This window comes from Roseateles sp. UC29_93, assembly GCF_042695725.1.
In the GTDB taxonomy this organism is placed as follows: Bacteria; Pseudomonadota; Gammaproteobacteria; order Burkholderiales; family Burkholderiaceae_C; genus Roseateles; species Roseateles noduli_A.
In genome coordinates, this window is sequence record NZ_CP170545.1 from 3,293,406 (window position 1) to 3,349,061 (window position 55,656).

Below are 55,656 nucleotides of genomic sequence, written 5' to 3' on the forward strand. Positions count from 1 at the left end.
TTCATCCAGCTGATCCGCCAGGTCACCGAAGGTCGCACGCTGCTGACGGTGGAGCACGACATGGGCGTGGTCTTCGGCCTGGCCGACAAGATCGCGGTGCTGGTCTACGGCGAGGTGATCGCCTTCGACACGCCCGATGCGGTGCGCGCCAATGCGCGCGTGCAGGAGGCGTATCTCGGATCGGTGCTGGCCGAATCGCAGACCGCGGGAGCACCGGCATGAGCGTCGCGATGAACGACACCAACATCGGCGCGATGCGCGCCGCATCGACGGGTGCCGCGGCGGTCGCGAGTTCGCGCGCGCTGCAGCTCGACAACGTCCACGCCTTCTACGGCAAGAGCCATGTGCTGCACGGTGTGACGATGGAGGTCCGGCCCGGCGAGATCGTCAGCCTGCTGGGCCGCAACGGCTCGGGCCGCTCGACGACGGTGAAGACGATCATGGGCCAGGTGGACGGCACGGGCTCGATCGCGTGGGGCGGTGAAGCGCTGCTGGGCCGCAAGGCCTACGAGATCGCGCACCGGGGCATCGGCTACGTGCCGGAGAACCGCGACATCTTTCCGAAGCTCACCGTGCACCAGAACCTCCTGCTCGGCGAGAAAGGCAGCGGGGGCGGCCGTCGAGGCGCCGCGAAGCCGCGCTGGAGCTTCGATGACATGTACGCGATGTTCCCGCGCCTGAAGGAGCGCCAGCACACCGAGGCCGGCGTGCTGTCCGGCGGCGAGCAGCAGATGCTGACGCTGTGCCGCACGCTGATGGGCGATCCCGACCTGATCATGATCGACGAGCCGACCGAAGGCCTGGCGCCGAAGATCGTCGAGCTGGTCGCGGAGTACCTCAAGGAACTGAAGCGGCGCGGCGTGTCGGTGCTGCTGGTCGAGCAGAAGCTGGCGATCGCGCTGGAGATCTCCGAGCGCTGCTACGTGATGGGCCACGGCCGCATCGTCTTCGAGGGTACGCCGGCGGACCTTCGCGCGAACGCCTACGTGCGCAAGGAGTGGCTGGAAGTCTGAAGCCGCGCGCGATAGCCGTTCATCGGTATCGCTGCAGCACGTTCAGCGCGGGTCCGTAGTCCCAGCCCTTGGGAATGCCCGGCAGTTCGAGGCCGCGCGGGAGCATCACGCATCGCAGGCGAGGCATCGCCCGCATCTGGCCGAACAGGCGCGCCACATCCAGGCGTGAGGGGTCGGCGCTCCAGAGCGAGAGCATCGACAGCGTCGAGAGGTTGCATCCCTCGACCAGGGTCCCGTCCGGCGCCCGGCAGTCCAGGTGCTCGATCCCCAGCCGTTCGGCGCTCTCCTTGAACTGGGCCGGATCCGGCATGCGATACAGGTGCATGCTCCTCAGCATCAGCGCCGCCCCGGCGCGATAGCAGACGGTGCCGATGAGGCCGGGCGGAGGCAGTTCGGCGCATTCGAGCACCGAGAAGGGCAGGACCGTCGGGAACCCGGCCCCGCCGTGCTTCTCCATCCGGTCCGTCGCGTCGAGGATGGCGTCCACCGTCGCCGCGCGACAGCGCGCCCGGTCCTGTGTGGGCGCGGCGTGGATCCATTGGGCAAAGCGCGCCCGCTGTGCCAGCAGCGCCCGGTCGTCCCCCGGCTTCTGCGTGTACGTGCCGATCCGCAGATCCTTCGTGAGATGCCAGGTCGTCGCCAGGACCTCGAGATCGCCGCGCGTCAGCGCGCACCCGGCCGGGCCATCGAGCTTGTCGCCGAGCTCGCGCAGCTTGGGGATGCCGGGCAAGGGGCGGTAGAGACATTCCGGCAGCGACGCCAGCGCCGCACGAACGGCGGCAGCCTGGGCCGCATTCAGCAGCAGGGCGACATGGCGGCCCGACGTGCTGGCACTCAGACAGTCCTCGGCGTTCTTCACGATGTCTTCGACGGTTTCCCACCCCGCGCGTTCTTCCGGAGACGGCGTCCACCTGCCGTCCAGGGCCAAGCGATCCATCAGCAGCGTCTGGCGGTCGTCGAGCCGCCACGCGTCGGGGGTGCAAGGCACGCCGGCGCGCCTCTCAGGCGTGCCATCGGTCCCGGCGGGGACGCCCATCAAAGGCATGGAAGGCATAGGAGGCATCGAGGACGTCGAGTCCAGGTTCATGTGGATTCCAGTTGCATCGGGGGGCGTTGAGTTGGCTGGAGGCCATTGCGGTTCCGTGGGTCGAGTGCCGTCGTCGGCACGGCGCGAGGGCGACGTGCCCGGTCAGGAGCCTGTCGAGGCGGGGTAGGCCTTGCGCAAGGGATCGAGCCATTCGTCCATCAGGGCGAAGGTCAGCCTGTCCAGTTCGAGCGGCATCTGCTCCTGGATCTCCTTGTAGCGCCGCTCCGCCTCGAGGTCCGATGGGTCCTCGTCCGCACGTTCTCCGGCCTCCAGGAATCGCTGTTGCCACTCGTCGTTCGCCGCCTGGTAGGACGGATCGAGCCGCAACCGCTCCACGGCGCGATGGGCCGTTCCGCTGGTCGATTGCATGAACTCGCGCAGCGTCGGGAAGTCGGCGCGGACCTCGTTGCCGAGGATCAGGTCGACCTCTTGCCGCTGGCTGTCCGGCCAGTCCTCCAGCGTGGGCTCGCGACCCAGCGCCCTGTTGTTCATGCCGCTCTGCTGTACGAAGAAGGGGACGCCGGTCCGGGTGAAGGGCTTCTCCGTGATCTGCGTCAGCCGGAAGTCGATCAGCGCCTGCAGCGAGAGGCTGTGTTCGATGTTTTCCGCGTCGGGGTCATGGATGCCGACGTAGAGGTCGGCCAGGTCGTGCAGGCTCATGCGCATCAGTGCGCCCGGGTCGCTGCCCGCGCGGAGCATCTGGTCCATGCTGGCGAGCGTCTTGCGCTTCGCATCGATGCAGGTCCAGGGGCCCGCCAGGTCGTTGCTCAGCTCGGACAGCAACGCGGGCTCGGCGGTCAGCATCTGCAGGAGGCTCTGGCTGCGGGCCATCATCTCCTGGCGGACGATGCCTGCGTACAGCGGGCCCAGCGCGGTCAGCTGCCGGCTGGACTCCACGAGAAGTCCACCAGGCGCTGGCTGTCGTCGCACGCCTCGATCGCCTGCCAGAGAGCCTCGGGATCCTCGGCTCCCCAGTCGGCGAGCACCGCGGCAGACCCCTGGGCCTGCTGGAGCGTCTCCCTGGTCAGCTGCCATGACGTTGCCGAGCGCTCGGCGCGCCACCCGCTGGGGGCTTCAAGCGCGTCTTCCGTGTCGGCAGGCATTCTCACCAGCAGCAGCGCGCGGTCCGGCTGACTGGCCAGCGCCACGGCGAAGCGGCCACAGCGATCCGAGTCGCCCCGGAGATCGACGTGTGTGGCGCAGTCCGGCATCCATGAGAGGGGCTCGGGCGGCTCGTCGCCGAGAGAAACTTGCCAGGAGCGCAGATCGAGGCCGGTCAGCGCATCGCGGACGCTGTCCGGATCCAGGGGCCGGGCGTGACGCAGGATGACATTGAAGTCGCGCGCCTCCAGGTCGAGTTCGGCCAGGAGCGCCGGCGGCGGCAGTGAGAACCGGCTGGCGCGTTGGCGGGTCAGACCTTGACCGTCGAGATACAGGTTCTCCTGCAACGTGTCCTTCACGACTTCACGCAAGGCTCGCCCGCCGCTGGCCCTGGCCTCCGCGTCCCGATCCGAGTACGCGTCCGTCTCCCATCGGGCGAGCTTGGCCAGCGCCTTCGTCCAGGGGGCGCCCGTGTTGCCACGAGCGGCCTGCAAGGCGTCCATGCACGCGATGACCAGGTCGTTGCGGGACGCATGCGTATCGAAGTCGGGTGCCGACGTCTCCGAGGCGCCCTGGCCTTGCTGCCGCAGCGCGAGGGCTTGCTGCCGCTGGCGACCGCTCAGCAGGCACAGGGGCACCTCCGCGATCATTGCCGCCATTTCCTCGGTGCCGGGGAGCATGCGTCGCCTGCTGGGCGCGAAGACCCTCCGGAACGGGCTTTGTGGCCAGCCAGCTTCGACCTCCGCCAGTCGATTCAAGCAGCTTTCGACCAGCGGCGAGAGGGCCAGCGTCTCTCCTTGTTCGAGTCGTTCCATTTTCGCCACCTCGTGCGCCGGCAGCGACCAGGGCGGCGGCAGGCCGGTCTGGCGCGTGCCATGTTCAATGGGGGGGCGTCGCCCCACATCGTGGTGCCGAGAGACGCGGTGGTGTGACTGGAAGGGATCATGACGCTGTCCAAGCTGAGGGCAAGGTAGTGCTCAGTCGTTGCCGCAGGTTCGTTGACCGTGGTCATGTGTCCGGCGTCCGGACGGCGGGCGCTCGGCCCGATCAAGAGTCCGCCGAGGCGGGGTAGGCCTTGCGCAAGGGATCGAGCCACCCGTCCATGAGGGCGAAGGTCAGCTTGTCCAGCTCGAGCGGCATCTGCGTCTGGATCTCCTTGTAGCGCCGCTCCGCCTCGAGGTCCGATGGGTCCTCGTCCGCGCGTTCTCCTGCCTCCAGGAATCGCTGTTGCCACTCGGCATTCGCCGCCTGGTAGGACGGATCGAGGATCAGCCGTTGCGTGGCGCGACAGGCCGGCCCGCGGGTCGACTTCATGAGTTCACGCAGCGTCGGGAAGTCGGCACGGACCTCGTTGGCGAGGATCAATTCGGCCGCCGCTCGCGGGCCGTCCTTCCAGTCGTCCACCGTGGGCTCGCGATCCACCACGCGGTGCTTCATGCCGCCGATCTCGGCGTAGAAGGGCAGCGCGGCGCGGATGAACGACTTCCCCGTGATCTGCGCCAGTCGGAGGTCGAGCAAGGCCTGCAGCCCGATGGCGCGTTCGATGTCTTCGGCGATGTTGCCGCCCGTGAAGCTGACGTGCAGTTGGCCCAGACTGCGCGAGCTCATGCAGAGCAGCGCGCCGGCGGCGTCGTCCGCGGAGCCGGCGCCGCCCGTGCGCATCGTCAGTTCCATGTCGGAGAGCGCCTGCCCCAGCGCGTCGACGCAGGGCCCGAGGTCCACCAGATCGCAGACCACCTCCGACAACAACTCTGGCTGGTCGGCCAGCATCCGCAGCAGGCGTCGACCGCGGGCGATCATGTCTTCGCGCAGCGCGGGCGCGCTGGGCTCACTCAGTTCGGTCAGCTTCGTCCTGAACGTGTCGAGGAATTCCATCAGGCGCCGGCCGTCGTCGGAGGTGCCGAGCCAGTCCCTCAGATCCGCGAGCTCGTCGCCGCCCCAGTACGCGAATGCCGACGCGGGATCCGGGGCTTCGACGGGCGTTTCGGCAGACAGTCGCCATACCCCTGCCATCGAATCGGCGTGCCAACCGTCCGGAAGCGGACCCAGCCCATGCGGCATGGGTTCATTGACGCGCACTTCCCGGAGTCGACGCGCTTCCCCACGGGCCAATGCCAGCGCGAAGCGGGCGCAGCGGTCCGGATCTCCCCAGAGGAACACGTGCTCGGCACCGTCCGGAATCAACAGGGGGGACAAGCCCGGATCGTCGCGGCTCAGGCGCAGGCTCCAGTCGCGCAGGTCGATGGCGCGCTCGGTGTCGAGGAAGGCCTGGAGATCCCAGGGACGGGCCGCGCCCAGTTCCGCGACGAGATCCCGCCCCCGCAGGTCCAGCGCCTCGACAAGCGCGCGGGGCGGCAGGGAGAACTCAGGCGCGGGGCGGTCCGTCAAGCCGTGACCGTCGAGTTGCAGGAGCCCTTCGCCCGGGTCCCTCACCACCTCGCGCAATGCGCGGCCACCGCTCGCCCGGGCGTTCGCCTCGGGTTCCGAGGACACGTCGGCCTCCCATCGGGCGAGCGTCGCCAGCACCGTTGCCCGGGAACTTCCCATGCCGCCGCGGGCGGCATTCAACATGTCCAGGGTCGCGAGACACAGGTCCTCCCTTGCGGGCCGCCGGATCGAAGAACGGGGCGCTTGCACGCGATCCGCGCAGCCCGTGCCGTCGCAGCGCGAGGACGTGCTGCCGTTGTCCGGCGCTCAGCAGGCACAGGGGCACCTCGGCGATCAGCGCTTGCGCTTCCTCGTCGCTGGGGCGGGCCAGCCGGCGTTCCAGGAATGCTCTCCGGAACGCGCTGCCCGACACGTGGTCGTCGACCGCGGCCAGTCGATTCAGGCATTGTTCGACCGGCGGCGAGAGTGCCAACCGCTCGCCTCGTTCGAGTCGTTCCAACTTCGTCATCTCCTCCGCGGGAAGCGACCAGGCGAACGACCGCGCCGTGGCGACCGGATGCGGGTCGTGCTCGACATCAGCGCCCGCGTCCCGCGCGGGGTGGGCGGCAGCCGTGGTGGAGCCGGGAGGGATCATGGCGGTGTCCGAACCGAGGGGGAAAGGTAGTGCCCAGGTCTTTCCGCCGGTTCGTCGAGTGCCGCGATGCCCTGGCCGTTTCGACCCCGCGTTCCTGTCCCGACATCCCCACCCCCCACGTTCATGGTCCCTCCGCGCCGTTGCGCCGTCCCCTGATCCGGGTGGCTCGCGGGGCCCCGTCGCACGGTCGTCGCACTACATTGACCGGCAGGCAACAAGAACAGGGAGCCTCCCAGATGAATTCGGTGCAGCCATGGATGATGGTCGTCGGGACGCTGGCCGGATTGGCGGTCGGTGGCGCCGCGGTGAGCGGGTGGTGGTGGCCCAAGCTCAGGCGCGCGCGCCGGCTGATCGACCGGATCGAATCGTCGCGTCTGCTGCTCAACGAGCAGACCACGCAGGCGCGTCGTCAGATCGAGCGCCAGCAGATGGAGCTCGGCGAGCTTCGCCTGGTCGTCGAACGGCTGCGCCGCAAGGCGGCGATCGCCGCCGCGCCGCACGACACGGGCGACGGGGCTGATTCCATCCTGCCGCTGGATTCCGTGTCGCCGATCAGCGCGCCCACGCCGCTGCCGGCATTCCGTCCGATCGACAAGCCGCGGCACGCGCCCGCGCCCACGGTCGCCAGCGTCGACGCCGCGCTGGAGCGCCAGGACCGCGCCCGCGAGCGCGCCGCCCAGGGCGGCTTCGCCCGCACCGAGATCCAGGACGACGACGGCCCGAACTCGCGCGGCTTCATGCCGACGCAACTCGACAAGCCCTTCTGAGCCGTGGCGGCGGCCGGCGCGCCGGCCCTTCAGCCGATGAGCGCGATGCCGCCCGCTTCCGCCTTGCGGCGCAGCTCGTCCCAGTCCCTGGGCCATTGACCTTCCAGCTCCATCCGGACGAGGCCCTGGGGAAGGTGCAGCTGACGCAGGAGTTCCGCGTCCGGAAGATCGGGCGCCGCCAGTTCGCCCAGACGATCGGCCCCCGAGCGCCAGGCGCCGAGCACCGTGGGAGACGCGTCCCGCTCCGGATCGGTCACGGCCGCGAGCCTCAGCAGGTCCGCCATGTCCTGGCGGATGTAGGGATGGACCGTGTCGTGCTGCGAACGCTCCCACCGCTTGAGGCCCGCCAGGCCTTGCAGCACTTCGGCGTCGAATCTCGCGCCGCCCGGAACGACGCGATCGAACAGGGGCTGGAGCTCGCCCAGCAGTTCGTGAAGACGAAGCAGTTGCTCGTACGAACAGTCCCGCGGCGCGTCGCCGCCGAGGAGCTGTTGGCACTCGCGGATTTGCGCCTGGTGCCGGGCGCAGAGCAGACCGGGGGGCAGCAGCATCAACAAGGCCCGCGCATCCTGGCGCTCGTCCCGGGCCAGTGGCGCCAGGTCGTCGAGGCTCAACGCGCCGTCATGGGCATGGACGAGCCGCTCCTGGACGGTCGCCAGCCAATCCGGCAACGCGCGCAACGCCGCCCGTTGCGTCTCCGAGACGGGAAGCGGCTCGCCGCCAGCCAGCGCCTCCAGCCACGGGTCGTCGGGCAAGTCGCCCCACGGATGTTCGTGCGCGGGCACGATCGTCGTCGAGTCGGCTTCGCCGCAGGATGCGGCCTGTGCCGCGATGCGGGGGAGGGCATGCATGCTGAATCTCCGCTGAACGCAAGCTCACGGACCCCGACCCGCGACGGGCTGCCGGACGGGATGCCGCAGGACACGTCGGTGGGCGCGGGACTTCGGGTTCGCCTGATCCGTTCAGGCGGCCGCCTTCCGCACATCCCCCTTGGCCCTTTGTCACAGCAGGGCCAGGCCGCCTCCGAGACCTGGACGCTGGGCTTGCCGACGAGGGAGTGTCTCGTGGTCCTGCTCGCGCCGGACCAGCGTGTCGCCTTCCAGCCGCCAGCCGTCCGGCGCCACGATCGGCGCCTGGTGCAGCGTCCAGCGGATGCTTCCGCCTGGGCGCAGTTGCGGCGCGATCTCGGCGAATGCGGCATTCAAGGTCGATCGATCGTCGGCGCCGATGCGCACGCTGAAGACCCCGTCGATGCAGAACGCTTCGGGCCATGCCTCGCCGGGCCTGAGCTCGACGCTGATCGCCCGGGTGCCCGCAGCCGCAGCCTGCTCGGCAAACGCACGCGCATCCGCAGGCCGCTGGTCACCCATGATGAGATGCAAGCCGTGCTTGGGCGGTCCGATCAACTTCAGCAACTCCAATGGAGGCCATGCCGGCGCATGGGTCGGGTTGTCGAGCGGCACGTCCTTGCAAGAGGAGTAGCTCCCGGGCTCTTCGCGCCAGAACTGCGACTTCAGCGCGTCCGAGATGATCTGGGGATGGGTGCCGGGGGCCAGTCCGCGCCGTTCCTCCCACTGCACCAGGTGGGAGAGCCGCCGCACCAGGATCGGATCATGTTTCCGGCCACCCTGCGCCAGCCGTTTCAGGGCTTTGACCTGGTGATGTAGCGCGAGGCGCAAGTCGTTGAGTGCGCCCAGGAAGTCGCGTTCCGGGATCAGATCGGGTGGCAGCGCCATCTCGCGCGCGACGGGGTCTCGGAGCAAGCGCAACCACGTGCTGTGCTCCCGTGCGACATTGACCGGCAGCAGGGCGGCCGGCACGGCGCGCAGCAGCGTCATGATGTCCGCCAGAACCTCCGGATCGAGCTCGCCAGCCGACGACAGCGGACGGTTCCTGTGGGGGGTACGCCCGGCTTCGTCAATCCGGCCCAGGAGTTCCTTGTTTCGCGCCAGCAATGCCGTGACCTGCGGAGACAGGGACAGCGCGAGGTCCCTGTGAAAGGCGTCGAGGGTCTGGCGCGTGGTGTCCTGGGACTCCCGGGGCGGGGGTGGTCTCCACGCAGGAGACGGCGTCCAGGGACAAGGGCTCCGCGCCGCCGGGGAAGGCGCCGGAAATCGGTGAGGGGAACATGGCGAGGTGTCAGACGTTCAACGAACCGACAGACAGAGTGGCGGGCGGGCGGCGACGTGTTCGGTCGCTCATGCCGGGCGCTCCGCACTTCCCCCGTAGCGCCCTGTCACAGCAGAGACAATCCGCGCGCCTCGGCGCTGCCTAGAATCGAACGATCGTTCTTTTCGCCGGCGGCCTACGGAGACACGCGGCCGCGGCGAGGCGACTCTTCAGCATCGGAAGGAACAAGCATGGGTGCCAGCTACGAAGTCCGCGGTCAGGTCGCGGTGATCACGCTCAACAATCCGCCGGTCAACGGCCTGGGTCACGCCACGCGGCTGGCCGTCGCCGAGGGCGTCGAGAAGGCGGAGAACGATCCCGCCATCAAGGCCATCGTGATCACCGGCGCCGGCAAGGCGTTCTCCGGCGGCGCCGACATCCGCGAGTTCGGCTCGCCCAAGGCGCTGGCCGAACCCAACCTGGGCTCGCTGATCAACCGCGTCGAGTCCTGCACCAAGCCGGTCGTCGCCGCGATCCACAGCGTCGCCATGGGCGGCGGCCTGGAACTGGCGCTGGGCTGCCACTACCGCGTGACCGCGCCCGGCGCCAAGATCGCGCTGCCCGAGGTGAAGCTGGGCCTGCTGCCCGGCGCCGGCGGCACGCAGCGCCTGCCGCGCGCGCTGGGCGTCGAGCCCGCGCTCAACATGATCGTCAGCGGCGAGCCGGTCCTCAGCGAGCAGCTCGCGCAGGTCCCCGGCCAGGTGCTGTTCCAGAAGGTCGTCGACGGCGACCTGATCGACAGCGCCGTCCAGTTCGCGATGAGCATCGCCGACAAGCGCCCGCTGCCGCGCGTGCGCGACATCAAGGCCCAGCATCCTGAAGCCCAGGCCTACTTCCAGTTCGCGCGCAACACCGTCGGCGCGATGGCCAAGAACTTCCCCGCGCCGCTGCAGTGCGTGGAAACGGTTGCGAACGCGGTGGCCATGAAGTTCGAGGACGGCATGCGCGCCGAGCGCGACGCCTTCCAGCAGCTGATGCTGACGCCCGAATCGAAGGCGCTGCGCCACGCGTTCTTCGCCGAGCGCGCCGCGTCCAAGATCCCCGACGTGCCCGAGGACACGCCGCTGCGCAAGATCGAGCAGGTCGCCATCATCGGCGCCGGCACTATGGGCGGCGGCATCGCGATGAACTTCCTGAACGCCGGCATCCCGGTGACGATCCTCGAGATGAAGCAGGACGCGCTGGACCGCGGCGTCGCCACCATCCGCAAGAACTACGAGGCGCAGGTCAAGAAGGGCAAGCTCAAGGAAGACCGCTACGCCCAGCGCATGAGCCTGCTGGGCACGACCCTGAGCTACGCCGAGATCGGCCAGGCGGACCTGGTCATCGAGGCGGTCTTCGAGGACATCGGCGTCAAGGAGCAGGTCTTCAAGCAGCTCGACGCGGTGATGAAGCCCGGCGCGATCCTGGCCAGCAACACCTCGACGCTGGACGTCGACAAGATCGCGGCCTTCACCAAGCGCCCGCAGGACGTCATCGGTACCCACTTCTTCAGCCCGGCCAACGTGATGAAGCTGCTGGAGGTGGTGCGCGGCGCGGCCACCGCCAAGGACGTGCTGGCCACCGTGATGGCGCTGGGCAAGAAGATCCGCAAGACCTGCGTCGTCTCCGGCGTCTGCGACGGCTTCATCGGCAACCGCATGATCGAGCAGTACAGCCGCCAGGCCGGCTTCCTGCTGGAAGAGGGCTGCACGCCGCAGCAGGTGGACAAGGCGGTGGAGCGCTTCGGCTTCGCGATGGGCCCGTTCCGCATGGGCGACCTGGCCGGCAACGACGTGGGCTGGTACATCCGCAAGCGCCGCTACCTGGAGAAGCCGGACCTGCGCTACTCCAAGACCGCCGACCTGCTGTGCGAGATGGGCCGCTTCGGGCAGAAGACCGGCGCGGGCTGGTACGACTACCTGCCCGGCAAGCGCGACGCGATCCCGTCCAAGACGGTGCTGGAAATGATCGACATGCATCGCTCGGCGCTGGGCATCACGCCGCGCAAGATCAGCGACGAGGAGATCGTGCAGCGCCTGGTCTTCGCCCTGGTCAACGAGGGCGCGAAGATCCTGGAGGAGGGCATCGCGCTGCGCGCCTCCGACATCGACATGGTCTACCTCACCGGCTACGGCTTCCCGCTCCATCGCGGCGGCCCGATGTGCTACGCCGACACGGTCGGCCTCTACAACGTGGTGCAGGCGATGAAGCGCTTCGCCAAGAACCCGCTGGACGACGGGAAGTTCTGGGAGCCCGCGCCGCTGCTGCAGCGCCTGGCCGACCAGGGCAAGGGCTTCAACGACTGACCCCCGCGGACCGCATCAGGAGAAAAGAATGAGCAAGGCATTGATCGTTTCCACGGCCCGCACCCCGCTCGCCAAGAGCTGGAAGGGTTCGTTCAACATGACCCACGGCGCGACGCTGGGCGGCCACGTGGTGCGCGCGGCGCTGGAGCGCGCCGGCATCGAGGGCGGCGAGGTCGAGGACGTCCTCATGGGTTGCGCCACGCCCGAAGGCGCCACCGGCGGCAACATCGCGCGCCAGATCGCGCTGCGCGCCGGCCTGCCGGTGAGCGTCTCCGGACAGACCGTCAACCGGTTCTGCTCCAGCGGCCTGCAGACCATCGCGACCGCGGCGCAGCGCATCATCGCGGGCGAGGCGGACGTGTTCGTCGCCGGCGGCGTGGAGAGCATCTCCTGCGTCCAGAACGAGGCCAACCGCCACATGGGCCACGAGAGCTGGCTGTCGGCGCACAAGCCCGAGATCTACTGGTCCATGCTGCAGACGGCCGAGAACGTCGCCCAGCGCTACAAGATCCCGAAGGAGCGCATGGACCGCTACGGCGCGGCCAGCCAGCAGCGCGCCTGCGCCGCGCAGGCCGAGGGCCTGTTCAACGCCGAGATCGTGCCCATCACCGTGATGGCCGGCGTCGCCGACAAGGTGCGCGGCATGACGACGAAGGAGGTCACCGTCAGCGTCGATGAAGGCCTGCGCGTGGGCACCACCTACGAGAGCATCAAGGACATCCGCACGGCGGTCCCCGGCGGCGTGGTCACCGCGGGCAACGCCAGCCAGTTCAGCGACGGCGCCGGCGCGTGCGCGATCGTCAGCGAGGCCTATGCCCAGAAGAAGGGCCTGAAGCCGCTGGGTCGTTTCCTCGGCTTCGCCGTGGCCGGCTGCGAGCCCGACGAGATGGGCATCGGCCCGGTCTTCGCCGTGCCCAAGGTGCTCAAGCGCCTGGGCCTGAAGGTGTCGGACATCGACCTGTGGGAACTCAACGAGGCCTTCGCGGTGCAGGTGCTGTACTGCGCGGACACGCTCGGCATCCCGATGGACCGGTTGAACGTCAACGGCGGCGCGATCGCGATCGGCCATCCGTACGGCGTGTCGGGGCAGCGCCTGACCGGCCATGCGCTGATCGAAGGCAAGCGTCGCGGAGCCAAGCGCGTCTGCGTGACGATGTGCATCGGCGGCGGCATGGGCGCCGCCGGCGTGTTCGAAGTCCTGTGAACCCGCGCAGGTCCGAAGCAATGACGACGTCCGTGGCCTCCGTGGCCTGCTTGCCGTCGGCGACGCCGCCGACGTCTGCGGGGCCTGCGGTCGCCGCGGCTGCGGTCATCGGCCTGCTGTTCGCGCTGGCGGCGACGCCCGCCGCTGCCGCCGGTCGCAAGGAACCACCGAGCGTGCCGGAGTCCCAGGCGATCGACGGCATCCATGATGCGCTGCGCGCCAGCGACTGCGCGCTGGTGGCGAGCCGTCTCAACGACGGGCTCAAGCGCAAGTACCCGTCGGTCTATCTGCTGGCCGGCACGCTGTACGAGCAGGGCCTCTGCCTGAAGCCCGACTGGGAGCGGGCCGCGCGCCTGTACCAGCAGGCGCACGTCGCCGGCGAGCCGCAAGGCTTGCAGCGGATGATCGCGGGCCTGGCCGAGGGCGGCCGCGACCGCGCGGCGGCGATGTACTGGGCGCTCGAGGATCCGTCGGGACTGCCCGACGAATGCCTGGCCGGCCGGGAATTGCGCAACGAGCCCGAGGCCTACGTGGCGCAGCTGCGCCGCTGGCCCGCGGGCCGCCTCGATGCCTGCGTGTACCTGGTGGGCGTTGCGTCCGCGATCGCCGGGGAGATCGAGTACCCCAGCGTCGGCACCGCCTACGCGGTCTACGGCCGCTACCAGATGGACTTCCATCCGGCCGCGGCCACGGTCGAGTGGGAGGAACTCGAGCTGCGCATGGGCAACATGGGCGGCGCGATCAGCGGCGACGACGTGCGCGAGCGCGACAGCGCCCGCGTCAAGCAGACGCTGCGCACCGCGCTCCAGGAGACCAGCCACCGCGCGCTGCGGCGCTTCACCAAGCCGGCCGACGTGCCGACGCAGTGGCGCATCCAGCGCGAGTTCGCGTTCAACATCCACGGCTGAGCGCGGCACGCGCCCGGCCTGACGTCATCCAGGAGGGCGCCATGCGCCAGACCCTCGACTTCCTGCTCTACGACTGGCTGAAGGTGCAGGACCTCGGCCGGCGCGAGCGCTTCTCGGAGCACTCGCGGGAGACCTTCGACGCGGTGCTCGACACCTGCGAGAAGATCGCCCGCGAGAAGTTCGCGCCGTTCAACCGCCTGGCCGATACCGAGGAGCCGCGCTTCGACGGCGAGCGCGTGTTCCTGCCCAAGGCGACGCACGAGGCGCTCGCCGCCTACGTCGGCTCCGGCATGCTGGCCGCCGCGCAGGACTACGAGCACGGCGGCATGCAGCTGCCCTGCGTCGTCGAGATGGCCGCCAACTGCTTCTTCAGCAAGGCCAGCGTGTCCCTGGGCGGCTACGCGATGCTGACCAATGGCAACGCCAATCTGCTGATGGCGCACGGCACGGACACGCAGCGCGAGGTCTTCGCGATGAACGAGCTGTCCGGGCGCTGGTTCGGCACGATGTGCCTGTCGGAGCCTCAGGCCGGGTCGTCGCTGTCCGACGTGGCCACGCGCGCCGAGGCTGACGGCGCGGACTTCGAGGCCGATCCGCTCGGCCCGCGTTACCGGCTCACTGGCAACAAGATGTGGATCTCGGGCGGCGAGCACGAGATCACCGAGAACATCGTCCATCTGGTGCTGGCGAAGATCCCCGGACCCGACGGCAAGCCGCTGCCGGGCACCAAGGGCATCTCGCTGTTCATCGTGCCCAAGCACCTGGTCGACACGGGCGGGCAGCTCACCGGCGAGCGCAACGACGTGGCGCTGGCGGGCCTGAACCACAAGCTCGGGTATCGGGGCACGACGAACTGCCTGCTCAATTTCGGCGAAGGACGCCACACGCCGCGCGGGAAGAAGGGCGCCATCGGCTACCTCGTCGGCAAGCCCGGCGACGGCCTGCGGCAGATGTTCCACATGATGAACGAGGCCCGCATCGGCGTCGGCCTCGGCGCGGTGATGCTGGGCTACGCGGGCTACGAGGCGAGCCTCGAGTACGCGCGTCAACGCCCCCAAGGTCGGCCGGTCGCCGCGCGAGCCGGCGACGGGCCGTCCCGAGCAGGCGAGACCCCCTCGGGGGGCGGCGACCGCGCAGCGGGCGACCGGGGGCTGACAACCTTCAAGGACGCGGCGCGGCCGCAGGCGCTGATCATCGAGCACGCCGACGTCAAGCGCATGCTGCTGACGCAGAAGAGCTTCGTCGAAGGCGGTCTGGCGCTGGAGCTGTTCTGCGCGCGGCTGGTCGACGAGCAGCACACGGGCTCGGCGGATGAGATCGCTGCGGCGAAGCGGTTGTTGGAAGTCCTCATCCCCATCGCCAAGAGCTGGCCCAGCGAGTGGTGCCTGGAGGCGAACTCGCTCGCGATCCAGGTGCTGGGCGGCTACGGCTACACGCGTGATTTCCCGGTCGAGCAGTACTGGCGCGACAACCGCCTGAACATGATCCACGAGGGCACGCACGGCATCCAGGCGCTGGACCTGCTGGGCCGCAAGGTCGTGATGGACGGCGGGCAGGCGCTGATGGCGCTGGCCGCGCGCATCAGCGACACCGCGCAGCGCGCCGGCCAGGTGCCAGGTCTTGCCGAAGCGGCGAACGAACTCGGCGCGGCGCTGGCCGCCGTCGGCGGCGCCACGAAGAAGGCCTGGTCGACCGGCGAGCCCGAAGCGGCGCTCGCCAACGCGACGCCGTACCTGCAGGCCTTCGGGCACACGGTGCTGGCGTGGATCTGGCTGGACGTGGCGCTCTCGCTCGATGGGCGGGAGGACGACTTCGCCCATGGCAAGCGCGCCGCGCAGCGCTACTTCTTCGCGTATGAGCTGCCCAAGATCCATGCCTGGCTCGGCGTGGTCGCGCGGCGCGAGGCGCTCACGCGCGAGATGCAGGACGCCTGGTTCTGACCCCCGCCGTCACCGCCGTCGACGACGCCGGTGACGGTGACATGACCCACATCGAGAACATCAAGGAGACGACGATGAGCAGCAAGGTACAAGACCTCTTCGACCTGACCGGCCAGGTGGCGCTGGTGACGGGCGGATCCCGCGGCCTCGGGCTGCAGATCGCGGAGGCGCTCGGCGAGGCCGGCGCGACGCTGATGCTGAGCTCGCGCAAGGCGGGCGATCTGGAGGAAGCCGTGGCGCATCTGAAGGCGCGCGGCATCGCGGCGCAGTACATCGCCGCCGACGCCTCCGACGAGGCGCAGGCGCGGGGCATCGTCGATCAGACGCTCGCGAAGCTCGGCAAGATCGACATCCTCGTCAACAACGCCGGCGCGACCTGGGGCGCCCCGGCGGAGGACCACCCGGTCGAAGCCTGGGACAAGGTGATGGACCTGAACATCCGCAGCCTGTTCGTGATGAGCCAGGAAGTCGCGCGCCGCAGCATGATCCCGCGCAAGTCGGGCCGCATCATCAACGTGGCCTCGATCGCCGGCCTGGGCGGCAACAGCGGCATGATGAAAACGATCGCCTACAACACCAGCAAGGGCGCGGCGGTGAACTTCACCCGCGCGCTGGCCGGCGAATGGGCGTGTACGGCATCACCGTCAACGCACTGGCGCCGGGCTTCTTCCCCAGCAAGATGACCAAGGGCCTGATGGCGGCGATCGGCGAGGAGAAGCTCGCCGAGCACGCCCCGCTCAAGCGCATCGGCGATGATGAGGACCTCAAGGGCGCCGCCTTGCTGTTCGCGAGCCGCGCCGGGAAGCACATCACCGGGCAGATCCTCGCGGTCGACGGCGGCGTCTCCGCCGTCCACGGCAGTTGATGGCTCCTCCCCCTACGCGCTTCGCGCGCCCCCCCACCGGGGGGCGAGCCCGAAAGCCCGGCAGAGCCGGATCTCCGGGCTCCGCTTGGCGGGGACGGCGTCATGCCGTCGTGGGCGCATCTGCCCGTGATTCGAGGTTGTCGTGACTGAAAAGCCGTCGTTGAAGTTCCCCGTCCACATCCCCTTCGTCCAGCAGCTGGGCTTCGAGCTGGTCCGCATCGACGAGGGCGAGGCCGAGCTGCGGGTCGACATCCGCGAGCTGCATCTGAACTCGTGGGAAGTGGCGCATGGCGGCGTGCTGATGACGCTGCTGGACGTGGCGATGGCGCATGCGGCGCGCAGCGTGCACCGCGACCAGCCGGGCTTCGGGCCCGGCGTGGTGACGGTGGAGATGAAGACCAGCTTCATGCGCCCCGGCGAGGGCGCGTTGCGGGCCGTGGGCCGGCTGCTGCACCGCTCGACGACGATGGCCTTCTGCGACGGCGCGGTCTACGGCGAGGACGGCAAGCTCTGCGCCCATTCGACCGGCACCTTCAAGTACCTGAAGGCGCTGCCCGGGAAGGGCCGCAGCCTCAAGGCGCTGCAGCGCAGCGAGGACTGAGCCCGTCGGCCCGAGGGCTCATCCTTGCGCCGTGCTCCGGACCGACCGGAGTCGCTCGGTGGCGGAGTTCCGCGCCGGCAGTGGGGGAGGTGTCGGATCCTGGTCCGCGACCAGCCGGCGCACGACATCCAGTGCGACGTCCAGATGACGGATGGTCTCGGGCGCAAGCTCGAGCGGGGCAGCGGGGCGCCTCGAGACGAGCACCATCTTCGCCTCGATCATCGACTGGCGTTCCGCCGGCCTGAGGTGATCCGGCGGCACGGCGACCAACGCGCGCGCGATGGCGATCGCATCCGATGACGAGATGGCGCAACGCGGGTGTTGACCCTCGTCGCTGGCGCGGGTCTGGAGCCAGGCCATCGGCGCGCGCAGCGCATCCACCGCTGCGCAGACCTGCTGAATCGTCGCGCCGAGCGACGATCGCGGCGTCACCATGTCGAGAGGCACGCCTTGACGACGCATCTCCATCGCGTCCGCCTTGTGTTTGACATGGACCGGATCCGCCAGACCGGCGGGCGCGCGGCGAGCTTCGGCGAACACGTAGCTCGAGCCCTCGACCTCGTCCGGGCCCTCCACATAGACCGAGCCCTCGAAAGGACTCGTGTCCAGGGCGTGGTCCTTGCCATCGCGACGCTGCAGGGAGGCCGGACCCTTGGGGACGACCAGGGATTCGGGGCGCTCGTAGATGCCCCTGTCGCGGCGGGGAAGGACGTCGTGGTCCTTGCTGCGGCGGGGCGGAATGACGTCGTCGTTGTCGCCGCGGCGCGGAGGAACGGCATAGTCGTGGCCGGTGCGGCGAGGAGGAATGGCGTACTCGTGGCCGGTGAGGCGAGGCGGCACGTCATAGACCGATGAGTCCGTGCTGGTCGGCGCCGGCGCGACGGGGACCGGCGGTGTCCGGGGCCGCAGCCGGCGCGGCTTCGAGCAGGGCCGTGGCGACAGCGCCTCCTCGACCGCCGCCATCACCGGCTTCGGCTCGATGTGACGCGCGCCGATCACGCACATCAATCGCAAGGCGATGTCCACAGGGCAATCCTGCGGCAACACCAGGGTCCGCGTCGGCCCGCTCAGGCGCTGCATCAGGCTGCCGGTCAGCCCGTCCAGGAGACGATGCGGCACCGCCGACAGATCCAGGGTTTCCGGTTTGCGGACCAGGGCCTTCTCGATCTGCCGGGCCGCGGCGAGGGCCTCCTTCCCGTGCTTCTCCCTTTCAATCCACTTGCGCACCTGAGGATCTCTCGGCGCCTGCGCCGGCCCGTCATTGCCGCCGAGCCAGGAGGGAAGATGGGAGCGACGGAAGATCTGCGACATGGTGAGGTGGCGTAGGGCTGGAAGGACGATGTCAGTCGACAGCCGCAGGCCGCGGTTCTTGACACGAATCTGCAGGTCGCCTCAGAAAAAGCACGCTCGTTCTTTTCTGTCACCCGAGGGACGTGAAGGGGGAAGAGGGCGTGGTTCAATCGTCGGCATTCCGTCACGGATCGTGGCCGGGTTTCCGCCCGCGATTCCCCTTCATGAGCCATGCGCTGACATGGATCCACAACGACCGAGGAGCCCCCGATGAGCCAAGTGAACCGCCAGATCCATCTGGTGTCCCGCCCGACCGGAGAGGCCGGCACTGACAACTTCAAGCTGGTCGAACAGCCGATCCCCGAACTCGCGGACGGCCAGGTGCTGGTCCGCAACCATTACCTGAGCCTCGACCCCTACATGCGCGGCCGCATGAACGAGAGCAAGAGCTACGCCGCGCCGCAGCCGCTGGACGCGGTGATGATCGGCGGCACCGTGGGCGAGGTGGTCGCGTCGAAGAACCCGCACTTCGCCGTCGGCGACAAGGTCGTCGGCATGGGCGGCTGGCAGGAGTACCAGCTCGTCGACGCCAACCAGCGCGGCGTGCTGCAGAAGGTCGACACGACGCATGTGCCGCTGTCCGCCTACCTGGGCGCGGTGGGCATGCCCGGCGTGACCGCGTGGTACGGCCTGGTCAAGATCATCGATCCGAAGCCGGGCCAGACGGTGGTGGTCAGCGCCGCCAGCGGCGCGGTGGGCGGCGCGGTCGGCCAGCTGGCCAAGGTCCGCGGCGCGCGCGCGGTGGGCATCGCCGGCGGCGCCGACAAGTGCCGCTACGTCGTCGAGGAACTCGGCTTCGACGCATGCATCGACTACAAGCAGCACACCGACCTCAAGTCGCTGTCCGCCGCGCTGAAGGCCGAGTGCCCGGACGGCATCGACGGTCACTTCGAGAACGTCGGCGGCATGATCCTCGACGCCGTGATGCTGCGCTCGAACGCGTTCAGCCGCATCGCGATGTGCGGGATGATCGCCGGCTACAACGGCGAGCCGATCCCGCTGACGCTGCCGCAGCTGATCCTCACGAACCGGATGAAGATCGAGGGCTTCATCGTCTCCGAGCACATGGACATCTGGCCGGAAGCGCTGAAGGAACTCGGCACGCTGGTCGCGACCGGCAAGCTGAAGTTCCGCGAGAGCGTCGCGCAGGGCCTGGAGAACGCGCCCGAGGCCTTCCTGGGGCTGCTCAAGGGCCGCAACTTCGGCAAGCAGCTGGTGAAGCTGATCTGATGGTCGGCCCGCGCTGGATCAACCAGCCCTTCGACGAGCTCGGCGTCCGGGGCCTGTACCGCGCGCTGCGCCTGCGCGCCGAGGTCTTCGTCATCGAGCAGCGCTGCCTCTACCTCGACCCCGACGGGCTCGACGAGCACGCCTGGCATCTGCAAGGAGTGGGGCAGGGCGTGGACGGCGCGGAGGAACTCTTCGCCTACGCGCGTCTGCTGCCGCCGTCGATCGGCGACGGCTCGGCGCGCATCGGCCGCGTCATCACGGCGTCGACGGCCCGCGGCGGCGGCCTGGGCCGCGCGCTGATGAGCCAGGCGCTGTGCGAATGCCAGAAGCTCTGGCCGGGCCAGCCGGTCGAGCTCGGCGCGCAGGCCCACCTGCGCGAGTTCTACGGCAGCTTCGGCTTCACGCCGATCTCGGACGTCTACGACGAGGACGGCATCCCCCACATCGACATGCGCAAGGACGCGACGCCATGAGCGGCCCCACCCACGAGTCCCCCCATTCCGCCGGCCTGCCGTCCGCCGACGACCTGGTCCTGCATCACTACAGCAGCTCGCCGTTCGCGGAGAAGGCGCGGCTGATGCTGGGCCTCAAGGGCCTGGCGTGGCACTCGGTGACGGTGCCGATGGTGCTGCCCAAGCCTGATGTCGTGGCGCTGACCGGCGGCTACCGCCGCACGCCGTTCCTGCAGCTCGGCGCGGACATCTACTGCGACACCGCGCTGATCGCCGAGGTGCTGGAAGGCCGTCGTCCGACGCCCAGCCTGTACCCCGCGGCCGTCGCCGGCCACGCGCGCATGCTGGCGCAGTGGGCCGACACGGACCTGTTCTGGACCGCGCTGCCGTATGCGATGCAGCCGGCGGGCGCGACCGCGCTGTTCGCCGGGGCGCCGCCGGACATGCTGAAGATCTTCGTCGCCGATCGCAAGGCAATGAGCGAGGGCATGCCGCAGGTGCGCGGCGTCGACGCCGGCGCGGCATTGACGCAGTACCTCGAGTGGCTCTCGTCGATGCTGTCCGACGGCCGGCCGTGGCTGCTCGGCGACGAGACGAGCATCGCCGACCTCAGCGTCTATCACCCGCTGTGGTTCGTGACCCGGACCGGGCCGCTGGCCGATATTTTCCAGCCGCATGAGGCGCTGCGGGCCTGGATGGGCCGCGTCGCCGCGATCGGTCATGGTGAGCGGGCCGGCAAGCTCGACGGCGCCGCGGCGATCGCGCTGGCGAAGACCTCGACACCGCGTCCCGCGCGGGTCGAGGAGGGCCTGGGCTTCGCCGCCGGCGACGCCGTGACGGTCACGCCCTACGACTACGCCCGCGACGCGGTCGCCGGCACGCTCGTGGGCCTGAGCTGCCGCACGGTGACGCTGGCCCGCGAGGACGAGCGCGCCGGCCGCGTGCACGTGCACTTCCCGCGCATCCGCTACGCGCTGAAGCGCGCATAGCCCGATCGGGCCCGCGAAGACGGGCTCGGGTGCCTGCGTGGAATGCAGGACAAGAACGCATCAAGGAGACAAGCGCATGAAGGACTATCAAGGCAAGACCGCAGTGATCACCGGCGCGGGCTCGGGCTTCGGGCTCGAGGTGGCGCGCATCGCCGCGTCGCGCGGCATGAACCTGGTGCTGTGCGATGTGCAGCAGGACGCGCTCGACCGGGCCGCGTCGGAGTTCGCCGCGCACCCGGTGCTGGCGCAACGCGTCGACGTGTCCAAGGCCGACCAGATGGAGGCCCTGGCGGCCGCGGTGAAGGAGCGCTTCGGCGCGCCGAACTTCGTGTTCAACAACGCCGGTGTCGGTTCGGGCGGGCTGATCTGGGAGAACGCGCTGTCGGACTGGGACTGGGTCCTGGGCGTCAACCTGATGGGCGTGGTGCACGGCGTGCGCCTGTTCACGCCGATGATGCTGGAGGCCGCCGGCCGGGACCCCGCATGGCAGGGGCACATCGTCAACACCGCCTCGATGGCCGGCATGCTGAACCCGCCCAACATGGGCGTCTACAACGTGTCCAAGCACGCGGTGGTGTCGCTCAGCGAGACGCTGTACCAGGACCTCGCGCTGGTGACGGACCAGGTGCGCGCGTCGGTGCTGTGCCCGTTCTTCGTGCCCACCGGCATCACGCAGAGTCATCGCAACCGGCCTGCCGACGGACCCGGGCACCTGGGCGCGGACAAGCCGACCAGGAGCCAGCTCATCTCGCAGGCGATGACCGACAAGGCGGTCAGCTCGGGCAAGCTGACGGCGGCGGACGTCGCGCGCATGGTGTTCGAGGCCATGGACGAGGAGCGCTTCTACATCTTCAGCCACCCGCAGGCGCTCAAGGGCGTGCAGACGCGGCTGGAGGGCGTGATGCAGCTGCGCAACCCGACCGATCCGTTCGAGGACAAGCCGGAGATCGGCGCGAAGCTGCGGGCCTCGCTGCGCGGCTGAAGCCGGACAGCGCACGGCAAGGTGTCGGAGACACCTGACACTTCTGACAGGGACCTCCCCCGGATGCGGGAGAGCCCTTCCCCTCGCGCCGGAGAGGCGGGCCCACAATCCTTGCGTGGTCCTGTTCGCACTCCCCCGACTTCTGCGCGTGCTGCCGCGCCTGCTGCCGATCCTGGCCGCGGCCGTGGCGGCGTGGCTGGCATTGGCGGGACAGGGGCACGCCGATTCGCGTGACTGGCTGACGACCGAGGAGCGCGCCTGGGTGGCGCAGCATCCGGTGCTGCGGGTCGGGGGCTCGGCGAGCTACGGGCCGTTCACCTATGTCGACGAGGAAGGCCGCCTCACCGGCCTGTCGGTGGACTACGCGCGGCGCTTGATGGAGCTCACCGGACTGCGCTTCGAATTCCAGCCGCCGCGGCCCTTCGCGGACAACCTGGACGCGCTGGCGGCCGGCACGCTCGACGTGCAGATGTCGCTGCGCGAGACGCCGGAGCGCACGCAGCGCTTCGGCTTCACCCGACCCTACATCACGGTGCCGGCGGTGCTGCTGCGCCGCGCCGGCGCGGGCGACGACCCGCTGCGACCGGGCGAGGCGGTGGCGGTGGCGCGCGGCTACGCGGTGGCGGAGTTCCTGCGCGACCGCTACGCCACCAATCCCTTGCAGGTCGAGGTCGACGACCGCACGGTGCTGCGCCGGCTGGCCGGCGGCGAGGTCGGCGCGGCGGTGGTGGACCTGGCCGGCGCGACCTACCTGATGCGGCGCGACGGCATCGGCAACCTGCGGGTGGTGGACGACATCGGCTACGCGTACGGGCTGGGCATCGGCTACCGGCGCGACTGGCCGATGCTGGGCCGCATCCTGGACAAGGCGCTCACGCGCATCGGCGACAGCGAGCGCCAGGCCATCGCGGACCGCTGGATCACGCAGGACACCGCGGCGATGCGCTGGCAGCGCCGCGCGCTGTGGGGCGTGGGTGTCGCGCTGGCGCTGGTCGTCGCCGGGCTCGGCGTGACGCTGCTGTGGAACCGCGCCTTGCAGCGCCAGGTGCGGCTGCGCGGCGAGCTGCTGCAGCGCGAGCTCGGCGAGCGCATGCGGCTGCAGGACGTGGACCGGGCCCGCGAGCTGGCCGAGGTCACGAGCAAGACCAAGAGCGAGTTCCTGTCCCAAGCCAGTCATGAGCTGCGCACGCCGCTGAACGCGGTGCTGGGCTTCAGCCAGTTGCTGGCCCACGATCCGAAGCGCCCGCTGGACGATGTGCAGCAGTCGCGCCTGCGGCACATCGACGAGGCGGCCAAGCATCTGCTGGTGCTGATCGAGGACATGATGACGCTGTCGCGTGTCGAGGCGAACACGCTGACCGTGCAGTCGCTGCCGCTGCAGGCGGGGCCGCTGCTGCGCCGCGTGGTGGAACTCGCGCAGCCGGCGGCGGCGGCGGCCGGCGTCGACCTGCAGGTCGGCATGACGCCCGAGGAGGACAGCACGCTCCCCCTCGTCCAGGCCGATCCCATCCGGCTGGAGCAGGTGCTGCACAACCTCATCTCCAACGCCATCAAGTACAACCGGCGCGGCGGCTGGGTGAAGGTCCGCGCCTGCGCGGAACCGCGCGGCTTCCGCATCGAGGTCGCCGACAACGGCATCGGCCTGAGCCCCGAACAGCGCTCCCAGCTGTTCCAGCCCTTCAACCGGCTCGGGCGCGTGGACCAGCCCGGGCACGGCATCGGGCTGGTCATCTGCAAGCAGCTCATGGAGCGCATGGGCGGGCGCATCCTCGTCGACAGCGAGAGCGGGCAAGGCTCCCGCTTCACGCTGGAGCTGCCGGCCGTGCCGGCCGCCGCCTAGGCCGTCTAGGCCGCCTAGGCCGCCTCACTCGCGCCACATCCTTCCGCTCCAGTCGGAGAAGGTCTTCAGCCGCTGCGCCTCGGCGCCATGGTTGCGCGAGGAGATGACGCTCCAGGTGATGTACTGCTCGCTGGTCCAGTCGACCCATCCGCCCACCAGGTGCGGCTGGCCCTTGCCGTTCAAGGGCAGCGGCGTGCGCTTCGCGTCGAGGCAGAAGCGGAAGCCCGACTTGGTCTCCGGCTCGCTGCCGAACAGCGCGTTCGGGTCGCAGCGCCGCCACTGCTCGTAGCTCGTGTTCGCGTACATCGCGTTGTAGAGCGAGATCGAGCTGTTGATGAACATCAGGTGAAGTCCCGGCGTCACGTCGTCCAGCAGCCGGAAGCGCGATTTCTCCCAGCTCTCCGGCCCGCGATCGACGACCTCGCCCACGCCCAGCTTGTGGATCGCCAGCGACGCGCGGCTGCGATGTCCCTCGTTGCGGAACAGGTCGGTCGGCGCCGCGGGATCCGGCTTGTTGAAGGAGAGGGTGGTGTTGGCCAGTTGCGCCAGCTTGGTCCGCACCTGGAAGTAGCGCGCCAGGTGGGAGGCCGAGACCTGCGACGGTGCCTTCGCCGTCATCAGGTCGTCCACCACCGCCGTCGTGAAGCCCATGTGGTACGGCCAGTCCATCGGCCCCTCCGACGCCCCGGACCAGCCCGGGTTCACCGTCATCTGCAACTGGTACCACTGGTTGGTGCGGTAGTAGGAGGTGAGGCGCGGCTCCCACGAGAAATAGAACTCGCGCTTGCCCTGCGGTGTCTGCTCGTCGACGTAAAGCATGTGCGGCGCCATGTAGAACACGCTGGGCCAGCTGAACGGCCAGCCGCGTTTCTCGCCTTCGCCCACCCATTTCCCGCTGGCGTCCTTCCTGCCGCGGAAGGAGGAGGTTGAGCTCTCCAGACCGTACTCGTGCGCCAGTTCCCATTGCTTGACGCCCATCCAGTGGATCATGCCGAACATGGCCCGCTCGATGAACGCCTCCTTGCTGTAGCCGGCCTTCGCATTCGGATAGAGCGCGCTTGCCGATGACTGTGTCGAGGGCGACAGCAGGGCCTGCAGCTTGCGGCCGCCGATCTCCGCGCCGTAGGGCTGCGACGGATTGGGCGACACGCGGCTGCCGCGACCGCCGCCGACGAAGTCCAGCGTCTTCGCGCCCGGATCGGTCAGCCAGTACATCGCCCGTTCGCGCTGGTCCGCGCTCAGGTGGCTCCAGTCGCCGTACACCCCGTTCGGGTTCTTGTTGGCGGCCAGCCAGTCGGCGATGCGCTTGACCACCTTGATCGGGTTCGAGCCGTCATCGCCCTTGGTCTCGAACAAGCCCTGACCCTGCCCAGCGTCCGGCGTCCAGATGTCCAGCGGATGCGTGATGGGCAGCCAGGCATTCCAGTCGGGCAGCTGCAGCGGGATCGGCATCTCGCGCGTGTTCAGCACCTTGCCCGGGCTCGGATCCATCGCGGCATCGAGCTCGGCCTGCGTCACCGCGGCCGTGCTGCCGGCCGCCTTGCCGGCGAAGACGTTGACGAAGGACTTCGCGTCCGGCAGCACCGCGTCGATGCCCGCGCCGGCCGCCCATTCGACCGCGGGCCTGCTGTCCAGCCCGGGGCCGGGTTGGTACGGCGGATTCCACGGCGTGGCCTGCGGCACGTGCGGAACCTGCGTCAGCGCCGCGCGCAGGTAGGCGGCGATCTGCCGGCCTTGCGTCTCGCTCAGGCCGTGGAAGCGCGAGCGCTGGACGATCGAATGGTTGGAATAGTTGAAGTACTGCAGGTCGCGGCCCGTCGCCGCATGGCAGGACGCACAGGCGGCGCGCATGCGGCTGTTCACCACCGGCGACTTCAGCAGCAGGCCGGAGGCGTTCCACAGCGCCTTGCCCGCGTCGGCATCGGCCGTCCAGGGACGGCCGGCCTGCTTCTCGACGGCGATGTCGGCCCAGCGGCGCGGATTGGTCGCGAGGTTGCGCCCGCTCGCGTCCTGCAGCTGCAGGTCGAGGATGCGGAAACCGTTGGAGTTGCCGTCGGTGCCGTTGAAGCGGAACTCGATGCGGTTGGTGGCCGGCATCGCCACGAGGCGCGCCCGCGCGGTGCTGTCCAGCGGCACGCGGAAGCGGATGGTCAGCAGCCCGCCGTTGACGCCGCCGTGCGAGCGCTCGACATCGTCGAGCTGGACGCCGGTGTCGCTGATCGGGATCCACGCGGCGGCGCTGGTGTTGTTGGCGTTGGCGGCGCCGACCACGCGCAGGCTGCCGGCGATGGGCGTCAGCGGCTTGCTGAGCGCCTCGAACTCCGGTGAGTTGTAGAAGCCGCAGCGGTGGCAGCGCACCACCAACTGGGTGGCGGTGGAGAGCGAGGCGGCATCGAGCGACAGCTCGGCGCTGACGATGGTCGGCGCATCGGGAGCACCGGCGCCCAGCACTTCGATCGGCAGGGTCAGCGTCGGTGCCGGACCTGGCGCGGGAGCGGGACCTGGCGCCGGAGCCGGGCCCGGCGGAGGCGCCGGCGGCGGTGGCGGAGGAGGAGGCGGCGGCGGGGGAGGCGGCGGCGGGGGAGGCGGCGTGGGTGACGGCGCCGGAGCCGGAGGCGGTGTGGGTGACGGCGCCGGAGCAGGCGAAGGCGCCGGCGTCGGTGCCGGGCCTTGCGCATCCGTCGCCTGCAGGCGCCAGCGCTGGTTGTCGCCGTTGCCGCAATCCCATTGCTGGATGCGTCCGCCGGCGGCGACGCTGAAGTCCTTCACGTCGAGGCATTTGCCGGTGTGCTTGGCGGCGATGTTGAAGGCATCGCCCTTGACCGTGACGGCGAAGCGCTGGTTCGCGCCGGCGCCGTAGCTCCATTGCTGGATCAGTGCGCCGTTCACGGTGGAGATGTCGCTGACGTCCAGCCCCTTGCCGCTGTTGACGTTGCGGAACGCGTAGCTGCCGTCGGCCGCGGCGCTGACCTCGAAGCGCTGGCTGGCCGCACTGCCGCAGGCTGCCAGCAGCGTCTTGGCGCCGTCGGCCATGCTCGCGCCTTCGATGTCCAGGCACAGATCCGATTGAACGCCGCGCACGTTGTACTGCCCCACCGGCAGCAGGCCGCGCGATGCCGAGTCACGTGGATAGAGGAAGAACTGGTGCACCGCCTCCGCGGTGAGGCAGCTGGCCTGCTGGATCTGCACGCCATTGGCACCCGACCTGCTCGGCAGGGTCCAGCACTTGCCGCTGGACACGTTGACGATCCGGACCCGGTTGCCGTTGGCGCGCCACAGGCGGAAGCGCTGCGCATCGGTGTCGTTGCTGCTCGACTGCTGGATCGCCGCGCCGTCGGCGCGTGAGGAACCGGCCAGTTCCAACACCTTCGACGTTCCGGCGTTGACCAGCTTGTAGAAGCCGTTGCTCTGCAGGCTCAGGTCGAAGGCCTGGTGGAGGCTGTCGCCGCAGGTCGTCTGCTGGACACGTCCGCCATCGGCGGCGGCAGGCAAGGCCTCGACGCATTTGCCGGTCAGCGCGTTCATCAGCACGTAGCGGCCCGCGGCCACCACCGGCGACGGATCGGGGGCCAGCGCCTCGGCGCTGGCGTGGTCGACCGCCACCGGGTCTGCCGACGCGTCGGGTGAGTCGGCGCCGCCGCAGGCGCTCAGCAGCACGCTGACGGCCAGCGCGATCGTGGTCGGCGCGGCCTGGAGCTTGGCCACGTTCGGGCTGGAGGAGGGGTGCATGCGCGTCTCTCGCTGATGTGGGTTGGGGAACGGACGCGACCGGAGGCGGCGCGACTGCCATCCGATTCATTTTTTCCGCGAGCTGAAAGCGGTTCCAACGGGTAGGCGCAAGAGCTGCAATCAACGGTAAGCGCGGCGATTCGCCGTACCTCTTCCGGGTGAGTCGGCCTGAGCCCGCCGCGAAAGGACATGCACCCCGCGTCGCCCGATCTCCCGATCTCCCGATCTCCCGATCTCCCGGATCCGGGAGATCCGCGACCGTCTGGCACACTGCGCGGCCTTGCGCAGTACCCTCCATCCCATGCCCATCTCCGAATCCCCCCGTCGCGTCGCCGTCATCGGCGGCGGCCCCGCCGGCCTCATGGCCGCCGAGCGTCTCGCCCGTGCTGGTCTCTCCGTCGACCTCTACGACGCCATGGCCTCGGTCGGCCGCAAGTTCCTCCTGGCGGGCAAGGGCGGTCTGAACCTGACGCACTCGGAGGCTCGCCCCGATTTCGATTCGCGCTTCTTCGAGCGCCAGCGCCAGGTCGGCGCCTGGCTCGACCGCTTCGACGGCGAAGCCCTCCGCGCCTGGGCCCAGGGCCTCGGCGTCGAGACCTTCGTCGGGACATCCGGGCGCGTCTTTCCGAGGGACCTCAAGGCCGCGCCGATGCTGCGTGCCTGGCTGTCCCGACTGCGCGCGCAGGGCGTGCGCTTCCACATGCGGCATCGCTGGCTGGGCTGGGACGCGGCGGGCGCGCTGCGCTTGCGCTCGCCCGAAGGCGAAACGACCGTGACCGCGGATGCCGTCGTGCTCGCGCTGGGCGGCGCCTCGTGGCCGCAGCTGGGGTCCGACGGCGCCTGGGCGCCGCTGCTCGCTGAAGTCGGCGCGACGGTGTCGCCGCTGCGCGCCGCGAATTGCGGCTTCGATCTGGGCACGACGCGTGACGGCGCGGCGCCGGGATGGTCGCCGTTCTTCGCCGAGAAATTCGCGGGCCAGCCGGTCAAGCCGGTGGCGCTGACCGCCGAGGGCGTCGACGGCCGGCGCTTCTCGCGCCAGGGCGAGTTCGTCGTGACGGCGACCGGCATCGAGGGCTCGCTCGTCTACGCGGCGTCCGCGCTGCTGCGCGAGAAGCTCGAGCGCGACGGCGAAGCGCTCGTGCACCTGGACCTGCTGCCCGGCCGCGACGCGGCCTGGGTGCTGGAGCAGGTCGCCCATCCGCGCGGCTCGCGGTCCTTGTCCTCGCACCTCAAGAGTCGGCTGAACATCGAAGGCCTGAAGGCCGGCCTGCTGCACGAGGTGCTCACGAAGGACGAGTACGCCGATACGGCGACGCTGGCCCGCACGCTGAAGGCACTGCCGCTGCGCCTGCGCGCGGCGCGCCCCGTCGCCGAGGCCATCAGCACCGCGGGCGGCGTGACGATCGAGTCGCTCGACGAGCGGCTGATGCTGAAGGCCCGACCCGGCGTGTTCATCGCCGGCGAGATGCTGGACTGGGAAGCGCCGACGGGCGGCTACCTGCTGACGGCCTCGATGGCCAGCGGCCTGGTCGCCGGGGACGGCGCGGCGGCCTATCTGGGTTGAATCGATGGCGTGAGCCGCATTTGACGAAATACGGCTCACCGGATGAGCCGTAAATGCCGTGCACTACCAGGCGCCCGCGTCGCGCGACGTGCCGGCCGAGATGGCGCGCTTCCTCGCGTGGTTCGCCGCCACCACGCCGCGCAAGGGCGCGCCGCCGTCGGAGGATGGCCCGCGACTGGACGGTCTTGCGCGTGCCGCGATCGCGCACTTCTGGTTCGAGAGCATCCATCCGTTCGAAGACGGCAATGGCCGCGTCGGCCGGGCGATCATCGACATGGCGATTGCCCAGCATCTCAGACCGCCGATGCGGCTCCACAGCCTGTCCAGGCAACTGCTGGCCGCGCGCACCGAGTACTACGCGGCGCTGAAGGGCTCGCCTGGCGGGATGGACCTGACGGCCTGGGTTCAATGGTTCGTGCGCCAGTACACCGGCGCCTGCGATGCCGCCAATCACGTCATGGACACCGCCGTCCAGAAGCGCCGCTTCTGGGACACCCATGCCGCCGGGGCGCTCGCCGAGCGCCGGCGCAAGGTGCTGCAGCGCCTGCTCGACGATGGCGACGGCGGCTTCCTCGGCGGGCTCAACGCCGAGAAGTACATGAAGATGACCGGCGTGTCGAAGGCGACGGCGACCCGCGACCTGTCGGAGATGACCGCGGCCGGTCAACTGCGCGCGCACGGCGCGGGCAAGGCGGTGCGCTACGACGTCGACGTGCCCGGCCGGACGCACGGCGTCGCGTAGCGCCCGCGGGGTCCTGGCCGTGTCTACGACTGCTTCGGCTTGAGCCCCATCTTCTCGAGCGTCAGCGTCTCGTCCGCGCGTCCCCAGCCGCCGTCGGCGACCTCGTCGACCAGGACCATCGTGTAGGGACGTGCGCCTTCGCCGAAGTACTCGACGAACATGGCCGTGACGCGGTGGATGATCTCCTCCTTGCGGGCAGCGTCGGCGACGCCCTCGGGGAGCTTGATGTTGGCGAAGGGCATGGTGGCCTCGTTGAAATGAAGTGATGACGGGAGTGATTCTTCGGAATCGGCACGCGTCGAAAAAGAGCCTCTCGCCGTCATCACATGCCAACGGGCATCAACAATGCGTGCCGGTTGCACGAGCCAGGCAGGCGAGCCGGAATTGCAATCCGAAAAGGCGACCCGGGAACCTGGGACGCCGAGCGCGCTCCGGGTGTCCGGTCATGCGGCTGACATGAAGCTGGGCGACGCTGCGTCGCGATGCGCCCTGCGACCGGATCCTTCGCCCGCATGCTCGCCGGCTGGCTGCGCCACTCGCGAGGCGTGCTGCTGTTGCTGTTGTGCGCCGCGGTCCCGCTGTACGGTGCCGCGGGCGCGCGGCTGACGACGCTCGGCCCGACGCATCACCACCGGACCGCGGCCACCGTCGATCACGATCACGACGCGTGGACGCTGGCGCAGACATGGCGTGACCTCGTCCATCGAGGCCTGCAGGTGCTGGCAGGGCAGGAGACCGCGCAGGCCCTCGACACCGCGCGGGCCCGGCAGCAGCTGCAGCTCCAGCGCGACCGGAAGCCCGCGCATGTCCATGCCCATGGTCCGTTCGAGCGCCATCACCACCAGGCCGGCGATCCCACCGTCGTGCTGGACGATCACGACGGGCCTTCCTTGTGCGACGCGGCGGCGCTGGGCGCTTATGTCCTGCCCATGGCGAATGTCGATATGCCGCGAGTGCCCGCGCCCGCGAGCGCCAACGGCCATTGGCCACGCGCCGAGCCGCCGATCTGGCGCAGCATCGGCGACACACGACGGGAGCGACCGCCCCGGCGCTGAACGGCCGTGATGGCGCGCGAACACGTCCACGCCCTTGGCGCGGACGGCGCGCGCTCCGCCGTTCCGCCTTGCCCGGGCCGCCGTCGCTGCGCCCGATCGATGCGGTCACGCCGCCATGCCCGCGGGCCCAGGCGGCGCCATCGGCTGTCCGCCGACGCGGCAGCAGGATCTTTCGTCATGGAAACTCTTGGAACCCTCTTTCCCGACGCCATCCCCGACGCCATCCCCGACGCCATCCCAGGCGCCATCTCAGGCGTCCTGGCGGTCGCCCGCGACGCCACCGCGCCCATGTCGACGCCGACCTGGCAGGGCGCGGTCGATCGGGCCGTGCGCCTGTGCGGCAGCCAGGCCGCGCTGGCCCGTCATCTGAAGGTCCCCCGGCAGCACGTCAGCGAAGCCCGCACGGGCGGCCGCACGATCCCCACGGACCGCCTGCCCGCGCTGGGGCAACTGGTCCACATGACGCCGGCCGAGCTGTGGACGCTGCAGGAGATCGCCAACATGCCCCGGCGCAATCCATTCTCCCGGGCGTGCGATGGGCGGTAGCGCCTGTTCGAAAACCTGTAGGACCGCTCCGACGGGAGGATGCGCCGCCCGCCGTCACCCGGCGGGAGCCGCCCCGCCTAGGATGATTCCAGTGCCATCGCACCCTGCGGGACACGCAGTAACTTCCGGAGATGATGATGAACAAGGACCAAGTGAAGGGCGCCGCCAAGGACATCGCTGGCAAGGTGCAGCAGAAGACCGGTGAAGTGGTCGGCAGCACCGAACAACAGGCCAAGGGCCTGGCCAGCAGGTCGACGGCAAGGCCCAGAAGGCCTACGGCGACGTGAAGGAAGCAGCCAAGGACGCGGGCAAGCACTGATCGCCCGGCTCCAGTGGAAACGCCGGCGGGACTCGCGTCCCGCCGGCGTTTCTCATGGTCCTGACCGGTCGATCCGGACCGGTCGGACGAAGCGGGCGATCAGCCCGGCTTGTTCTTCAGCTTGCCCTTGGGCATCACGGCCGTCATCGGCGCGACCGGCCGGGTGGAGACGGAGGACGATTCCTTGGGGGTGCTGGTGTCCTTCTTGGGCTTCTTGTTGGCCTTGTCGTTGCGTTGCTCGCCTTTTGGCATGGCTTGATTTCCTTCTGGTCGTTCAGGGTCGGGATGGCGGCACTCTACTACTGCCGCGAGCCCCGGTCACTTCACCGTCAAGGGTCGGGTGATGACGGCTTTCCCAGTACCGATCGCCGACGTCTGCGGCCTGACCGTTCCGGATGAAGTCCCGCATCAATGCGAAGTAGCCTTCGGCGTAACGCGTGGAGACGCGTTGCCCATCCGGCGTGCGCTCGAATTCGGTCATGCCGTGATCCGCGCCGGGGTAGACGGCGAGCGTGTAGCGCTTGCCCGCCGCGATCAGGGCGCGGATGTCCGCCTCGGAGCGGGCGCTTGGCGCGACGCGGTCGTCGACGCCGAGCACCCAGAGCTGCGGCGTGCGGGAGGCCCGCAGCGTCGGCATCGGGTCGTAGCGGAAAGACACGTCGAACTTGTAGGTCGTGTTCAGTCCCTCGAGGATCTGCGCCTTGTCGAGCGGCAGCACCAGATGCAGGAAGTTGCCCCGCACGTCCTTGAACCAGGCCCGGGAGCGGTATCGCTCCCGCAGTGCGTCGAACGCCTCGTAGCCTTCCCTGCCACGCGTCTCGATGACCTGCTGGCCGGCGCGCGTCAGCGCCAGCGCGTCCTCGGTGTCCCGCGCGGAATGCCCGTTGGCGCGCATCTCCAGCGCGACGCTCTGCAGGTCCTGCTCAAGCATGGACACCGTCAGGCCGAAGCTCACGACAGCGAAGTCCACCGGGGCGCGCTCCGCCGCCAGCGGCGCGACCCAGCCGCCCTGGCTGCCGCCTTGATAGCCGATGCGGCCCGCGCGTGAGCCCGACAGTCGACGAGCCTCCTTCATGGCCAGCACCGCATCGTCCGCCAGCACGCCGATGTCCTGCGTGTAAGCGCCGCCGGAGCCGCCGGTGCCCCGCTTGTCGTAGACGAAGGCGCCGATGCCCTCCGCGGGGAAGATGCGTTGAAGCGCATCGCCTTCGCGTGCGGAGTCCGATTCGGAGCCGTGGAGCAGTACCACCACGGGCACGGGGCCCTGGCCCCTGGGCATGACCAGACGCCCGACCAACGGGACGCCACCCGCATCGAAGGTGGTCTCGCGCACGTCGAAGGCGATGCGCTGGCCGCGCTGTCCGCCGAAGGTGATCTCGCCCTTGTCGCAGTCGGCTGACGACAGGGTGTCCGCCGCCGGGCGGTCGGTCCATCCGACGGTGCTCGCCCAGGCGCCGTCGGGCAGGGGCCGCAGCCGGCCCGTCTCGCCGCTGAACGCGGTCCAGCGCAAGCTGTTGCCTCGGGCCGGCGCGATGTCCAGCGTCCGGCCGCTTTCCAGTCGATAGGCGCCGACCAGGCAGCTCGTCGTGAGCGGGATGGCAGCGGGCGCCCGATCCGCCGGGGCAGGCTGGGCCATTGTGGGAGCGGGCGTCGCGGCCAGCAGCGCACACAGCGGCAGCACGGCAAGTGATGTCATTCTTTTCCTCGCAGGTCCATCATCGGAGAGCCGGAGTCTCGATGTCCGCCCCGCTCGAGGCGACCGCCAGGTGACGCGCTACCGGCGAGCCGTGACGAACTGCCATCCGGGCCGACGAGCGTCATCCGCGGACCGGGCTGTCGTCGATCCGTCCTGCGGGGGCCGGTCCCCTCCCCGCGTAACGGAGCGGCTTTCGTCAAGCTGTTCACGGCGCCGCTCGGGTCGCGCCCGTGCCGGGTCTGTCCGCCGATGAAACAAGCGCATAGGCTCGCGCCCAACCCGGTGGGGGCTCCCCCCAAGCACCCGCCGACCGCTTCCACCCCCTGTCCTGGATGAGGTCCTCATGACTCTGAACAACATGCGTGTCGGTACCCGGCTTGGCGCTGGCTTTGCCCTCATCCTGCTGCTGCTGGCGCTGATGCTGGTGGTCAGCGTGCTGCGCCTGAACAGCGCGTCGGTCGCCGTCCAGGCCATGATGGCGTCGCCGCTGGCCAAGGAGCGCCTGCTGGAGGAGCAACTGCGCAACGTCGTCGCCGGCGTGACGCGCGGCAAGGCGATCGCGAAGAATGCGGACGGCGGGCTCGAGGCGCTCTTCCGCGACGAGGCCAAGGCCTCGACCGCGCGCGGCAACGAGATCGTCAAGGCCCTCGCGGACCTGCCGACGGACGACAGCGAGAAGCCGCTGCTGGAGAAGTTCAACGCGGCCCGCAAGGCCTACCTCGACGCGCGGGACCGCATGATGACGGCCAAGCGCGCCGACAAGGCCGACGAGGCCAACCGCATCTACGACAGCGAGTTCAGCGTCGTCGCGCCGGCCTACGTGGCCGCCCTGACCGCCGTGCTGGACTACCAGCGCAAGGTCATCGACGACCTGAACCAGACCATCGCCTCCGACACCGCGCGCGCCCAGTTCCATCTGGAAGTGCTGGGCGGGGTCGCGATCACGCTCGGCATCGTGCTGGCGATCGCGTTGACCCGCTCGATCACGCGGCCGTTGGCGCGGGCCATCGAACTCGTCGACGCGGTCGCCCAGGGCGATCTGTCCAAGCGCCTGCAGGTCGAGGGCCGTGACGAGATCGCCTACCTGGTCGGTTCGCTCGGCAAGATGAGCAGCGGTCTCACCGACCTCGTGCGCCAGGTGCGCCAGGCCTCGGAAGGCATCCAGACCGCCAGCGACGAGATGGCCGTGGGCAACATGGACCTGAGCGCGCGCACCGAGCAGCAGGCCAGCTCGCTGGAGGAGACGGCCTCCTCGATGGAGCAGTTGAGCGCCGCCGTGCGTCACAACGCGGATAGCGCGCACCAGGCCAACCAGCTGGCGCAGAACGCGTCGGACGTGGCGGTGCAGGGCGGCGAGGTGGTCGGCCGCGTGGTCGAGACCATGAAGGGCATCAACGACTCGTCGCGTCAGATCGGCGACATCATCGGCGTCATCGACGGCATCGCCTTCCAGACCAACATCCTGGCGCTGAACGCGGCGGTGGAAGCGGCCCGCGCGGGTGAGCAGGGTCGCGGCTTCGCCGTCGTGGCCTCCGAGGTCCGCTCGCTGGCCGGGCGTTCCGCCGAGGCGGCCAAGGAGATCAAGCGCCTGATCACCGCCAGCGTCGAGCGGGTGGAGCAGGGCACGAAGATGGTGGACCGGGCCGGCGAGACGATGACCGAGGTCGTGGGCAGCATCCGCCGCGTCAACGACATCATCGGCGAGATCAGCTCGGCCAGCAGCGAGCAGTCGAGCGGCGTCGCCCAGGTCGGCGAGGCCGTCACCCACATCGACCAGGCGACGCAGCAGAACGCCGCGCTGGTCGAGCAGATGGCCGCCGCCGCGAGCGGCCTGAAGGCGCAGGCCGAGCAGCTCGTCAAGGTCGTGGCGACCTTCAAGCTGGCCTGATACGACCTCGGGCCGAGGCGGCGGCATGCGCCGTCTCGGCCGCTCACTTCGCGCGAGGCACCTTGCGGTCCAGGCACTCGCGGATCACAGGACCGATCTCCCGCACGTGCGTTTCCAGCGCGAAGCGGCCGGTGTCGAAGAACCGGACCTCTGCGTCGGGCACGTCGCGCTTCCAACGCGTTCTCGTGCATGACCTCCGTGGCGAAGACCTCGCGTGGCTCCGCGTAGAAGCGCTGCTTGAGCATGTGATCGAGTTGCTGCAGGTTCGGCGTCGGCTACGCTCACCGGCATGAAGCACGAGACCGCTTACGACGTGACCCAACTGATCGCAGGGTCCGAGATCGATGGATGGCGCCTCGGATACGTCGGCGCGCCCTGGCCGGGTCCGTGGCCCAAACGAAATGGAGACCTGTTCATCCAGGATCCCAGTGGCGGGCAGGTGGGCATCGCCTGGGAAAGCGAGGGCCCCGACATCGCAAGAATCCTTGGGGTGTCTCCAGGACGTCGGGGCGTGTACCAGGTTCGCTTTCCACATCCGGTGAGGTCCGAGAAAGACCTGACCCTGAACTTCCACGCGGTGCTTCCCCTTCTGAAGCGGGCGCTCGCCGCGGCTGACGAACAACCGTAGCGAGGGCGGCGGCGATCGAAGTCGCCGTCCACGAATCCGATGCCGCGGCCTTTCGACGCGCGCAGACTGCGCTCTGTCAAGCGCGGCTGAATGCCTCGTCGAAGCAGTGGCGCAAGCGTGCGGGATCAGAAGTCCAGTTTCGCTTCCCGCGACAGCGGCTCATCCGGCTTCGGCCAGTCGCGGCTGTTGAACAGCAGGTAGGCACCGATGAGGGTGCCGATTGGGAATCCGAGCAGCATCAGGATGGCGATGGCCCTGGACGCCGTTCGGCCGCCCGCTGTGCCCTTGCGGGCGGCTCGTGCCGTGAAACCGTGCATCGCGCAGATGACGCCGAACACCAGCAGCACCGGCAGCGCCGCCAGCACGCTGTCCTTGCCCGATCCGAACGCGACAGCGCCCGAAATCGCAAGCCCCAGCAGACCGTACAGGGCAGCGAGCAAACGGTGCACGCGGTACACCTTGATATTGGGTGGCATTTTCTTCTCTCCCTCGAGCTGTAAAAATAAAGCGCGAGAGTGTGACATCGCCGCGCCAGGTTTTCGCTCGTGGTTAGCCCCGTCAATCGATTGACATGCCCGCCGCGGGCCGGGGCGGATTCAACCGGGCAGCGCCGGCCTGATCCCATACAAGGCCAGCATGCCGAAGACATGCCCGATCGCGACGCCGGGCTCGCCGGACTCGATCCGCGCGACGGTCTGGACATGCACGCCCAGGCGTGCGCCCGCCGCGCCCTGACTCTCGCCGGCTGCCACGCGCGCGGCCTTCGCCGCGGCGCCCAGGGCCTTGATCGCCTGGAGGGCGTCCTCGTCGATGTCCACCGAGATGCGTTTGCCTTGTGCCATGGGGTGGCATTCTCGCCCGGCGGCGGGCGGCAATGCGGCGACACTGCCGCCCGGGCAATCGCAATGGAGGAAGGCCAGTGAGTCGAGATCAAAGGACCAGCGATCAGACGATCATTCCGCTCAGCAGGACCAAGCTGCTGCTCGTGATGGCGGGCTCGATGGTGTTCGTCGTCGGCGGCTGGTGGATGTTCCGCGCGCAGCCGGGATCGGCGCTGGAGGGCGGACCGCTCGGCCATCTGACGCTGGTCCATGCGATGGGCCTCATCGGCATCGCGTTCTTCGGCCTCGTCGCGGCCTTCGCCTTCAGGAAGCTCTTCGACCGGTCGCCCGGTCTGGTGCTGCGCGAGGACGGCATCGTCGACAACTCCAGCGGCGTCGCCGCGGGCCTGATTCCCTGGCGAGACATCGTCGGCTTCGACGTGATGGTGATCCAGCAGTCGAGGATGCTGGTGATCCGCGTGGTGTCGCCCGAGGCGTACATCGAGCGCGGCAATCCGCTCAAGCGGTCCCTGAACCGGATGAACTTCAAGCTGTGCGGGAGCCCGCTCGCGATCGCTTCGACCACGTTGAAGATCAACTTCGACGAGCTGGTGCGGCTGTGCTCGGCGTACCACGCGAAGTACGGCGCCGCGCAGGGCCGGTGATCGCCACGATCCGGGCGACCGCCGACGGCGCGGCGTGTCAGCCGAAGCCGTGCGGGTCTGAGACCCTCGGCCAGTAGTCCAGCGACCTGGTCCGGTAGGGCGTGCTCGCGAAATCGCAGTTCATCGCGCCGGGCGTGGTGACGTAGAGCACCGCCTTCGCGATCGGCGCGAACTCCGCGTGGAAGTGCTGCGTCGACTTCACCACGATCAGCGCCTTGTTCTCGAGCGTCAGGCCGAGGCCGGTGAACGCGTCCGTGCCGTAGGTCTGCGTACGGATCGAGCAGAGCACGATGTGCACGCCGTTCGCCGCCTCGACGCGCACGCAGGTGCCCAGCCGCTCGCGCGTGCCGAGCGCGGACTGCGTGTGGTCCTCGACCACCGCGCGCACGACCACCCTCAGGTCCAGCGGATCGCCCGAGGCCGGTCCGCACTTGCCGCCGATGCGCAGGTCGAGCTCCGCACCCACGCCCGCGTCGCGGCAGATGTGCACCGCGCCCAGGTCCCACAAGGCACCGACGATCACGTTGCCGATGCCGCGCTGGACGATGCGGCGCAGGATGAAGGTGCTGTCGCAAGGCGCGCCGCCGCCAGGGTTGTCGGCGATGTCGGCCAGCACGACAGGGCCTTCGCCCATCGCCAGTGCTCGATCCAGGGCGCCGTCGACATCGATCAGTTCCGGCCCGATCTCGTCGCGCAGGTCCCAGAACTCGCGCCCCAGTTGCTCGGCGAGTGAGCGCGCCAGCGCCGGGTCGTTGTCGGTCACGACCCAGAGCTTCGCACCCGCTTCGGGCACGTCACCCCACGGGAAGCCGTGACCGAGCGAGACCGACAACACGCCCGGCTCTTGCTCCAGCGCCTGCATGCGCGCGACGAAGGACTGCATCGGCTCGCGCGTCGTGTGCCAGAGCCCGACCATCTTGCAGTCGAAGGTCGCCGTCACCGGGCGCACGCGGCCCGCCGCCGTGTCGACGAGGATCCGGTAGAGCTCCCGCCCGCGCGGCTCCGCGTCGATGTGCGGGTACTCCTTGAAAGCCACGATCGCGTCCGCCGAGCGCTGCATCAAGGCCGTGAGATGGCAATGCAGATCGAGCTCGAGCCCGATCGCGACGTCCGGACCCACGACCGCGCGGATGTGCGCCGCGAGGTCGCCCTCGCAGTCGTCATAGCCCTCGGCGGCCATCGCGCCGTGCAGCAGCAGTTGCACCGCGTCGACCGGCATCGCCGCGCGCAGGTCGGCGAGGATCTCGTCGCGCAGCGCCTCGTAGACATGCCGCACCGTGCGGCCCGAGGGCTGCGCGATCGCGCACAGGCTCTCGGCGACTTCATGCCCGTCCGCCTCGATCAGATCGCGCAGGAATCGCATGAAGGCGCCGGTGCCCTCAGGATCGCGCCGGCTCGCGTCACCGTGGAAGATCCCGTATTCCTCGAACCCCCCCAACCCCGTCGGCGCCGGGGCGAAGGTGTTGGTCTCGGTGGCGAGGTGCGCGATGAAGAACTTCATGGGACGTTCGATACTCAGTAGTTGAGGTTGAGGCTCATCAACTGGCCGACCACGCCGATCCAGACGATGCCCACCAGCGCGAGCGCCACCAGCACGCCCCACATGCGCGTGAGACGCGTCGCATCGACGCGGAACAGCCGCCATGCCACCCATGCGCCGACGATGGCCGCCGCGAGCGCGAACACGCCGCTCAGCTGCATCAGGCCGAAGAGCCAGTCGTTCCCACCGTTGTAGATCGCCAGGTCGGTGCTGAGCACCGGCATGATCAGGACGATCCAGGCGCTCAGGTAGACGACGTCGACGATGACCGCGATGCGCTGCCAGCGGCGCAGCCGGAGCAGCGCGGGCGACGCGCCGCTCGTGGCCCGATCCGCGCGGCGCAGCAGCGCGCCCAGCGGCCACGCGACCAGCGCGCTGACCAGCACCAGCAGCGACAACCCCAGGATGCTCAGCGTCAACGGCGCCGAGCGCAGGAAGGGCGCTTCCTGCAGCACGGAGACCGGGTTCTCGCTGTCGATGACGGTCTTCACGCCGTCGACGTCGGCCAGCGCGAGCTCCTGCGTGCCGCCCTGCTTGCGCCACAGCTGCGGCGCGACCTCGCGGAAGGTGGCCATCTCGCCGGTCGGACCGGAGGGCGCGACGATCGTGCCGTCGAGATTGGCGGCGATCACCGTCTGGTTCATCAGGTACAGCGCGCTGAGGAAGCCGTGCTCGACGCGACGCGAGGTCTGGTAGCGGCCCGCGATCAACTGCGCGTCCTTCGGCGCCGAGGCCAGCGCCGGTGCGTCGACGACCGGCTGGCCGGGGAAGTAGCGGTCGAGGAAACCTTCCATCAGGGCCTTGCGCGCGAGGTAGACCGCCGAGTCCTTTCCGCGGCTGTTGAACGACACGAAGATCCCGACGCCTTCGTCCGGCAGCAGGCTCAGGTCGGAATGGAACACGATGGTGTCGCCGCCGTGGCCGAGCAGCGTGCGGCCGTTGCGGTACTCCCGGAAGAAGCCGTGCGCCATCACGTTGAAGCCGGGCCGTGCCTGTGCGGACGGACTGTGCATCAGCGCGGTGGTGGCGGGGCTCAACAGCTCGACGCCGTCGAGCCTGCCCTGCTGCAGGTGCGCGAGCATGAAGCGCGCCATGTCCGCCGCCGTCGCGCTGCCGCTGCCCGCGGGCGCGGTGACGACGAGCTCGAACGGGGAGGGCGCGGGATCGCTCGCCTGCCGGTAGCCCTTCGCGATGAAGGGCTCGAACTTCGCCGGCAGCGGCTGCGCCGTCGTCGAGTGCCGCATGCCGAGCGGCTGGAAGATGTGGCGGTCGACGTAGGCGTCGAAGGGCTCGCCGGACACCCGTTGCACGATGTAGCCCGCCAGCGCGACGCCGTAGTTCGAGTAACCCGGCGCCTGCCCCGGCGCGAACAGCATCGGCCGCGGGTGCTGCTTCAGGTAGTCCTCGTTGGACGGCGCAAGCTTCGGATCGTAGGCGAGCAGGTCCTTCAGGCCTTCCTCGAAACCGGCCGTGTGGTTCATCAGATGCCGCAGCGTGATCGGCTTGCCGAAGGTCTGCGGGATCTTGAAGTCGAGGTAGTCGTTGACGTCGCGGTCGAGATCGAGCTTGCCGAGCTGGACCTGTTGCATCACCGCCGTCCAGGTGAACAGCTTGGACGTCGAGCCGGGCCGCACCATCGAGGTCTCGGCGCTCATCGGTACCTTGGCCTTGACGTCGGCATAGCCGTAGCCCTTCTGGAACAGGACCTTGCCGTCCTTTACCACGGACACCACGGCGCCGGCGATGTCGCCGGCCTCGAGCGAGTAGGCGACGCGGCCGTCCAGCCAGGCTTCGAGATCGGCGGCGGTCAGCGCGACGGCGGGGCGAGGCGCCGAAGCGGACGGCAGTGGCGGCTCCGGCGTGGCGGCGGTCTTCGGCAGGAGCGGCTTCTCCGGTGGGAGCGCCGCGGGCTGGCCGCTCGGTTGGGCGTGGGACAGCAAGGTCGCGGACATCGTCAGCGCCAGGGTCACCAGACCGGCGAGCCCGGCCTTCTTCATCGGATTCATCGAGCATCCTTCAAGCGACACAGGCGCGCCTTGTGGGCGCGCCCCGACTCGATCCCGGGAGCCTCGGGTTCAGAAGTTCTGGTTGAAGCTCATCAGGTGGTGGGCGCCGCCGATCACGATCAACACGGCGAAGGCCAGCACCCAGACGACGGCCAGCGCCTTCGCCCCCTTGCTGCCGCCCTTGAAGGCGAGCCGTGCGTGCCACAGCGCCGCGAGCAGCCCGCCGATGAAGGCCAGCAGGGTCAGTCCTTGCGCGAGCGGCAGGACGACGCTCAGGTCGCCGTCGCCTTCAAGCCGCGTGAACACCAGCGTCCACAGCGCCACGGTGAGCAGCACGAGGACGCTGGCGACGCGCACCGCCAGCAACGGCCGACCCGGCGCCGCGATGCCGTGCTTGCGACGCAGCACCGCAGCCACCGGCCACAGCAGCGCCGTGAGCAGCATCGTCACCAGCGCGAGCCCGACCAGCAGCAGCGCCAGCCCGCTCGACAACGCCGGCACCGGCTCGAACACGAAGGCGAAGACGTAAGGCTCCAGACCCCAGCGCAACACGCGGCCGTTCTCGACGAGGGCCTGCAGGCGGCGCTTGCCGTGTTCCTCCTCCCACAGATACGGCTTGACCTCGCGGAACACGCTGCGTGAGCCGGCCAGCTCCAGCGCGACGCGGCCGTCGTCCAGCGCCTGCACCTTCAGCGGGCTGAGCAGCGGCAGCAGCGAGAAGAAGGTCGAGTCCTCGCGCCGCGTGCTCTGGTACGAGCCGGCCAGTTGCTGCGCGTGCTGCTTGGCGGTCGCGTCGTCGACCTGCCGCGGCGTCGCCGGGCGCGCATCGGGCAGATAGCGGTCGGCGAAGGACTCCAGCAGCGTGTCCCGCAGCCACTTGCCCTGGCCGTCCTTGCCCGGCGAGTTGACCGAGATGTACAGCCCGATGCCGTCGTCGACGAACAGCAGCAGGTCGGTGTGGAAGAGGATGGTGTCGCCGCCGTGCCCGACGACGCGATGGCCGTTGATGTCGTGCTGGTAGAAGCCCAGCCCGATGCCGAGCAGCTCCGGCATCGGCTTCGTCAACTGGCCGTGCATCTGCTTCACGGTCTCGGGCTTGAGGAGGCGCGACTCGCCGAGCTGGCCTTGCTGCAGGAAGACCTGCATGAAGCGCCCCATGTCCGCGCCCGTCGCCGACAGGCTGCCGGCGGGCGCCAGGCTGACGATTTCGAAGCCCTTGCCGGGATCGCCCTGCTTCTCGTAGCCCTGCGACATCAGCGGCGCGAGCGCTGGCGGCAGCGGCTGGCGGAAGCTCGCGTGCCGCATGCCGAGCGGTGCGAAGATCTTCTGCTCGACGTAGTCGTCGAAGGGCAGGCCGCTGACGCGCTGCACGATGTAGCCGGCCAGCGCCGTGGCGTAGTTCGAATAGCCGGGCCGCGCGCCCGGCTCGTAGAGCGCGGGCGGGATGTAGTCCTTGAGCACCTTCGCCAGGTCGGGGCGACTTGCCCGAATAGGTGATGAGGTCGCGCGCCGTCTCCTCGAACCCGGTCGTGTGCGTGAGCACATGGCGCAGCGTCATTGCCTTGCCGTTGAACTGGGGGATCTTGAAGTCGAGGTACTGGTTGAGGTCGGCGTCCAGGTTGAGCTTGCCCTGCTCGACCAACTGCATCACCGCCGTCCACGTGAACAGCTTGGACACGGAGCCCGGGCGGAACAGCGTGCGATCCGCATCGACGGGCACGCGCCGTTCCCAGTCGGCGTAGCCGTAGCCCTTCTGGATCAGCGGCTGGCCGTCCTTCACGATGACGACGACGGCGCCCGGCACCTGCGCCATCTTCAGCGCGGCGGGCATCAGTCCGTCGAGCCAGGCCTGCGTGTCGGCCAGCGTCATCGGCTGGGCGGCTGCCTTCGCGCTGGCGGTCGGCGTCGCGGCGGAGGGCGCCGAAGCCGGTGCTGTCGCAGTGATCGGCGCGATCGGCGCGGACTTTGGCGTGGTGGTCGGCGTCTGCGCGGAGGCGTTCGGCGCGGCGGCGCCGAACGCGGCCAGCATCAGCGCGACGAGGCGCAAGGTCAGTGGCTTCATGGGTCGGCGTTCAGAAGTTGTAGGTGACCGTGGCGCCGATCGTGCGCGGCTGCGCCGGCGTCGCGCGCAGCGGGCCGCCGAAGGCGGTGAGCGCGGTGTCGGCGCCGAGGATCGCGCGCTTGTCGGTCAGGTTGCGGACGAAGGCGGACAGCTGCCAGGCGCCGAAGTCCATGCCCCACTGCGCGTCGACCAGCGTGTAGGCCGGCATCACGAAGTTGGGGATGGAGGTGGTGTCGCTGTCGTAGCCTGCGTTGCGCTTGCCGACGTGCCGCACCTGCAGGCTGGCGTAGGACGGCTTGCCGGCCAACGCGAAGGCGTAGCGCGCGCCCAGGGACACGGACAGCCGGGCCGAGTTCGGCAGCTTCGCGCCGGAGGGGCCGAGGGCCGGCGCGTCTTCCTTCAGCTTGCCGTCGGTCCAGGCCAGGCTGCCCTCCAGCCGCCAGTCGTCGTTGATCGCATAACGCGACGCCAGTTCCAGCCCCTTGACCTCGGCCTTGCCGGCGTTGCCCATCACCGTCGTCGCGCCGAAGGCGAGCGGCTGCTGCAGCTTGCTCCAGCGGATGTCGAAGAGCGCGACCTCCAGCGACAGGCGCCGGTCCAGCAGGTCGGCCTTGTAGCCGGCCTCGTAGCTCCAGAGCGTGTCGGCCTCGAACGAGGTCGGCGCGCCGGGGATGACCTGGCCGTTCTCGTCGATGGCCTGCGGGTTGGGACCGCCCGGGCGGTAGCCGCTGGCGGCGCGGACGTACACGCTGCTCTGCTTGTCGAGCGAATAACGACCCGTCACCAGGTAGGTGTTCGACCGGTCCTTGGATGTGGCCGGCGTCGGGAAGTCCGGGACGTCGTTGGTGAGCGTCTCGTACGCCTGCTTGTTGCGCGCCACGCGAGCCCCCAGCGTGAAGGAGAGCGCCGAGCTCGGATTCCAGGTCACGTCGCCGTAGACGGCGTTCTCCTCGTAGCTCGCGGGCTGGCCCACGCGCACGAGCTCCATGTCCGCGTCGGCGCCGGTGGGCCGGCCCCACAGGCGCTGGTGGTAGTTGTTGCGTTCCTTGTTGTGATACAGGCCGATCAGCCATTCGATGGTGCCCCGCGCCGACGTCAGGCGCAGCTCCTGCGTTTCCTTGCGCAGCTTCGTGCGGTTGTCCAGCTGCACGAAGTCGAAGGCACCGCCGCCGAGGATCTCGGTGGCGTCCAGCAGCGTGTCGCCGTTGAAGCGCTGGCTGGACACGATGGCGTTCAGGCGCGCCCAGCCGAAGTCGTAGTCGACGTCGGCGGAGAGCAGTCGCGTGCGGATGCTGTAGGGCTCGGAGATCGACAGGTCATGGGTCAGGTCGCCGTGGATCGGCTGACCGGTCGCGACGTCGTACTGGACCACGCCGGTGCCGTCGCGCTCGATCTTCTGGTCGACCGCGGAGAGGCGGACCTTCATCTTTGACATCGGCTCCAGCAGCAGCGAGACCCGTCCGCCGCGCGTGTCGCCGTCGTTGACGTGCTTGCCTGGCGCCAGGCCGGAGGCCTTGATGTAGCCGCCGTCATGGTCGTTGAAGGCGGCCACGCGCAGGGCGGCGACGCCGGCGCTCAGCGGCACGTTCACCACCGCGTTCTCCGTGTGTCCGAGCGCGCCGCCCTTGATGCCGCGCACGCCCAGGCCGACCTTGCCGGAGAACTCCAGGGTGTCGGGTTCGTTGGTGACGTACTTGAGCAGGCCGCCCATCGCGCCCGCGCCGTAGAGCGTGCCCTGCGGGCCGCGCAGCAGCTCGATGTGATGCAGGTCCAGCAGCGACATGTCGAGCGCAGCCACCGCCGCGCCGCCGAAGGCGGTGCTGGAGCCGTAGGCCACCTCGTCGACATAGGTGCCGACCGTCGCCGTGCCGGCGCTGCCCACGTTGATGCCGCGGATGCTGACCTGCCCCCGGCCCGGGCCGCCGTCACTGCTCACGTCCACGCCGGGCAGGCTGCCCACGTAGTCGACCAGGGAGCTGGCGCCGGAACGCTCCAGGCCCTCGGTGCTGATCGTCTCGACGCGCAGCGGCACGTCGCGCAGCGGCTCGCGGCGGCGTGTCGCGGTGACGGTCACGACTTCCAGCTTCTCCGCCTTGACCGCGGCGCGGTCGCCTTGCTTCTCCGTGGGCACCGCGGACGAGGCCGGCGAGGCGGGCGCCGCCGGTGCGGCGGCCTGGCTCCAGGCGGGCAACGCGTGCATCGCCGCCAGGCAGGGCAGCAGCAGCGGCGCTACGGCGAAGCGTCGCGCGGCGGACGCTCGGCGGCCGGAGCGGGGAGAGCGGGGGGAGGCGTTCATTCGGTGGACTCCTGGCGAGGCGGGCGAAGTTGAGCCACAAGTTTCCATTTTGGAAAAAGCTTTCACATTGGTGGAAACCTTAGCTGCTATCGCGCGAAGCTTCAACTCAGGGTGATCGCGGTGGTCCGCCGGGGAGGCCTTGCTAAGATCGCCGCACTGTTTGCTTCTCCCGACCATGGCCATCGACTCGAACCTTCCTGGTGACCACATCCGCAGCGTGCGCCGACGGCTGGGCCTGACGCTCAGCGACGTGAGCGGGCGGACCGGCCTGGCGGTGTCGACGCTTTCCAAACTGGAAAAGGGCAATGTCTCGCTGTCCTACGACAAGCTGATGCTGCTCAGCAAGGGGCTGGGCGTGGACATGGCCGAGCTGCTGGCCGACGTGCCGGGCACGCGCGCCGCGCCGGGCGGCGCCGGGCGCCGCATCGTCGAGCGCGCAGGGGAAGGGCAGCAGGTGGTGACCGAGAGCTACCAGCAGCTCTACCTGGCGACGGAGCTGCTCAACAAGCGCGTCACGCCCTTGATCGCCGAAGTCCGCGCCCGCACGCTGGACGAGTTCAAGGCGGAGTTCGGCGACCTCATCCGCCATCCGGGCGAGGAATTCGCATACGTGCTCGAGGGCGAGATCGCCTTCCACTGCGAACTGTATGCGCCCGTGGTGCTGAAGGCGGGTGACTCGATCTACTTCGACAGCGAGATGGGGCACGCCTACCTGAAGGCGTCCGACGAACGCTGCCGCGTGCTGGCGACCTGCGCGCCACGCAGCAGCGGCACGCCGGACGGCTTCAGCCAGCATTTCATCGATGTCTCGCGGCGACTGCAGGAGCCGGCGCCGGCGCCAGCGCCCTCGGGCAAGGGTGCGAAGGCGGGCGGCAAGGCGCGTTCGTCAAAGCGTTGAGGCGGGAGCTTCCAGCTTCCTGAGCATCGGCGTCAGCGCCAACAGCGCGACAGCCGACATGGCAGCAAGCGCCGCGAGCAGCACGAAGAAGGCTGCGGGGCCGAGCCACTCCCACGCGCGTCCCACGACGCCCGACAGCAGGTTGCCCGCGAAGGCCGCGAGGAACCACGCGGCGATGACCGTCGCGCCCATGCCCGACGGCGCGAGCCGCGCGAACAGTCCCAGGCCGACGGGCAGGATGTAGAGCTCGCCGATCGTGTAGACCGCGAAGAACACCAGCAGCCACAGGCCGCTCACCGGCTTGCCATCGGACATCGCGGCCATCCCCGCCAGCATCAGATAGGCCGCGGCGACGCCGGCCGCGCCGATCGCCATCTTCCGGACCGGCGCCGGTTCGCGGCCCCGCACGGCGGCGCGCCGCCATGCGCGGATCAGCAGCGGCGTGAACAGGAAGACGAACAGCGGGTTGAGCGACTGCACCCAGGTCACCGGGACCGCGAAACCGAAGACGTGCAGATCGATGCTCGTGTCCGCCCACAGCGCCAGCGTGTTGCCGCTGTGCGCGTAGGCGCTGCGGAACACCATCACCGACAAGGCCACGAGCAGCAGCGGCATGACGATCGCCGCGCCGCCGGGCTTGCGACGCGCGTTCCCGCCCGCAGATCCCGCCGCGCCCATGGAGCCGGTCGAACCCGCGACCCCCGCCGCATCGGGGCTCGCGGCGTTGGCGGCGCGGGCCGACGTGTCGCGCGGCCGGTCCTGCGGCAGATGCCGCCCGCCGAGCAGATAGATCGCCAGGCCCACGCACATGCCCACGCCCGCGGCGCCGAAGCCCCAATGCCAGCCGTAGACCTCGCCCAGCGTGCCGCAGGCCAGCGGTGCGAGCAGGCCGCCGAGGTTCACGCCGACGTAGTAGACGTTGTAGGCGCCGCCGCGGCGCGGATCGTCCTCGGCGTAGAGGTCGCCGACCTGGCTCGGCAGGTTGGGCAGGAACAGGCCGTTGCCCAGCGCGATCAGCACGAGGCTCGGGTAGAACAGCGTCTCCCAGCTCAGCGCGAAGTGCCCGACCGCCATCAGGCTGCCGCCGATCACGATCGCGAGGCGCCTTCCCAGCCAGCGGTCGGCGAGGTAGCCGCCGGCGATCGGCGTGAGGAACACGCCGCCCGTGTACAGCCCGTAGATCAGCGAAGCGTCCGCCTGCGAGAAGTGCAGCTGCTTGGTCATGTAATAGACCAGCAGCGCGCTCATTCCGTAGAAGGAGAAACGCTCCCACATCTCGGTCAGGAACAGCACGGTGAGCCCGCGCGGCTGGCCGAACCAGGTCGCGCGCAGGGGCGTCGCGGCGTCGGGGGCAGGGCTGGGGGTGGTCATGGTGGCGCTCATCGTCGCGGTGCCTCCGGAAGGATTTCTGCGGGTCTTCCCGTGACAAACAAGGTTGTGCATCGAGTTGTCTGGATGGTAGAGTTATTTTCCATTTTGGAAAGTAGCTAAAAACCATGAGTGAGACGACCGCCCGCAGCGTGGATTGCCTGGTGATCGGGGCCGGCATCGCCGGGGCGTCGGTCGCGGCGAACCTGGCGCCGCACATGACGGTGGCCGTGCTCGAAGCGGAAGCGCATGCCGGGTATCACACGACCGGCCGGTCCGCGGCGCTGTATTCGGCGCTCTACGGCAACGCGCCGGTCCGGGCGCTGACGCGGGCGAGCCGCCCGTTCTTCGATCAACCGACGGCGGGCTTCGCCGAGGTGCCGCTGCTGCGGGCGCGTGACACGCTTTATCTGATCGGCGCCGGGCAGCAGGCCATCGCCGACCGGTTCGCCGCGGATGAGGACGTGCGCGCACAAACGCTCCGGCTGGATGCGGACGAGGTGATCAGGCGCCTGGCCATCCTTCAGCGCGATCGGATCGAGGGCGCGTTGCTCGACGACACGTCGGCGGACATCGATGTCGACGCGCTGCATCAAGGCTACCTTCGCCAGGCCCGGGCCGGTGGCGTGCGGCTGCACCTCGGCTCGCCGCTGCGCGAGCTGGTGCGGGAGAAGAAGGGCTGGCTCGCCCGCACCGACAGCTTCAGCGTGCGCGCGCCGCTGGTGATCAACGCGGCCGGCGCCTGGGCGGACACGGTGGCCCAACTGGCCGGCGTCGCGCCCTTGTCCCTGCAGCCGCTGCGGCGCACCGCCGCGCTGATCGACGTGCCGGCGGGCGTTGCCGCCGCCGAGGCGGCCGACTGGCCGGCGGTCATCGCCATCGACGAGAGCCACTACTTCAAGCCGGATGCCGGCCTGCTGCTGATCTCTCCGGCGGACGAGACGCCGAGCCCGCCCTGCGACGCGCAGCCCGAGGAGCTGGACGTGGCCATCGCGGTGGACCGCTTCGAGACGCTCAGCGGGCAACGCGTCGCGCGGGTGCGCCATCGTTGGGCCGGGCTGCGCGTGTTCAGTCCCGACCGCACGCCGGTGGTGGGGTTCGATCCGACGGCGCCGGGCTTCTTCTGGTGCGCCGGGCAGGGCGGCTACGGCATCCAGACCGCGCCGGCGCTGAGCCGCGCGGCGGCGGCGCTCGCGCTCGGCCAGGACCTGCCAGATGACATCGCTCTTGCCGGCGTGCACGCCCGGGATCTTTCCCCTCATCGTTTCCGCAACACCTGACCCTCCACGCTCTGTTCCCGATGTCATGACCCGTCTTCAACTGTCCAGCCATGTCGAGCAGCTCGTGCTGCGCGAGCCCTTCGTCATCTCCGGCTACCGCTTCACCGAGATGCCCGCGATGCGCGTCGTCTTGCGGGATGGCCCGTACGAAGGGCGCGGCGAAGCCGCCGGCGTCTACTACCTGGACGACCGTCCGGCGGACATGCCGGCGCAGCTGGAGGCCGTGCGTGAGGCCATCGAGGGCGGCATCGGTCGGCAGGCGCTGCGGCGCCTGCTGCCGCCGGGCGGTGCGCGCAACGCGGTCGACTGCGCGCTGTGGGAACTCGAAGCCCGGCGCGCCGGCCGGGCCGTCTGGCAGATGGCGGGGCTCAGCGAGCCGCGGCCGCTGACCACGACCATCACCTTGGGCGTCGGCGAGCCGGGCGCGATGGCGGAGGCCGCGCTGGTGCTGCGCGACATGCGGGCGCTCAAGCTCAAGCTCACCGGCGACACCGACGCGGACATCGCGCGAGTGCGGGCGGTGCGCGGCGCGCGGCCCGACGTGTGGCTGAGCGTCGACGCCAACCAGGGCTTCACGCCGACCACGATCGAGCCGCTGCTGCCGGTGCTGGTCGCGTGCGACGTGAGCCTTGTCGAGCAGCCGTTCGCGCGCGGCCGCGAGGCCGACATGGCGCTCGTCGATTTCCCGATGCCGACGGCGGCGGACGAAAGCTGCCTGAACCTCGACGAACTCGAGTCGCTGCCGGGTCGCTTCGACGTGCTCAACATCAAGCTCGACAAATGCGGCGGCTTGACCGAAGGGCTGCTGATGGCGCACCGCGCGCGGGTGCTCAAGCTCGGCGTGATGGTCGGCAACATGGGCGGCACCAGCCTGGCGATGGCGCCGGCGATGCTGGTCGGCCAGCTGTGCGACATCGTCGACCTCGACGGGCCGACGATCCTGCTGCAGGACGTCGTGCCCGGCGTGCGGTACGGAGCAGGGACGGTGGACTGCCCGGTGGCGGTGTGGGGGTAGGACGACTGCGGCTGTGACGCAGCGCTGCTCTAGCTCGCCGCGGAGACCCGCGTGAACCGCATCACCCAGTTCGTCTCCCAAGTGCTCCCGCCGTCGGCGGAGAACGCCTGCTCCCAGCGGGGCTCCTCCGGGTTGCGCTTGTCCCAGGTGAAGCGGACCTTGATGTCTCGGCCGTCCAGCACGTCGTCGGCGAAGAAGAGGCCGACCGGGCCGTCGAAGCGGCCCTTGACCGGCACGTCCAGCGCATGCGGCGCGCGGCTGTCCAGCCACCAGATCGCCCATTGCCCGCTCGTGGTATCGAAGGACCGGAGCGCCACCGCGCGATAGCTGCCCTCTGGGAGATCCAGCTCGTTGTCCTCGAGGTTGCCCAGACCGCCCAGGATGGGCCGTGTCGTGCAGCGACCCTCGAAGGAGGTCCACTCGTCGCAAGCGCTCAAACGCCGATTCAATCGGCGGTGCTGGACGGTCCAGGCGCCGAATTCGAAGTTGAAATCATCGGCGCCTGTGGAAGGGGGCGTGTGCATGGCGGGCCTCGGGTCGGGTGGTCGACCGGCCCAGTTTCCGCGCGAGGCCGTCCAGTTCTGGCAGCAGACCCGGACGCCCGTTTCAGGCCCGTTTCAGGCCTGTCTTATGCCGTTTCAGGGTCTGTGCGCGATGGCGAAGTCGAGCGCGGCTCGCACCGCCGTCACCTGCGCTTCGACGCATTCCTCCGGGTTGGTGCGCGGACTGTCCGGATAGACCTCGGTGGTCGTCGTGAACGGTGCTCGCGTCACGCATGCGCACAGCCCCGAGTTGCGGACGGGGAACTCGATGACGCCGCGTGCGCTCAAGGGCGCGCCGATGATGTGGCCGTCCGCATCGGGCGGCGCGATGTGGGTGACCCGCTCCACCGCCTCGATGATCGCCTGCTGGAAATCGAGCCGGGTCGTCTCACTGTCGCCGACCAGATAGAAGCCGTCGGGCACTTCCTCGGCCTCGAGCGGCTTGCCGTCGCGGGCCGCGAGCGCCAGGCGGAACTCGGTGATGTCGGTGTCCGTCGTCTCGTGCAGGTCGATGTGCATCAGGAACTGGCCGGCGTACGGCGCCAGCAGCTCGATCAGCGCCGACGACTCCGCCGCCTCGCGTCGCGCGCCGAAGTTCCGGTTGGGATCGACCGCGTGATAGTTCCAGCGGCAGATGCGCTCATAGGCCCACGGGCTCACGCAAGGCGCGACGAGGACGTTCACGCGATCGCCGAAGGCTTCGGCGTGTTCCTCGGCGAAGCGCAGCGCACCGAGCACGCCGCTGGTCTCGTAGCCGTGGACACCGCCGGTGACCAGCGCCACCGGGCGCGACGGATCCCACGAGCGGCTCTTCAACGCGAGCAGCGGGTAGGTGTCGGCGCCATACGCCAGTTGCCCGTAGCGGACGATCTCGAAGCGGTCGGCCAGGGCCTCGACGCGCGTGACGACGTCGTCCTGATAACGCCGGGAGGCCACCTGGCGTTCGCGCCAGGCGGTGCGTTCGGCGTCGCCCCACGGGACGCCGGGAGTGCCGATGGGATAGAAACGCGCTGAGGTCATGAATGCTCCGTAACCGGGGAGGGCCATCAAGAGACCGAGTGTCTCCCATTCGCGAGGCTCGACTATCCTGCGGCGGCATTTCGAATGGACGGCGGATGCCACCGCAGTGCGACGTCATGCGCCGCGATGCATCGCTGTCACGCGGCATTCACTTGACCTCAAACCAGGAGCTGCAGGCATGAAGTACACCAAGCTGGGCAACACGGGACTGGATGTCTCGCGGCTGTGCCTGGGATGCATGACCTTCGGGGCCGCCGACGTCGGCAACCACAGTTGGACCTTGGACCTCGACGCCTCCCGCCCGATCTTCCGCAAGGCGGTCGACAGCGGCATCACCTTCTTCGACACCGCCAACAGCTACTCCGGCGGCACCTCCGAGCAGATGGTGGGCGTGCTGCTCAAGGAGATGACGCGCCGCGAGGAGGTCGTGCTCGCGACCAAGATGTACTTCCCGTACGAGACGCCTGAAGGCGTCAGGCATCGCCGGGGCCTGTCGCGCAAGCAGGTGCTCGCCGAGATCGATGCGAGCCTGGCGCGACTGGGCACCGATTACGTCGACCTGCTGCAGATCCACCGCTGGGATCACGACACGCCGATCGAGGAGACGATGTGCGCGCTGCATGACGTGGTGCGCTCGGGTCGGGCCCGTTACCTCGGCGCGTCCTCGATGTATGCGTGGCAGTTCGCGAAGGCGCAGGAGGTGGCGCGCCGCAACGGCTGGACGCCGTTCGTGAGCATGCAGAACCACGTCAACCTGCTGTACCGCGAAGAGGAGCGGGAGATGATCCCGCTGTGCGCGGACCAGGGCGTGGGACTGATCCCGTGGAGTCCGATGGCACGCGGCCGTCTCACCCGGCCCGCGGACGAGGCCACGCCGCGGCTGCAGACGGACGACGTCGGCAAGCGGCTCTACGACAGGTCGGGCGAGCAGGACCGCCCCGTCATCCAGGCCGTGCAGGACCTCGCGGCCAAGCGCGGCGCGAAGATGGCGCAGGTCGCGCTGGCCTGGGTGCTGGCGAAGCCGCAGGTGACGGCGCCGATCATCGGCGCCTCGAAGATCGGGCAGCTGGAGGACGCGGTGGGGGCGCTCGATGTCGCGCTCGATGCCGAGGAGATCGCCGCGCTGGAGGCCCCCTACGTACCGCACGCGATCAGCGGACACGAGTAAATCCGGGCCGCGCGACCGGCGGCGTTGCGCTACCCTGGGCGCTCGGGCCCGGCGTCATCCATCCGGTGGTGGCGAGGCGGATCCCGCGAGGAATACAGGGATGGATGCCGCACATCAGGCGCACGGGAGGCGCACGATCCTGCTCGTCGATGACGAGGCCGCGCACCGCTATGCACTGCGGCGCCGGCTGGAACTCGCAGGCTTCGCGGTCGTCGAGGCGCCGGATGGCGCGCAGGCGCTGAGGCAGGCTGTCGATGGCGACGGTGCCGGGGTCGACGCGGTCATCCTCGACGTCATGCTGCCCGACATCAGCGGCTTCGAGGTCTGCCGGCAGCTGCGCGCGTCGACGTCGACCGCGTCGGTGCCGATCATTCATGTCTCCGGCATCCACGTCGCGGACCGGGACCTGGTCCATGGGCTTGAAAGCGGCGCGGACGCCTATCTCACGCGCCCCGTCGACGAGGACGTGCTGATCGCCAACCTGCATGCGCTGCTGCGGCGGCGCGAGGTGCTGCGGTCGCTCTCCGACGAGCTCGACCAGAAACGGCTCGACGAGGAACGCGCGCGGGATCTGTTCCTCGCCATCCTCGGACACGATCTGCGCAATCCGCTGGACGCGATCTCGATGAGCAGCCAGCTGCTGGCGAAGGCGCCGCTGTCCGCCGAGCTGACGCAGAAGATGGCGTCCCGCATCACGGCGGCGTCACAGCGCATGACGCACATGCTCGACGACATTCAGGATTACGCCCGGAGCCGGCTCGGCGCCGACCTGATCCTCCGGCGTACGCCGCAGCGCCTGGGCGCGTTGGCGTCCGCGGCGATCGACGAGGCGCGGGCGCCAATCCGGGCCTCGTCGTCGAGCTGGTGCAGGAGTCGCCGGACGACGGCTGGTGGGATGGCGAGCGCTTGTCGCGTGTCATCGCCAACCTGTTGCGCAACGCCGTGGAGCATGGGGCCGTCGGCCGGCCGATCGTCGTGAGGACGAGTGGTCGTGCCGACCTCCGCGTACTGTCGGTGCGCAACGAAGGCCAGCCGATTCCGGAGGACGTGCGGGAACGGCTCTTCGAACCGATGGTCCATCGGGCCACGGACGCACCGGCGGCCAGCAACATGGGCCTGGGGCTTTTCGTGTGCCGCACGATCGTCGAGGCCCACGGCGGACGCATCGGCGTCCAGACCGGCGACGCGGGCACCGAGTTCCGGATCGAGCTGCCCGCCGGGCCGGCTGGCGCCGCCGACTGCGCGGAAGGCGTCTGAGCTACTATCGGCCCATAGACCGTGAGGTTGTCATCCCGAAGTCCTTGCCCCGTTCGAGCGTGTCGGATGCGCCGCAAGTCCTCGCCTTGATCGCTTGGCGCTTCTGTTCGCGCCGCATGTCGTGGCGCGAAACGCGAGGAGTAGGACGATGGCTGTACCGCAGGACCTGGAAGCCCTCCGGGCCTCATTGCGCACCTGCGTGGACGCGCTCCACCGGCGTCGCGCGAGCGAGATCCCCGAACTGCTGATCGATCGGCTCGTGAGCCAGCATTGGCTGGAATGGCGGGGTGGGGCCTTGTGCCTGACCGAGGTCGGCGAGGGCATCTACTGGCAGGAGCTGGCGTGAACACCGCGGCGGTGATGCCATGCTGATCCGGACGCGTCTGGCCAACATCAGCGGCCTGCGGATCGATTCGTTTGATCTGGTCTTTGTCACGGCACCCGCGACGGACGTCGGGGCGGTGATCTTTCAGCGGCCGGGGCTGCCGACGCGGAGGGTGCTCCACGTGGAGGGCGTCGCTGATGATCGCGAGGCGGCTGCGCAGGCGATCAGGAGAGCGCTCGACCCGTCGCTGAGCAGCGACGGGTGGAAGCTGTGAGGCTCGAAGGCGCGGCTCCGGGGAGATGCGCCTGTCAGCTCACTCAGCCCGCGTTCAGATGACGCGGATGCCGGAGGCTTGGGGACCCTTCGGGCCGTCCTTGGTCTCGAACTCGACCTTGGCGCCTTCGGCCAGCGTGCGGAAGCCGCCGGAGCTCTGGATTTCGCTGTGATGGGCGAACAGGTCCTTGGAGCCGTCTTCCGGGGTGATGAAGCCGAAGCCCTTGTCGTCGCTGAACCACTTCACAGTGCCGGTCTTCTTGGTCGTCATGTTGTTTCCTTTGGAATGAATGACAGGAAAAAACCCGGCGCACGATTGCGGGCCGGGACAGACACACTCAAGAGCTTGCAGCGGGGGGGTGTTGCTGAAGCAGTCCGCTCGCACGAAAGGCCCGGGGAGGGCCGGCGGCGGCTGCAGAGAAGACCTCAGAAGAAAGGTCTTGTGCGAATCTATCCGACTAATGTAGCACGAATGAAACCCCCTGGAGGTTCTCGCGGAAGAAGCCGTGTTCCGGCGCCAGGCCGGGCGGGTGCTCGACCTGGCGCCTTTCCTGCGGCCGCCGCTGCGGCCGTGACTGCGGCTGTCCCTGCGGCTGTCACTGCGGCCGGTAGGTCACCTTCAACTGGTAGCTGCCCGCCGAGTAGCCGTAGACCAGCACATAGACGTCGCCATTGGCCGTCATGTTGACGCTGCAGCCCTCGGTCGCCGTCGAGCCGTCCGACTTGCACGTGTAGGTGCTCGTCGTGGGCACCGCGCTCTTGCGGACGTAGAGGTCCATGTCGCCGGTGCCCGTCGTGCTCGCCGCGAGGCTGCCGCCGTTGGCGACCTTGAACGGGCCGAAGCTCTTGCTCTGGCCGCGCGTCAGGCTGCCGCTGAAGTTCTCGGTCTTGTCCGCCGGCGGCTGCGTGCCGGGACCGTCGCTGCCGAGCTCCACCGCGTAGGCCGCGGCCATGCGCGCGAACTTCAGCGCGTGGTCGGCCTGGCTGCCCATGTTGGCGTAGGTGTCGTTGGCGCTGTGGATGTACGGGTTGTCCGCGCTGAAGCTCGACTCGAACGGCATGCTGGCGAAGTAGCCCTTGGCGTTCCACGAGGCATGGTCCGAACAGGCGTAGCCGCAACGGTCCGTGCCCACGCGCAGCGTCGG

General features: G+C 69.5%; 50 protein-coding genes and 4 pseudogenes (2 of these 54 running past the window's edge). 30 read left to right on the top strand and 24 right to left on the bottom strand.

Annotation, left to right across the window (positions count from 1 at the left end; all coding sequences use genetic code 11):
• Together ACFJIX_RS15315 and ACFJIX_RS15320 are read left to right on the top strand one after the other, a co-directional pair.
• Positions 1-222, top strand: the final stretch of a protein-coding gene (locus ACFJIX_RS15315; RefSeq protein WP_377161464.1) for an ABC transporter ATP-binding protein. The gene continues 567 nt to the left of window position 1, outside the view; 222 of the gene's 789 nt are visible here — the last part of the coding sequence; its start codon lies beyond the left edge, outside the window; its stop codon occupies positions 220-222.
• Positions 223-254: 32 nt separating this feature from the next.
• Positions 255-1,013, top strand: coding sequence for an ABC transporter ATP-binding protein (locus ACFJIX_RS15320; RefSeq protein ID WP_377161797.1), 759 nt, complete (start codon positions 255-257; stop codon positions 1,011-1,013).
• A gap of 19 nt (positions 1,014-1,032) precedes the next feature.
• Here the strand turns inward: ACFJIX_RS15320 and ACFJIX_RS15325 are convergent, their stop codons facing one another.
• The 4 genes from ACFJIX_RS15325 to ACFJIX_RS15340 form a co-directional block, all read right to left on the bottom strand.
• Positions 1,033-2,049: a hypothetical protein gene (locus tag ACFJIX_RS15325; RefSeq protein WP_377161466.1), complete on the bottom strand. Its 1,017-nt coding sequence runs from the start codon at positions 2,047-2,049 to the stop codon at positions 1,033-1,035.
• A gap of 153 nt (positions 2,050-2,202) precedes the next feature.
• On the bottom strand, positions 2,203-2,997 hold the full coding sequence (locus tag ACFJIX_RS15330) for a hypothetical protein (RefSeq protein ID WP_377161468.1): 795 nt from the start codon (positions 2,995-2,997) through the stop codon (positions 2,203-2,205).
• Positions 2,976-4,016 (bottom strand): hypothetical protein, encoded by a 1,041-nt coding sequence (locus ACFJIX_RS15335; protein ID WP_377161470.1) that lies wholly within the window; start codon positions 4,014-4,016, stop codon positions 2,976-2,978. The genes ACFJIX_RS15330 and ACFJIX_RS15335 overlap by 22 nt, the downstream gene beginning before the upstream one ends.
• A 232-nt stretch (positions 4,017-4,248) precedes the next feature.
• Entirely contained in the window at positions 4,249-5,772 is a 1,524-nt protein-coding gene (locus tag ACFJIX_RS15340) for a hypothetical protein (protein WP_377161472.1), read from the bottom strand.
• A gap of 687 nt (positions 5,773-6,459) precedes the next feature.
• Between ACFJIX_RS15340 and ACFJIX_RS15345 the strand changes: the two genes are divergently transcribed.
• Entirely contained in the window at positions 6,460-6,990 is a 531-nt protein-coding gene (locus ACFJIX_RS15345; RefSeq protein ID WP_377161474.1) for a hypothetical protein, read from the top strand.
• A 29-nt stretch (positions 6,991-7,019) separates the two neighbouring features.
• On the opposite strand, the gene ACFJIX_RS15350 is transcribed toward ACFJIX_RS15345, so the two are convergent.
• On the bottom strand, positions 7,020-7,841 hold the full coding sequence (locus tag ACFJIX_RS15350) for a hypothetical protein (RefSeq protein ID WP_377161476.1): 822 nt from the start codon (positions 7,839-7,841) through the stop codon (positions 7,020-7,022).
• A gap of 150 nt (positions 7,842-7,991) precedes the next feature.
• Positions 7,992-8,945, bottom strand: a complete 954-nt coding sequence (locus tag ACFJIX_RS15355; protein ID WP_377161478.1) for a hypothetical protein — start codon at positions 8,943-8,945, stop codon at positions 7,992-7,994.
• A 405-nt stretch (positions 8,946-9,350) separates the two neighbouring features.
• Here ACFJIX_RS15355 and ACFJIX_RS15360 point away from each other — a divergent pair, with 405 nt between their 5' ends.
• The 6 genes and pseudogenes from ACFJIX_RS15360 (at position 9,351) to ACFJIX_RS15385 (ending at position 16,965) form a co-directional block, all read left to right on the top strand.
• Positions 9,351-11,447, top strand: coding sequence for a 3-hydroxyacyl-CoA dehydrogenase NAD-binding domain-containing protein (locus ACFJIX_RS15360; RefSeq protein ID WP_377161480.1), 2,097 nt, complete (start codon positions 9,351-9,353; stop codon positions 11,445-11,447).
• A 28-nt stretch (positions 11,448-11,475) separates the two neighbouring features.
• Entirely contained in the window at positions 11,476-12,651 is a 1,176-nt protein-coding gene (locus ACFJIX_RS15365; protein ID WP_377161482.1) for an acetyl-CoA C-acyltransferase, read from the top strand.
• 20 nt (positions 12,652-12,671) lie between these two features.
• Positions 12,672-13,559 (top strand): hypothetical protein, encoded by an 888-nt coding sequence (locus tag ACFJIX_RS15370; RefSeq protein WP_377161484.1) that lies wholly within the window; start codon positions 12,672-12,674, stop codon positions 13,557-13,559.
• A 41-nt stretch (positions 13,560-13,600) separates the two neighbouring features.
• Entirely contained in the window at positions 13,601-15,499 is a 1,899-nt protein-coding gene (locus ACFJIX_RS15375; RefSeq protein ID WP_377161486.1) for an acyl-CoA dehydrogenase, read from the top strand.
• 74 nt (positions 15,500-15,573) lie between these two features.
• A pseudogene (locus ACFJIX_RS15380) lies at positions 15,574-16,364 on the top strand (SDR family oxidoreductase).
• Between the two features lie 142 nt (positions 16,365-16,506).
• Positions 16,507-16,965 (top strand): PaaI family thioesterase, encoded by a 459-nt coding sequence (locus ACFJIX_RS15385; protein WP_377161488.1) that lies wholly within the window; start codon positions 16,507-16,509, stop codon positions 16,963-16,965.
• An 18-nt stretch (positions 16,966-16,983) separates the two neighbouring features.
• On the opposite strand, the gene ACFJIX_RS15390 is transcribed toward ACFJIX_RS15385, so the two are convergent.
• On the bottom strand, positions 16,984-18,276 hold the full coding sequence (locus ACFJIX_RS15390) for a hypothetical protein (RefSeq protein ID WP_377161490.1): 1,293 nt from the start codon (positions 18,274-18,276) through the stop codon (positions 16,984-16,986).
• 249 nt (positions 18,277-18,525) lie between these two features.
• Here ACFJIX_RS15390 and ACFJIX_RS15395 point away from each other — a divergent pair, with 249 nt between their 5' ends.
• The 5 genes from ACFJIX_RS15395 to ACFJIX_RS15415 all read left to right on the top strand — a co-directional run bounded on the left by ACFJIX_RS15395 (position 18,526) and on the right by ACFJIX_RS15415 (position 23,808).
• Positions 18,526-19,545, top strand: coding sequence for an NADP-dependent oxidoreductase (locus ACFJIX_RS15395; protein ID WP_377161492.1), 1,020 nt, complete (start codon positions 18,526-18,528; stop codon positions 19,543-19,545).
• On the top strand, positions 19,545-20,018 hold the full coding sequence (locus tag ACFJIX_RS15400; protein ID WP_377161494.1) for a GNAT family N-acetyltransferase: 474 nt from the start codon (positions 19,545-19,547) through the stop codon (positions 20,016-20,018). Before ACFJIX_RS15395 ends, ACFJIX_RS15400 begins: the two co-directional genes overlap by 1 nt.
• The gene (locus tag ACFJIX_RS15405; RefSeq protein WP_377161496.1) at positions 20,015-20,986 is read left to right on the top strand and encodes a glutathione S-transferase family protein; all 972 of its coding nucleotides are present in this window, start codon (positions 20,015-20,017) and stop codon (positions 20,984-20,986) included. The genes ACFJIX_RS15400 and ACFJIX_RS15405 overlap by 4 nt, the downstream gene beginning before the upstream one ends.
• A 76-nt stretch (positions 20,987-21,062) precedes the next feature.
• Positions 21,063-21,968: an SDR family oxidoreductase gene (locus tag ACFJIX_RS15410; protein ID WP_377161498.1), complete on the top strand. Its 906-nt coding sequence runs from the start codon at positions 21,063-21,065 to the stop codon at positions 21,966-21,968.
• Positions 21,969-22,083: 115 nt separating this feature from the next.
• Positions 22,084-23,808, top strand: a complete 1,725-nt coding sequence (locus ACFJIX_RS15415) for an ATP-binding protein (RefSeq protein ID WP_377161500.1) — start codon at positions 22,084-22,086, stop codon at positions 23,806-23,808.
• A gap of 24 nt (positions 23,809-23,832) precedes the next feature.
• Here the strand turns inward: ACFJIX_RS15415 and ACFJIX_RS15420 are convergent, their stop codons facing one another.
• Positions 23,833-27,537 (bottom strand): RICIN domain-containing protein, encoded by a 3,705-nt coding sequence (locus ACFJIX_RS15420; RefSeq protein ID WP_377161502.1) that lies wholly within the window; start codon positions 27,535-27,537, stop codon positions 23,833-23,835.
• A 301-nt stretch (positions 27,538-27,838) separates the two neighbouring features.
• On the opposite strand from ACFJIX_RS15420, the gene ACFJIX_RS15425 reads away from it, so the two are divergent.
• Together ACFJIX_RS15425 and ACFJIX_RS15430 are read left to right on the top strand one after the other, a co-directional pair.
• Positions 27,839-29,101: an NAD(P)/FAD-dependent oxidoreductase gene (locus ACFJIX_RS15425; protein ID WP_377161504.1), complete on the top strand. Its 1,263-nt coding sequence runs from the start codon at positions 27,839-27,841 to the stop codon at positions 29,099-29,101.
• A gap of 58 nt (positions 29,102-29,159) precedes the next feature.
• Positions 29,160-29,843 (top strand): Fic family protein, encoded by a 684-nt coding sequence (locus tag ACFJIX_RS15430; RefSeq protein WP_377152420.1) that lies wholly within the window; start codon positions 29,160-29,162, stop codon positions 29,841-29,843.
• 23 nt (positions 29,844-29,866) lie between these two features.
• Here ACFJIX_RS15430 and ACFJIX_RS15435 read toward each other — a convergent pair whose 3' ends face one another.
• Positions 29,867-30,085, bottom strand: coding sequence for a 4-oxalocrotonate tautomerase family protein (locus ACFJIX_RS15435; protein WP_377152422.1), 219 nt, complete (start codon positions 30,083-30,085; stop codon positions 29,867-29,869).
• Between the two features lie 240 nt (positions 30,086-30,325).
• On the opposite strand from ACFJIX_RS15435, the gene ACFJIX_RS15440 reads away from it, so the two are divergent.
• From ACFJIX_RS15440 to ACFJIX_RS15450, 3 genes and pseudogenes are all read left to right on the top strand, one after another.
• Positions 30,326-30,898, top strand: coding sequence for a hypothetical protein (locus ACFJIX_RS15440; RefSeq protein WP_377152425.1), 573 nt, complete (start codon positions 30,326-30,328; stop codon positions 30,896-30,898).
• Positions 30,899-31,075: 177 nt separating this feature from the next.
• A complete protein-coding gene (locus ACFJIX_RS15445) occupies positions 31,076-31,444 on the top strand; it encodes a YdaS family helix-turn-helix protein (RefSeq protein ID WP_377152427.1) in 369 nt (122 codons plus the stop codon).
• 137 nt (positions 31,445-31,581) lie between these two features.
• A pseudogene (locus ACFJIX_RS15450) lies at positions 31,582-31,763 on the top strand (CsbD family protein).
• A 99-nt stretch (positions 31,764-31,862) separates the two neighbouring features.
• Here the strand turns inward: ACFJIX_RS15450 and ACFJIX_RS15455 are convergent.
• Both ACFJIX_RS15455 and ACFJIX_RS15460 read right to left on the bottom strand, forming a co-directional pair.
• Positions 31,863-32,015: a hypothetical protein gene (locus ACFJIX_RS15455; protein ID WP_297531206.1), complete on the bottom strand. Its 153-nt coding sequence runs from the start codon at positions 32,013-32,015 to the stop codon at positions 31,863-31,865.
• Between the two features lie 22 nt (positions 32,016-32,037).
• Entirely contained in the window at positions 32,038-33,459 is a 1,422-nt protein-coding gene (locus ACFJIX_RS15460; protein ID WP_377152430.1) for an alpha/beta hydrolase family protein, read from the bottom strand.
• A 343-nt stretch (positions 33,460-33,802) separates the two neighbouring features.
• Between ACFJIX_RS15460 and ACFJIX_RS15465 the strand changes: the two genes are divergently transcribed.
• Entirely contained in the window at positions 33,803-35,347 is a 1,545-nt protein-coding gene (locus tag ACFJIX_RS15465) for a methyl-accepting chemotaxis protein (protein ID WP_377152432.1), read from the top strand.
• 43 nt (positions 35,348-35,390) lie between these two features.
• Here ACFJIX_RS15465 and ACFJIX_RS15470 read toward each other — a convergent pair.
• A pseudogene (locus ACFJIX_RS15470) lies at positions 35,391-35,522 on the bottom strand (alpha/beta hydrolase); the annotation flags it as partial.
• Between the two features lie 114 nt (positions 35,523-35,636).
• Between ACFJIX_RS15470 and ACFJIX_RS15475 the strand changes: the two are divergent.
• The gene (locus ACFJIX_RS15475) at positions 35,637-35,975 is read left to right on the top strand and encodes a hypothetical protein (RefSeq protein WP_377152435.1); all 339 of its coding nucleotides are present in this window, start codon (positions 35,637-35,639) and stop codon (positions 35,973-35,975) included.
• Between the two features lie 125 nt (positions 35,976-36,100).
• On the opposite strand, the gene ACFJIX_RS15480 is transcribed toward ACFJIX_RS15475, so the two are convergent.
• On the bottom strand, positions 36,101-36,451 hold the full coding sequence (locus ACFJIX_RS15480; RefSeq protein WP_377152437.1) for a hypothetical protein: 351 nt from the start codon (positions 36,449-36,451) through the stop codon (positions 36,101-36,103).
• A 120-nt stretch (positions 36,452-36,571) separates the two neighbouring features.
• Positions 36,572-36,817 (bottom strand): helix-turn-helix domain-containing protein, encoded by a 246-nt coding sequence (locus tag ACFJIX_RS15485; RefSeq protein WP_377152440.1) that lies wholly within the window; start codon positions 36,815-36,817, stop codon positions 36,572-36,574.
• A 77-nt stretch (positions 36,818-36,894) separates the two neighbouring features.
• On the opposite strand from ACFJIX_RS15485, the gene ACFJIX_RS15490 reads away from it, so the two are divergent.
• Positions 36,895-37,461: an STM3941 family protein gene (locus ACFJIX_RS15490; protein WP_377152443.1), complete on the top strand. Its 567-nt coding sequence runs from the start codon at positions 36,895-36,897 to the stop codon at positions 37,459-37,461.
• Between the two features lie 37 nt (positions 37,462-37,498).
• Here ACFJIX_RS15490 and ACFJIX_RS15495 read toward each other — a convergent pair whose 3' ends face one another.
• From ACFJIX_RS15495 to ACFJIX_RS15515, 5 genes and pseudogenes are all read right to left on the bottom strand, one after another.
• The gene (locus ACFJIX_RS15495; protein WP_377152446.1) at positions 37,499-38,962 is read right to left on the bottom strand and encodes a M81 family metallopeptidase; all 1,464 of its coding nucleotides are present in this window, start codon (positions 38,960-38,962) and stop codon (positions 37,499-37,501) included.
• Positions 38,963-38,976: 14 nt separating this feature from the next.
• A complete protein-coding gene (locus ACFJIX_RS15500) occupies positions 38,977-41,007 on the bottom strand; it encodes a serine hydrolase (RefSeq protein ID WP_377152449.1) in 2,031 nt (676 codons plus the stop codon).
• A gap of 69 nt (positions 41,008-41,076) precedes the next feature.
• Positions 41,077-42,468 carry a serine hydrolase domain-containing protein gene (locus ACFJIX_RS15505; RefSeq protein ID WP_377152452.1) on the bottom strand — a complete coding sequence of 464 codons (1,392 nt, stop codon included), beginning with the start codon at positions 42,466-42,468 and terminating at the stop codon, positions 41,077-41,079.
• 109 nt (positions 42,469-42,577) lie between these two features.
• Positions 42,578-43,069, bottom strand: a pseudogene (locus ACFJIX_RS15510) (serine hydrolase domain-containing protein); the annotation flags it as partial.
• Positions 43,070-43,079: 10 nt separating this feature from the next.
• Positions 43,080-45,365 carry a TonB-dependent receptor gene (locus ACFJIX_RS15515; RefSeq protein ID WP_377152454.1) on the bottom strand — a complete coding sequence of 762 codons (2,286 nt, stop codon included), beginning with the start codon at positions 45,363-45,365 and terminating at the stop codon, positions 43,080-43,082.
• 175 nt (positions 45,366-45,540) lie between these two features.
• Here ACFJIX_RS15515 and ACFJIX_RS15520 point away from each other — a divergent pair, with 175 nt between their 5' ends.
• Positions 45,541-46,263, top strand: a complete 723-nt coding sequence (locus tag ACFJIX_RS15520; RefSeq protein WP_377152458.1) for a helix-turn-helix domain-containing protein — start codon at positions 45,541-45,543, stop codon at positions 46,261-46,263.
• Here ACFJIX_RS15520 and ACFJIX_RS15525 read toward each other — a convergent pair.
• Positions 46,252-47,634, bottom strand: a complete 1,383-nt coding sequence (locus ACFJIX_RS15525) for a peptide MFS transporter (protein ID WP_377152461.1) — start codon at positions 47,632-47,634, stop codon at positions 46,252-46,254. The genes ACFJIX_RS15520 and ACFJIX_RS15525 overlap by 12 nt on opposite strands.
• Before the next feature lie 125 nt (positions 47,635-47,759).
• Here ACFJIX_RS15525 and ACFJIX_RS15530 point away from each other — a divergent pair, with 125 nt between their 5' ends.
• Both ACFJIX_RS15530 and ACFJIX_RS15535 read left to right on the top strand, forming a co-directional pair.
• A complete protein-coding gene (locus tag ACFJIX_RS15530; protein ID WP_377152464.1) occupies positions 47,760-48,911 on the top strand; it encodes an NAD(P)/FAD-dependent oxidoreductase in 1,152 nt (383 codons plus the stop codon).
• 25 nt (positions 48,912-48,936) lie between these two features.
• Entirely contained in the window at positions 48,937-49,926 is a 990-nt protein-coding gene (locus ACFJIX_RS15535) for a dipeptide epimerase (protein ID WP_377152467.1), read from the top strand.
• Between the two features lie 29 nt (positions 49,927-49,955).
• On the opposite strand, the gene ACFJIX_RS15540 is transcribed toward ACFJIX_RS15535, so the two are convergent.
• Positions 49,956-50,450 carry a DUF1579 domain-containing protein gene (locus ACFJIX_RS15540; protein WP_377152470.1) on the bottom strand — a complete coding sequence of 165 codons (495 nt, stop codon included), beginning with the start codon at positions 50,448-50,450 and terminating at the stop codon, positions 49,956-49,958.
• 114 nt (positions 50,451-50,564) lie between these two features.
• Entirely contained in the window at positions 50,565-51,488 is a 924-nt protein-coding gene (locus ACFJIX_RS15545) for a M14 family metallocarboxypeptidase (protein WP_377152473.1), read from the bottom strand.
• A 178-nt stretch (positions 51,489-51,666) separates the two neighbouring features.
• Between ACFJIX_RS15545 and ACFJIX_RS15550 the strand changes: the two genes are divergently transcribed.
• From ACFJIX_RS15550 to ACFJIX_RS15570, 5 genes are all read left to right on the top strand, one after another.
• Positions 51,667-52,656, top strand: a complete 990-nt coding sequence (locus ACFJIX_RS15550; protein ID WP_377152475.1) for an aldo/keto reductase — start codon at positions 51,667-51,669, stop codon at positions 52,654-52,656.
• 100 nt (positions 52,657-52,756) lie between these two features.
• Positions 52,757-53,635 carry a response regulator gene (locus tag ACFJIX_RS15555; RefSeq protein WP_377152478.1) on the top strand — a complete coding sequence of 293 codons (879 nt, stop codon included), beginning with the start codon at positions 52,757-52,759 and terminating at the stop codon, positions 53,633-53,635.
• Positions 53,599-53,913, top strand: a complete 315-nt coding sequence (locus ACFJIX_RS15560) for a sensor histidine kinase (RefSeq protein WP_377152481.1) — start codon at positions 53,599-53,601, stop codon at positions 53,911-53,913. Before ACFJIX_RS15555 ends, ACFJIX_RS15560 begins: the two co-directional genes overlap by 37 nt.
• Before the next feature lie 148 nt (positions 53,914-54,061).
• On the top strand, positions 54,062-54,259 hold the full coding sequence (locus tag ACFJIX_RS15565; protein ID WP_377152484.1) for a hypothetical protein: 198 nt from the start codon (positions 54,062-54,064) through the stop codon (positions 54,257-54,259).
• A gap of 19 nt (positions 54,260-54,278) precedes the next feature.
• Entirely contained in the window at positions 54,279-54,512 is a 234-nt protein-coding gene (locus ACFJIX_RS15570; protein WP_377152486.1) for a hypothetical protein, read from the top strand.
• Between the two features lie 54 nt (positions 54,513-54,566).
• Here the strand turns inward: ACFJIX_RS15570 and ACFJIX_RS15575 are convergent, their stop codons facing one another.
• Positions 54,567-54,782 carry a cold-shock protein gene (locus tag ACFJIX_RS15575; protein ID WP_377152489.1) on the bottom strand — a complete coding sequence of 72 codons (216 nt, stop codon included), beginning with the start codon at positions 54,780-54,782 and terminating at the stop codon, positions 54,567-54,569.
• Between the two features lie 325 nt (positions 54,783-55,107).
• Positions 55,108-55,656, bottom strand: partial view of a M20/M25/M40 family metallo-hydrolase gene (locus tag ACFJIX_RS15580; RefSeq protein WP_377152491.1) — the final stretch only. 1,038 nt of this gene lie beyond the right edge of the window; only the last 549 of its 1,587 coding nucleotides appear in the window; the start codon falls outside the window, past its right edge; the stop codon is at positions 55,108-55,110.

Coding starts and splice junctions, on each gene's coding strand:
- ACFJIX_RS15365 (WP_377161482.1), top strand. CDS start 11,476: ATGAGCAAGGCATTGATCGTTTCCACGGCCCGCACCCCGCTCGCCAAG.
- ACFJIX_RS15425 (WP_377161504.1), top strand. CDS start 27,839: ATGCCCATCTCCGAATCCCCCCGTCGCGTCGCCGTCATCGGCGGCGGC.
- ACFJIX_RS15535 (WP_377152467.1), top strand. CDS start 48,937: ATGACCCGTCTTCAACTGTCCAGCCATGTCGAGCAGCTCGTGCTGCGC.
- ACFJIX_RS15400 (WP_377161494.1), top strand. CDS start 19,545: ATGGTCGGCCCGCGCTGGATCAACCAGCCCTTCGACGAGCTCGGCGTC.
- ACFJIX_RS15545 (WP_377152473.1), bottom strand. CDS start 51,488: ATGACCTCAGCGCGTTTCTATCCCATCGGCACTCCCGGCGTCCCGTGG.
- ACFJIX_RS15395 (WP_377161492.1), top strand. CDS start 18,526: ATGAGCCAAGTGAACCGCCAGATCCATCTGGTGTCCCGCCCGACCGGA.
- ACFJIX_RS15345 (WP_377161474.1), top strand. CDS start 6,460: ATGAATTCGGTGCAGCCATGGATGATGGTCGTCGGGACGCTGGCCGGA.
- ACFJIX_RS15575 (WP_377152489.1), bottom strand. CDS start 54,782: ATGACGACCAAGAAGACCGGCACTGTGAAGTGGTTCAGCGACGACAAG.
- ACFJIX_RS15370 (WP_377161484.1), top strand. CDS start 12,672: ATGACGACGTCCGTGGCCTCCGTGGCCTGCTTGCCGTCGGCGACGCCG.
- ACFJIX_RS15540 (WP_377152470.1), bottom strand. CDS start 50,450: ATGCACACGCCCCCTTCCACAGGCGCCGATGATTTCAACTTCGAATTC.
- ACFJIX_RS15440 (WP_377152425.1), top strand. CDS start 30,326: ATGCGCCCTGCGACCGGATCCTTCGCCCGCATGCTCGCCGGCTGGCTG.
- ACFJIX_RS15530 (WP_377152464.1), top strand. CDS start 47,760: ATGAGTGAGACGACCGCCCGCAGCGTGGATTGCCTGGTGATCGGGGCC.
- ACFJIX_RS15515 (WP_377152454.1), bottom strand. CDS start 45,365: ATGAACGCCTCCCCCCGCTCTCCCCGCTCCGGCCGCCGAGCGTCCGCC.
- ACFJIX_RS15485 (WP_377152440.1), bottom strand. CDS start 36,817: ATGGCACAAGGCAAACGCATCTCGGTGGACATCGACGAGGACGCCCTC.
- ACFJIX_RS15480 (WP_377152437.1), bottom strand. CDS start 36,451: ATGCCACCCAATATCAAGGTGTACCGCGTGCACCGTTTGCTCGCTGCC.
- ACFJIX_RS15455 (WP_297531206.1), bottom strand. CDS start 32,015: ATGCCAAAAGGCGAGCAACGCAACGACAAGGCCAACAAGAAGCCCAAG.
- ACFJIX_RS15565 (WP_377152484.1), top strand. CDS start 54,062: ATGGCTGTACCGCAGGACCTGGAAGCCCTCCGGGCCTCATTGCGCACC.
- ACFJIX_RS15495 (WP_377152446.1), bottom strand. CDS start 38,962: ATGAAGTTCTTCATCGCGCACCTCGCCACCGAGACCAACACCTTCGCC.
- ACFJIX_RS15360 (WP_377161480.1), top strand. CDS start 9,351: ATGGGTGCCAGCTACGAAGTCCGCGGTCAGGTCGCGGTGATCACGCTC.
- ACFJIX_RS15390 (WP_377161490.1), bottom strand. CDS start 18,276: ATGTCGCAGATCTTCCGTCGCTCCCATCTTCCCTCCTGGCTCGGCGGC.
- ACFJIX_RS15475 (WP_377152435.1), top strand. CDS start 35,637: ATGAAGCACGAGACCGCTTACGACGTGACCCAACTGATCGCAGGGTCC.
- ACFJIX_RS15320 (WP_377161797.1), top strand. CDS start 255: ATGCGCGCCGCATCGACGGGTGCCGCGGCGGTCGCGAGTTCGCGCGCG.
- ACFJIX_RS15445 (WP_377152427.1), top strand. CDS start 31,076: ATGGAAACTCTTGGAACCCTCTTTCCCGACGCCATCCCCGACGCCATC.
- ACFJIX_RS15420 (WP_377161502.1), bottom strand. CDS start 27,537: ATGCACCCCTCCTCCAGCCCGAACGTGGCCAAGCTCCAGGCCGCGCCG.
- ACFJIX_RS15435 (WP_377152422.1), bottom strand. CDS start 30,085: ATGCCCTTCGCCAACATCAAGCTCCCCGAGGGCGTCGCCGACGCTGCC.
- ACFJIX_RS15570 (WP_377152486.1), top strand. CDS start 54,279: ATGCTGATCCGGACGCGTCTGGCCAACATCAGCGGCCTGCGGATCGAT.
- ACFJIX_RS15340 (WP_377161472.1), bottom strand. CDS start 5,772: ATGTTGAATGCCGCCCGCGGCGGCATGGGAAGTTCCCGGGCAACGGTG.
- ACFJIX_RS15410 (WP_377161498.1), top strand. CDS start 21,063: ATGAAGGACTATCAAGGCAAGACCGCAGTGATCACCGGCGCGGGCTCG.
- ACFJIX_RS15335 (WP_377161470.1), bottom strand. CDS start 4,016: ATGGAACGACTCGAACAAGGAGAGACGCTGGCCCTCTCGCCGCTGGTC.
- ACFJIX_RS15375 (WP_377161486.1), top strand. CDS start 13,601: ATGCGCCAGACCCTCGACTTCCTGCTCTACGACTGGCTGAAGGTGCAG.
- ACFJIX_RS15465 (WP_377152432.1), top strand. CDS start 33,803: ATGACTCTGAACAACATGCGTGTCGGTACCCGGCTTGGCGCTGGCTTT.
- ACFJIX_RS15555 (WP_377152478.1), top strand. CDS start 52,757: ATGGATGCCGCACATCAGGCGCACGGGAGGCGCACGATCCTGCTCGTC.
- ACFJIX_RS15325 (WP_377161466.1), bottom strand. CDS start 2,049: ATGGGCGTCCCCGCCGGGACCGATGGCACGCCTGAGAGGCGCGCCGGC.
- ACFJIX_RS15520 (WP_377152458.1), top strand. CDS start 45,541: ATGGCCATCGACTCGAACCTTCCTGGTGACCACATCCGCAGCGTGCGC.
- ACFJIX_RS15350 (WP_377161476.1), bottom strand. CDS start 7,841: ATGCATGCCCTCCCCCGCATCGCGGCACAGGCCGCATCCTGCGGCGAA.
- ACFJIX_RS15405 (WP_377161496.1), top strand. CDS start 20,015: ATGAGCGGCCCCACCCACGAGTCCCCCCATTCCGCCGGCCTGCCGTCC.
- ACFJIX_RS15550 (WP_377152475.1), top strand. CDS start 51,667: ATGAAGTACACCAAGCTGGGCAACACGGGACTGGATGTCTCGCGGCTG.
- ACFJIX_RS15460 (WP_377152430.1), bottom strand. CDS start 33,459: ATGACATCACTTGCCGTGCTGCCGCTGTGTGCGCTGCTGGCCGCGACG.
- ACFJIX_RS15500 (WP_377152449.1), bottom strand. CDS start 41,007: ATGAATCCGATGAAGAAGGCCGGGCTCGCCGGTCTGGTGACCCTGGCG.
- ACFJIX_RS15525 (WP_377152461.1), bottom strand. CDS start 47,634: ATGACCACCCCCAGCCCTGCCCCCGACGCCGCGACGCCCCTGCGCGCG.